The sequence below is a fragment of the uncultured Streptomyces sp. genome (genome assembly GCF_947488945.1).
Lineage (GTDB): Bacteria > Actinomycetota > Actinomycetes > Streptomycetales > Streptomycetaceae > Streptomyces.
Window position 1 is genome coordinate 1 of sequence record NZ_CANLBS010000019.1, and the last position, 57,671, is coordinate 57,671.

Sequence of the window (57,671 nt, forward strand, 5' to 3'; positions counted from 1 at the left end):
TGGCCTGACCGACATCAGCGCCGCGGCCGACGGAACCGTCTGGGGCGTCAACGCCAACGCCGAGATCTACCGCTACACCGGCGACCAGCCCTAGCTGAGCCTGCCTCTGCCTCCTCGCCCCGTCACCGCGCTGCGGTGACGGGGCCGTTGACGTGCAGCTACTGAACTTGATCCGGTGATTGCAGGCTGTTCGCCGAACAGCGTGCAGGTGGCCCCGGGCTTGATCCGCTTTGACGGACGTTCGAAATCTGGGTTCAGCCGGTGTCCATGGTGAGCGCCCTGTACCCGGTGACGGACCGGGGCATGTTCCGGATCGGCGCGGAGGAGTACCGGGCGGACAAGGGCGTCACCGGGCGAACAACCCGCGGACGCGCTGTTGTTCGGGGCGAACGGAACAGCCCGGCCGGGCTCCGGCAGACCGTGTTGACTTCCTCGCCTAGTGCAGATTCACTAGTACGGCACTGGCGCTCTCGCACCAGGGCGGGTCCGCGGGTCACCGGACGACCAAGGGCCTTCCCCGGCAGGGGTCCACTGGACCGTGCGCGAAGCCGAGCACCGCATGTGGCCCTGGGAAGGTGCAGACACTGTGGCCGTTCTTCCGTTCACGTCCCACGCCGTGGTGCGCCCGGACGTCGCGCGCGTGATCCTGGCCGGCGAACTCGACATGGACACCGCCTCCCACGTGCGGGAGGCGGTCGCGGTCTGTCTCCGGGAGCGGCCGGCGCGCCTGTGCCTCGACCTCACCGACGTCTCCTTCTGCGACTGCGCGGGATTGAGCGCCCTGCTCGACGCACGGTCGTCCGCCCTCGCGGTGGATGCGCGGTTCGCCGTGGAAGGGGTGGGCACGCAGGTGGCACGGCTGTTCTCCCTGATCGGGATCGACCTCCTGCATCTCGGGGAGCGCGGCCGGCCGGGAACGGGGCCGGCACACCACGCGGTCGCACCCGGTCGGCACGCGGCACCGGTGGACGCCGCGGAGTCATCGCTCCGGCGGCTTCTGACCTGATGATGCGGCGCGCCACCTGCAAGGATGCACCCATGCCCCCACGCCCCCCGCACAGCCGACCCGTCAGGATCCAGGTCGTCGAGGACCACGACATGGTGGCCGAGGCGATATGCCTGGCCCTGGACCGCTCGCCCGATCTGCAGGTCGTGGGACGTGCCGCCTCGCTGGCGGCGGCCCTGGCCGAAGCGAAGCGGTGTGAGCCGGACGTCGTACTCATGGACCGACGCCTGCCGGACGGGGACGGGATCGACGCCATCGCCGACCTGCTGGCGCTGCTGCCGGACGTCCGGGTCCTCATCCTGGCGGCCGAGGGCAGCGGCTCGGTGGCCGCGCGCGTCGCGGAGACGGGCGGAGCCGGCCTGATCCTCAAGGCCAGCGGTCTGCGCGAGCTGGAGGACGCGGTGCGCCGGGTGGCCGCGGGCGAGGTGGTGTTCAGCCAGGACTTCCTGGGGGACGTGCTCGAACGGCTGACCGGCAGGGCGCCGGCGCCCGGCGCGAACCTCACGCCGCGGGAGCGGGAGGCGCTCCACCTGCTGGCCGAAGGCCGCAACACCGCCGAGATCAGCGAACTGCTGGGGGTCGCCCTCAACACGGGGCGCAACCACGTCCAGCGGGTTCTGGAGAAGCTGGGAGCGCGTTCCCAGCTCGAAGCCGTGGCGATCGCGCGGCGTGAAGGGCTCCTCACGTGACGTGGCAGCCGGAACCGCGGGCAGAGGTGCGCAAGCCGGCCGCCCCCCTGTCGGAGGCGGCGTTCACCCTGCTCGTCCAAGGGGTGCTGGACTACGGCATCTTCATGCTCGACCCGCAGGGCTACATCATCAGTTGGAACGCGGGCGCGGAGCGGATCAAGGGGTACCGGGCCTCGGACATCATGGGGCAGCACTTCTCGGTCTTCTACCCGCCCGAGGACCAGGCCTCGGGCAAGCCCGGGTGGGAGCTGGAGACCGCCGTGGCCGAAGGCAGGCTGGAGGACGAGGGCTGGCGCATCCGCAAGGACGGTTCACGGTTCTGGGCGAACGTGGTCATCACCGCACTGTGGGACGAGAACGGCGTGCTCCAGGGGTTCGGCAAGGTGACCCGCGACATGTCCGAACGGCGGGCGGCCCAGCACGCCCTCATCGAGCGGCGGAGGCTGTTCGACCACCTGGTCCAGGCGCAGGAGACCGAGCGGCGTCGCATCGCGTGGGACGTGCACGACGACTCCATCCAGGCGATGGTCGCCGTGGGCATGCGACTCGAACTGCTGGCGCAGCGGGTGCCGGAGCCGCACTCCGCGGAACTGCTGCGCCTCGACGCGACGGTGCGCGAGGCGGTCGGCCGCCTCCGCAGCCTGACCTTCCGGCTGCACCCGCCCGGCATCGACCGGCACGGCCTGGTCGACGGGCTCTCCAGCCATGTGGAGGACGTCGTGGCGGGCTCCTGGGGGATGGCCTACTCGTTCGACCACCGGCTGGACCACGAACCGTCGCCGGAGACGGCGATCACCATCTTCCGCATCGTCCAGGAAGCGCTGCTGAACGTGCGCAAGCACGCCGGTGCGAGCAGGGTCGACATCCGCGTCACGTCGGCCGACCGGGGCGTTCTGACGCGCGTGACGGACGACGGCAACGGCGCACCGATGTCCCGCGACGGCGCGCGCGACCATTTCGGGGTCATCGAGATGCGGGAACGCGCCGAGACGGCGGGAGGCTGGTGGTCCATGGACAGCCGGCCGGGGACGGGGACGACGGTCGAGTTCTGGGTGCCCAACCCGCTTCCGGTGCCGGCGGACACGGACGGCGCGCCGTGACCGCGGCGGCGCCGGACGGTCGCCCCGGCCCGGCCTCCGGCGTCCTCGGCGTGCTCCTGTGCGACGACAACCCGATGATCCTGGAGACCCTCGGCGAAGTCGTCCGGGCGCAGCCCGACATGAGGGTCGTGGGCACGGCGCGCAGCGGGGAGCGGGCGGTCGACCTCGCGCGGCTCCACCGGCCGGATGTCGTGGTGCTGGACGTCCGCTTCCCCGGCGGCGGCCCGACCGTCGCCGCCGCCGTCGCACGGTGCTCACCCACCAGCCGCGTGGTGGCGTTCTCCGCGTACGACGACAAGGGTTCCGTCGAGCAGATGCTGGGCGTCGGCGTGTGTGCCTACGTCCTCAAGGGAGCGGGCAACCGGGAACTCCTCGCGGCCGTGCGCGGGACGGCGCAGGCCCTGTGAGGTCCGCGGCGCGGTCGGCCCCCGAGGGTCTCGCCGGGTCACCCGAGTCCCATGTGGAGCCGCAGGACGAGTCCCGGCGCCGCCGCCCTGATCTCCACCAGATCGCACAGCTGATGCATGATCCACACGCCTCGGCCGCCGGACGCCGCCCGGGGGTCGGGCCGGCGCCGGCCCGTGAGGGGATCGGCCAGCAGCCCCTGGTCGCGGATCTCCGCGACGATCTCCCCGTCGGTCCTCCACATGCGCAGGGTCCCGCTGCCGCCGCCGTGGCGCACCGAGTTGCCGGTCGCCTCGCCGATGGCGAGGAGCCAGTCCGTGCGCCGCGCCGGAGGCAGACCGGCGGCGGCCGCCCAGCTGTCGGCCTCGTCGCGGACGAACGCCAGACGCTGCTCGTCGAACGGGACGACGACGGCGTCGGAGGGCTCGGGCAGCGGAGTGTCGCAGTCGCGGCAGACCTCGTGCGGATCGGTGTAGCGGGGGCTGGCACGGTAGGCACCCGGTTCACCGACCACCGGGTGGGTGCGGTGCGCCTGTGCCAGCACGTCCTCGGGCAACGCCGTGTCGTAGGGGCACAGGATGCTCGCGGAGCGCCCGGTGAACGCGAGGTTGATCAGCGCTTCGTGGCGCGTCGCCTCGGCTGCCTCCGCCGGTGTGCGCCCGACCCAGATCGGCTCTCCCACGATCGAAGCCCGGGTGAGGGAGTCCGCGCGGTCGGCGAACTCCTGGAGCATCGACAGGATGCGTCCCGGATTGCGGCCCGCCTGGCGCATGTCCACCCAGGTGACGCGCCCCTGGTCCTCGACGAGGTCCCGCAGCAGGGAGAGGCGCTGAGCCGGCACCGCCACCAGCACGGAGTGCTCGCGGGCCAGGGCGTCCTGGACGAACGCCCCGACTCCGTCGAGGTACTCGTCCGTCGTGCCGTAGAACAGTGCCGGGTGGTGGAAGGCGGGCTGGCGGCCGGGGCCGGCCGAGATCGGTCCGTAGGTTGTCATCGGTCCACGACCTCCACCACGGAATCGAACTCCGGGAACAGTTGCAGTAGTCGCCGCAAGGACGAGGGGGCCTGCCGGACCTTCAGCCGCGTCCCGCCCGGCCGCGCCGCCGCCGCATCGGCCAGCGCCGCCAGCGAGGCGGCGTCCACGTGACGCAGGGCCGCGAGGTCCAGCTCCAGCGGCTGGGCCGCGGCGACCGAGGAGACGACGGCCGCCGCCGCGGCGACCGCGTCCCGGGTGTCGTATCCGGCCGAACCGGACAGGGCGAGGCCGGGCCGGTCCACCGACGGAGCCACCCGCAGGGCCGGTCCGGCGCAGGGCTCCCCCCGCTGCGTCACGTGGGCGCCCGCCAGCGCGTTCACGTACGCGTCCGACATCAGGCGGCGGTCGTAGAAGCACCATGCCGTGAGCGGCAACCGGTCGAAGACCTCGTGGTGCAGGCGCAGTTCGTATTCCAGCAACCGGTCGGCGCCGACGACGTCCCCGGCCCTCCACGACATCTCGCTGATCGCCCGCAGTGCCGGGTATCCGGCGGCGCGGGCCGCTTCCGCCTCGTCGAACCACGAGCCGATCATCGCGTCGGGATCGGACCCCGGACCGGCGAGGCAGGACTGTGCGGCGACCGACACGGACAGTTGTCCGCGCGTCACGGCGCCCGCCGCGTCGACGCCCGCCCCGGTGAGCGCACGGAGCACCTGTTCGGGGGCGGTGGTGCCGGCGAAATACCGCACCCGCTCGCCCTTTTCCAGCCCGCCGCGGACGAACGCGACGAGGTGCCCGGCCCATTGCCGGTCGTCGGAGAAGACCACGCTGGTGTGGCGTCCCTCCAGCGAACCCGGCGCAGGGGGCACCGGCCCTCTTCGTACCTCCGGCACACACGCCCCCTCGTCCCGTCCGGTCCCGTTCTGCTGAACATGGAAACACATGGACGCGGTGCGCCCGGCACAGGTGGGCACGGGCCCGGAGCGGGGCACAGGGGTGGGCCCGCGTCGCACACCTCCGCGACGCGGGCCCACCGGTACTCGGCAAGCTGATCGGCAACGCCTCCTGTACGTCCGCGCGCCGTACGCACGGGCGGTCCGGTCCGCGGCGTCGCCCGAGGGCCGTCCTCCACGGCTTCTCGGGACGCCGGCCACCGGTCCGCCCGGCGATCGGCACGGGCCCCTCGCCCGCACGCCGGGCTCCGTCGTCGAGCGCCCCGCCGTCCGGTCCGCGCAGCTGACCTTCTCCCCGGCCGTCGCGGTCCGGACGGGTCCGGGCCGGTCGGGCGGGAAGTGATCACCGGCTGCTGCCGGGCGGCGGGCCCGGCTACTGCACTCTGGGCAGCAGCGTTCCTGGTTCGGCGGAGGACACCGCGGTGGCCTCCGTCTTCGGGTTGCGGCGCTGGCGCCTGGCCACCCAGGTGGCGAACCACGACAGCAGCATGCACATCCCGATGTAGAGGGGCGAGATCACCATGACCACCGGGATGAACGGCAGATCGTAGTCCAGGTTGGACGCGATCAGCTTTCCGGCGTGCAGGAACTCCTCGTAGGTGATCAGGTAGCCGAGCGAGGTGTCCTTGAGGGCCACCACCAACTGGCTGATGATGGTCGGCAGCATCGCGCGCACCGCCTGCGGCGCCAGCACGAAGGCGGTGACCTGCGTCTTGCGCATGCCGAGCGCGTACGCGGCCTCGCGCTGGCCCCGGTCCACCGAGTGGATGCCGGTGCGGAACACCTCGGCGAGCACCGACCCGTTGTAGAGCGTCAGCCCGGCGACCAGCGCGGGCAGCGGCTGCACCTGGAGCGCCACGAAGATGAAGAAGATCATCACCAGCACCGGCATCGCCCGGAAGAACTCCACCAGCAAGGTGGCGGTCCAGCGCACCGGCCGGTGGACCGACAGCCGTCCCACGGCCAGGACCGCGCCGAGGGCCAGCGACAGCACCGCGGCGTACGCGAAGGCCTTCAAGGTGTTGCCGAGGCCGCGCAGCAGGAGTTCCTGGATTCCCTTGTAGGTGAAGGGGTTCCACTTCTGGGCGGTGAACTGCCCGGTGTCGAAGAGCAGGTAGAGGAGCCAGCCGAACAGGGCGACGATGAGGAGCGTCGAGACGATCCCGTAGAGCAGGTGCCGCTTGCGGGCGACCGGTCCGGGGATGTCGTAGAGCGCGGTGGCGGTCTCGGTGGAGCGGGTCATCGGGCGACTCCCCAGCGCTTCTCCAGCACGGTGAAGAGCGCGCTGATGGACAGGGTGATGATCAGGTAGCCGACGGCGATCCAGACGAACGACCAGATGATGCTGTAGCCGAGTTCGTTGAGCGTCTTGTAGGTGCCGAGGAGTTCGGTGACGCTGAACGCCCCGGCGATCGCCGAGTTCTTGGCGAGCGCGATGAGGGTGGAGCCGACCGGCGGGATCACCGAGCGGAACGCCTGCGGCAGCACCACCGAACCGAGGCTCTGCCGGAAGGACATGCCGAGTGTGCGGGCGGCTTCGCCCTGGCCGGTGGGGACGGTGTTGATGCCGGAGCGGAGCACCTCGCAGATGAACGCGGAGGTGTAGCAGCCGAGCGCGAGCACCGCGAAGACCTGGAACGGCAGGACGAGACCGAACCTCGGCAGCCCGAGCAGGACGGCGAAGAAGAGCAGGGTGAGCGGGGTGTTGCGCAGGACCGTCACCCACACCGTGCCGAGGACCCGGAGCGACCCGACCGGCGCGACCCGGAACGAGGCCATCAGGAAGCCGAGTACCAGGGCCAGGACGGAGGCGTAGACGGTGAGTTCGAGGGTGCCGAGGAAACCCTTGCCGTACAGCGAGAAGTTCTCTGTCAGTACATCCATGGTGGCCGGTCCCCTCAGTTCGCCGGATAGCGGTCGATGGGCGGCGGGGTCGGCGCGGGCACGCCCGAGAGACCGAGCGTCGCTTCGAACGCCTTCTTCCAGTTGCCGTTCTTCTCGTTCTCCTCCAGGGCGTCGTTCAGGGCGGACCGCAGCGCGTTGTCGGAGCGCGGCACCCCGATGCCGTACGGCTCCTCGGAGAACGGTCTGCCGACCACCTTCAGTTCGTCGGGCGCCTTGGCGGCGAAGCCGAGCAGGATCGCGTCGTCGGTGGTGACGGCGTCGACCTGGAAGGTCAGCAGGTTGTCGACGCAGATGGAGTACGTGTCGTACGCGACGAGGTCGGCCTTCGGGTAGTCGGCGGCGATCCGCTGGTACGGGGTGGAGCCGGCGGCGGAGCAGACGGTCTTGCCCGCGAGGTCCTGCGGGCCGTGGATGTCGTCCTCGTCGGTGCGGACCAGGAGCCCCTGCCCGGCCAGGTAGTAGGGACCGGCGAAGCCGACGAGCTTCTTGCGCATGTCGTTGATGGTGTAGGTGCCGACGTAGTAGTCGATCTGGCCGTTCTGGAGCGCGGTCTCACGGTTGGCGGACGCGATGGTCTTGAAGCGGACGGAATCCGGTGGGAAGCCGAGGGAGGCCGCCATCATCTTGGCGATCTCGATGTCGAACCCGGAGTAGATCCCGCTGGCCGGGTCCTTCTCGCCCAGGTAGGGCTGGTCCTCCTTGGCTCCGACGACGAGGTGGCCCCGGCTCTTCGCCTTCCTCCAGGTGCTCGACTCCGGCAGCTCGAACCCGGTGTCGACCTTGTACGTGGGCAGCGCCTCGGCCCGGGGGCCCTTGACCGGCGGACTGCCCTCCTTGCCGCACCCGGCGGCCAGCACGGCGAGCAGCAGGCCCGCGAGGGCGGCGGCGGCTTTTCTCGTGCGCAACGGGGTCTCCTGTCAGTGCTTGAGGATCTTGGACAGGAAATCCTTGGCCCGGTCGCTCTCGGGCGCGGTGAAGAACTCCTCGGGGGTGCGGTCCTCGACGATGCGGCCGTCGGCCATGAAGACCACGCGGTTGGCGGCCGACCGGGCGAAGCCCATCTCGTGGGTGACGACGACCATGGTCATGCCCTCCCGCGCGAGCTGACGCATGACCTCCAGGACCTCGTTGATCATCTCGGGGTCGAGCGCCGAGGTCGGCTCGTCGAAGAGGAGTGCCTTGGGGTCCATCGCGAGGGCGCGGGCGATGGCCACGCGCTGCTGCTGGCCTCCGGAGAGCTGGGCGGGGAACTTGTCCGCGTGCGCCGCGAGCCCGACGCGCTCCAGCAGTTCGCGGGAGCGGGCGTCGGCGTCCTCCCTCTTGCGCTTGCGGACCTTGATCTGCGCGAGGGACACGTTGGCCAGCACCGTCTTGTGCGCGAACAGGTTGAACGACTGGAACACCATGCCGACTTCGGCACGGAGGCCGGCGAGCCCCTTCCCCTCTTCGGGGAGAGGTCTGCCGTCGATCGTGATGTGGCCGGATTCGATCGTCTCCAGGCGGTTGATCGCCCGGCAGAGGGTGGACTTGCCGGAGCCGGAGGGGCCGATGACCACCACCACCTCCCCGCGGCCGACGGTGAGATTGATGTCCTGCAGGACGTGCAAGGCTCCGAAATGCTTGTTGACGTCCCGCAGTTCGATCAACGGATCGACGGCCATACGCTGCCCCACCCACTTGTAGCTGTGTCGAGTCAGCGCAAACTAACCACTCCGAAAAGGGCGTTTGGCCCCGACACGCATACAAGGCACATAAGGCGTTTTATCGCGATTGTGCGACCGGAGCCGCGCGAGGGATCACTCTTCGGCGCACTCCGCGTACACCTGGGCGAGTTCGGGGCTGCCGGAAATCGCCCAGTCCAGACCGGCCTCCACGACGTCGATCTCCCGCCCGGAGGCGAGCCGCACCACGAGCTGCCCGCCCGGCCAGATACCCCAGCTCGCGCCGGGGACGGTGCGCACCAGCACGGTGCCGAGATAGAGCCCCGCGTCGTTGCCCACCCAGGGCAGTTCCTCGGGGTCGTCGCGCCAGCGCGGGGGCAGTTGGTCGAGCGCGGTCAACGACTCCGGGGTGTCGTCGAGGCGGAGGCCCAACTGGTCCGCCCTGACACGCAGGAGTTCGCATTCGGCCAGCAGTTCGGTCAGACCGTCCGGGTCGGAGCCGAGGACGGCGGCGAGCCCTGGCGCGGGCCTGCCGCCCTGACGCTTGAGCCAGTGGTCCCAGAAGGGAATATTCATGATCGACTTCCTTGTGACGCGATGACGCTCCCTGCGGACGCGACCGGACCGGGAGAACGACGGCCGGGCGCCGGGGACACGCACCGGATCCTCACCGACGGGCCCCGCACCTCCGCCACCCTTCGCCCCTCCCCCTCACCGGTACCCACGTCGCCTGCTCAACCCCCGTGGATCGCGCCCATCCGCTCACCTTGACACAGATCAGCGGCGGGTTGGCGGCATATCGGCCCGGGGACGCGGGCCCGCCCGCCCGTTCGCGCAGGTCACCGTGGGACGGAGAGGGGGGAGGGGAGAGGCACGGGGCGCTCCCCCGCCCCGCGGCGCCCGGGGCCGCGATCGTAGGGTTCCGGCATGGACACTCAGCATTACCTCGCCGGACTCTTCTCGCTGGAGGGCCGGACCGCCCTCGTCACGGGCGGGAGTTCCGGCATCGGCCGGGCGATCACCGGGGCGCTCGCCCGGGCCGGCGCGGCGGTCGTCGTGGTGGCCCGGCGGGAGGCGGAGTTGAAGGAGACCGTCGACGAACTGACCGCGGACGGCTGCCGGGCGGCCCGGGTGGGCGCCGACCTCGGCACGGGCGACGGCGTCCGGGCGGCGGCCGACGGGGCCGTCGCCGCGTTCGGGGAGCCGGACATCCTCGTCAACTGCGCGGGCATCAACCTGCGTCCGCCGATGGGCGGGCTGGACGAGGACGTCTGGGACACCACGATGGCGCTCAACCTCAAGGCGCCGTACCTGCTCGGCGAGCGCTTCGGGCCGGGCATGGCGGAGCGCGGGTTCGGGCGGATCATCCACATCTCCTCGCAGCAGGCGCACCGCGCGTTCGTCAACAGCGGTGCGTACGGGGTCTCCAAGGGCGGACTGGAGTCGCTGGCCCGCTCCCAGGCCGAGGCGTGGTCGCCGTACGGGGTCACCTGCAACACCCTGGTGCCGGGCTTCGTGATGACCCCGTTGAACGCCCGGCTGTCGTCCGATCCGGAGAAGGTCGCCGCGCTGGCGGAGCGCACGATGGTCAAGCGCAACGGTCTCGCGGAGGACTTCGCGGCGGCGGCGGTGTTCCTCGCGGGCACCGGTTCGGCGTACGTCACCGGGCAGTCGATCTTCGTGGACGGCGGCTTCTCGGTGCACTGAGCCGCCTGCGCCCGAGGCCGGAGACGCACCGGGCGGGTCCGGGGCCGCGTATGCGCCCACGCCCCCGGACCGGGCCGCACCGGCTCGCACCTGCCTCAGACGCCCTCCCCCCGATCCCGCTCACCCTGCTGGGCGGCGACGATCACGGCCAGCGCGGCCTCGACGGCCTGCGCGGAGGCCGCCTTGTCGACGCCGGCCCGGGTGAGCGGGCCGTCGCCGTCCTCGAGCTCCAGCAACGCCAGCAGGATGTGCTCGGTGCCGACGTAGTTGTGGCCGAGCCGCAGCGCCTCGCGCAGGGTCAGTTCGAGCACCTTGCGCGCCCCGGCGTCGTACGGGACGAGGGCCGGAAGTTCGTCCGCGGGGGGCGGCAGCACGGCGGTCGCCGCCTCACGCACCGCCTCCGGCGTGACGCCCTGGGCGGCGATCGCCTTGGCCGCCAGCGCGTCCGGCTCCGCGAGCAGGCCGAGCACCAGGTGCGCGGCGCCCACCTCGGGGCTGCGGGCGGCCTGCGCCTCGTTGCTCGCGGCCACCACCACGTTGCGCGCCCGCGGCGTGAAACGGCCGAACCCCTGGCTCGGGTCCAGCTCCGACGCCTCCTCACCCTTCTTGGTGACGAACCGCTTCTGGGCGGCCTGCCGGGTGACGCCCATACTGCGGCCGATGTCCGTCCAGGACGCGCCGGAGCGGCGCGCCTGGTCCACGAAGTGGCCGATGAGGTGGTCGGCCATCTCGCCGAGATGGTCCGCCGCCACCACCGCGCCGGAGAGCTGCGCCAGCGGATCGGCTTCGGCGTTCTTGATGCCCTCGATCAGGTCGTCGAGGCGCACGGGAGGGTTCAAGCCCAGTGGTCGAGTCATGAGGCAACCGTAGGTTGACACTCCCTGGAGTGTCAACCTCGGGTTGTCAGTCGTTCGGGCCCTTTCGGAGGCCGTCAGAGCTCGACGTCCACCACCACCGGGGCGTGGTCGGACGCACCCTTGCCCTTGCGCTCCTCGCGGTCGACGTAGCTGTCCTTGACCGCCGAGGTGAAGGGCGCGTTGCCCCAGACCAGGTCGATGCGCATGCCCCTGTTCTTGGGGAAGCGCAGCTCGCGGTAGTCCCAGAAGGTGTAGGCCCGGTCGTACTTGAGCGGGCGCGGCACCACCTCGGAGAGCCCCTGCCCGGCCAGCGCCGCCACCGCCTCACGCTCGGCGGGCGTGACATGGGTGGCACCCTCGAACAGGGCCGGGTCCCAGACGTCCCGGTCCGTCGGGGCCACGTTGAAGTCCCCGAGAACGGCGAACGGCCGCTCGGCCGCCGCGTCCGTGCCGACCGCCGTGCGCAGCGCCTCCAGCCAGCGGAGCTTGTAGGCGTAGTGCTCGTGCGCGACCTCGCGGCCGTTGGGCACGTACACCGACCAGAGGCGCAGCGGCCCGCAGGTCGCGGAGATGGCGCGCGGCTCCTCCACCCCGTCGTACTCCGGCCCGCCCGGCAGGCCCTTCACGACGTCGTCGAGCCCGACCCGCGAGATCAGCGCCACGCCGTTCCACCGGCCGGTGGCGTGCACCGCGGACTCGTACCCCAGCTCCCGCAGCTCGGCGGCCGGGAACTGCTCGGCCGAGCACTTGGTCTCCTGGACGCACAGCACGTCGGTGCCGCTGTTCTCCAGCCAGGCCAGCAGCCTGGGCAGCCGGGCAGTGATCGAATTGACGTTGTAGGTGGCGATACGCATGGCAGCAAACCTAACGGGTCGCACCGACAGTCGCGCCGCCGTCACGGCGGTCGACCGTGCGCCGCCTACAGGCCGGTGGTGTCCCCCGGCGTCAGCCGCGCGTGGTCGCTGCCGCCGAGCGCGCCGATCTGGTTGTCGTAGATCGGCCGGGCGAGGTCGGTGAGCAGGGCGTCGTGAACGTCGATGGCACGGCGGGGCTTGACCTCGCGCACGTAGTCGATGACCTCGGAGATCTTGTTCCAGGGCGCCATCACCGGGAGCAGCAGGGTGTCGACCGGGTGCTGGGGGACGGTGAGCGCGTCGCCGGGGTGGAAGACCGAACCGTCCACCAGATAACCGACGTTGGTGATGCGCGGGATGTCCGGGTGGATCACCGCGTGCAGTTCGCCGTGCACCTGTACGTCAAACCCGGCGGCGGTGAAGGTGTCGCCGTGGCCGACGGTGTGGATCCGGCCCGGGAAGGCGGCGGAGAGCTGGTCCGCCACGCTGCGCAGGGTCCAGATTTCGACGGCCGGGTCGGCCTCCAGCGCGGCGCGCAGCCTGCCCCCGTCGAAGTGGTCCGGGTGCTCGTGGGTCACCAGGACGGCCTGCGCCCCCAGGGTGGCGTCGTCCTCGGAGAACCCGCCGGGGTCGATGACGAGGGTGCGTCCGTCCTTCTCCAGCCGTACGCAGGAGTGCGTCTTCTTCGTGAGTGTCAGCGCCGATGCGTTCATGGCACCCATGCTAGTGATCCGCGTCCCGGCCGGTCCGGGCCCGCGCCACCCGGGCCGGCCGCGTCCCGGCCGGTGTCACACGGGCGGGGTGGTCGCTTCCTGGATCACCGACTGGGCGACGGCGAAGGCGGCTCCGGCGGCCGGCATGCCGCAGTAGACGGCGGTCTGCAGCAGCACTTCCTTGATCTCGGTGGGGGTGAGGCCGTTGCGCAGCGCCGCCCGGACGTGCGCGGGCAGGCTCTCCAGCCGGCCGGAGGCGACCAGAGCGGTCAGCGTCACACAGCTGCGGCTGCGGCGGTCCAGTCCCTCCCGGCTCCAGATCTCCCCCCAGGCGTACCGGGTGAGCAGGTCGTCGAAGTCCTCGGTGAAGGCGTCCGTGTCGGCGGTGACCCGGTCCACGTGGGCGTCCCCGAGCACCTCGCGGCGCACCCGCGTCCCGGCGTCGCGCAGGCCGCTGTCCACGGCGGACGCGTCCGGGGCGGTGGCGGCGGTGAGCTCGGCGATCGGGCCGAGGTGGACGGCCGGCGGGGGCGCGCCGTGGACGGGCGGCGGGACCGGGATGGCGGCCAGGGTGTCCTGCCAGGCCGTGGAGAAGTGGCGCACGAGCAGGTCGGTGACGGCGACCGGCTGCTCGACGGGGGCCAGGTGGGAGGCGGCCGGGACGAGCGCGAGCCGGGCGTCCGGTATGCCCGCGACCAGCGTCCGCGCCTCGGCGGGCCCGGTGACCCGGTCCTCCGCCCCGACCACGACGAGGGTGGGCGCCGCGACCCGGGCGAGTTCGCCGCGCACGTCGAAGGCGGCCAGGGCCTCGCAGGCGGCGATGTAGCAGCCGGGGTCGGTGGTGCGCACCATCTGCACGGCCCACTCGACGATCGCGGGCTGGGCCGCCGCGAAGCCGGGGGTGAACCAGCGTTCGGGGGCGGTGCGGGCCATCGGCTCCAGGCCGTTGGTGCGCACGATCACCCCGCGCTGACGGAACTCGTCGGCGCTGCCGAACCGGGGCGAGGCGGCGACCAGGGCGAGCGAGGCGACCCGGTAGGGGTGGCGCAGGGCTAGGTCGATGCCGACGGCCCCGCCGATGGAGCAGCCCGCGTAGCCGAACCGGTGCACGCCGAGCCCGTCGAGCGTCGCCACCAGCCGGTCGGTGAGCTCGGCGACGGCGGTGGCCGGATGGGCGGGGGCGCCGCCGTGTCCCGGCAGGTCGTAGCGGAAGACGCGCCAGTGCTGGGTCAGCTCGGATATCTGGCGGTCCCACATGTGCCACGTGGTGCCCAGGGAGGGCCCGATCACCAGGACCGGAGCGTCTTCTGGCCCGTCGAAGCGGTATTGGAGGGTGTTCGGTGGTGTCTCGGTCACCCGGAAAACCCTCTCATCTGACACGAGGTGTCACACCGCCGGGGTGGACCCGGTCGGCCTCGGCTCCCTTACGGTGCCGGCTCCGGCGCCGGGACCCTCAAGAGACCAGGTGTCGCTCACCGGCATGCTTCCGTGTCCGGAGTCCTCCCGGCGTGCCCGCCCCCAGGCGGATCGAGTTGCGCGCCTTCCCGCGTGGAACGCTGGGCCGTAGCGGAATGAGCCCTCCCGGCCTCCTGCCGACCGCGACCAGGAGCCGGACACCGAATCCACCTCGATCCCGCAGGCCATCCCGCTCGACGAGACGCTCGGCACGCAGACCGCGTGGCTCACGCTTGCCCCTCTTCCCCCGCCCCGTGCAGGCCGTCCCACGTGGTGGCGGCGGCCCCATGAAGATCCTCCACGTCCGGCTTGGTACCGCCGCTTGGTCTGCGCGGCAGGCACCGACGTCAGAACCGCGATCACACCACGATCCGCGGCCTCGGCGAACGGGCCATGGCCACCCTCACGTGTGGTGGCTTCCGCGGAAGCTCCGCCGGAGCACCACCCGGATCACGGTCATCGTCCGTGCCGTCGTCGCCCTCGAACCCGCCACCCGGTCAAGAGGGAAGAGGCTCAGCGCCTTCTCCCCAGGCTCGAAGGCCGCTGACTGCAAGGGAGCGATACGACCGCCTGGCGCTGGCGGCCAGGACTTCACGCACCAGCGGAACAAGAGTCGCCCGGTACTGGACCAGCTCCGGGGCATCCAGCAGTGAGACAGCCGCAGCGATCGCCGCTTCGTGGACGGCGGGGTCAAGGTCATTGAAGAAGGGGGACACAGCCCGGAAGAGCGCAGGACGCAGCGCCCGAAGCTGGACGGACGCCGGATCCCAAGAGAAGCCCAATCGTTCTCGGATCGCCTCGGCGTCGTTGCCTACCGCGTTTGCCACAGACTGCAGCCAGTCCAGCATCGTCGCGCGGAGCGGACACTCCCCCCGCTCGCAGGGAAGCACCGTGCCTGTGCGAGGTTCGCCGAGGGCTGCTGCCACGTAAAGCGCCGCAGGCACTGTGGCCGAGTAGATCGTGTTCTGGTGGTGAACCGGGTCCTCGATGTAACGCATCGCCCTGGCCTGGGTGTCGAGGTCCGCCGCGAGCAGTCCGCCCATCACGGAAGCTGCCCCTTCGGCCGGTCCGTAGGCATGCTCCAGCGAAGCCCAGTCGGTTCCCTCCACCAGTTCCCGGGGGCCGGGCAGGGGGCCTTCAGCATCCATGACCGTCACGTATCGAGTATGAGGGTCCACTCGGCCCCTCCGGCCGCCGCCCGTAGCGGGACAGCCTTGGCCAAGGACTTTTCCGCCAAGGCTCGATGGGACGAGGCCCGCCGCCGAGGCAGCGCATTGTTTGGACACCATCGCGCCAGCGGTGGCCACCGCCAGGGACGTGACGAGAGCGGGGTCGGTGCGTCAAGCAGACGAGGCCGGCACCGAGCTGGACGGTGACGACGACCAGGAGGAGCACGACCACGACCAGGGCGCCACCCCGGCTGTCCCGGCGCCGGGAAGGGCGGCGCGCCCGTCGTGGGCCAGGACGCCGCCGGACTCCGTGCCGCACTGTCCCTTGCAGAGCGGTTGGCACGGGCGTGAGACCTGCGACGGATCAGCCCCCTTCCCAGGCCGTAGGTACAACTACCGCTCGGGTCTGACGAGTTGCTGATCAGAGCCGCCTACCGTTCGGTCTCATGAACCTACGCCGTGGCGCCACCGCCTTCACCTTGCTCGGCCTCTCGCTCGCCCTCGCGCTCGCGGGCCCGGGCGCCGCCTCAGCAACCCCTGCACTCCTCTCTTACGCCCGGGTCACGGCGGAAGCGGGGGTCGAACTGCCGCGGCCCGCGGGCCCGTACGCCGTCGGGACACGGACACTGCACATGTCCGACCACCGGCGCCACGACCCGTGGGTGCCTTCGGTTCACCGGGAGCTGATGGTGTCGCTCCACTATCCCGCCCGGGCGGAAAGGGGCACTTCGGCCGCATACATGACGCGGGAAGAGGCTCGGCTGCTGCTGGAAGCACGTGGTCTGGCCGGTGCCGTGTCCGCCGGGACCGTCAGCGGTGTGCGGACCCACGCGTTCGCGGGCGCCCGCCCCGCGGACGGCCGCTTCCCGCTGGTGCTGCTCTCACCGGGCTTTTCGATGCAGCGCAGCACCCTCACCACCCTGGCGAGCGATCTCGCGAGCCGCGGTTACGTCGTCGCCTCCGTGGACCACGCCTACGAGTCCGTCGGCACGGCCTTCCCGGGCGGGCGTGTACTCACCTGCCGGGCGTGCGAACAGGTCCTCACGGACGAGGACCGGGCGCGGGTGGCCGTCGGACGGGCCCATGATCTCTCCTTCGTCATCGACCGGCTGACAGCACTTCGGAATCCGTCCGGCGCGACACATGGACACAGAGGCCTCCCGTTCTCCCGGACGATCGATCCTGGGCGGATCGGAGTGGCCGGGCACTCGATCGGGGGTGCGGCCGCCGCCGAGGTCATGAAGCGCGATCCGCGTGTGCGGGCAGGAGTGAACCTGGACGGCAACTTCTTCGCCCCGCCGGCCGGGGCGGGTCTGGGAGGGCGGCCGTTCATGATGATGGGCGCCTCCGCCACCCATGGTCCGACCGCCCCGGGGAGCGACTGGCAGGGCACCTGGGCTCGTCTGGACGGGTGGAAGTGCTGGCTGACGGTTGCCGGAGCCGAACACTTCACCTTCACGGATCTGCCGGTCCTGGCTGACCGGCTGGGTCTCTCCGATCCCGCAGCGGCGATCTCGGGCGAGCGGTCGTGGCAGCTCACACGTGACTACACGGCTGCGTTCTTCGACACGCACCTGCGCGGTATGGCACGCCCGCTGCTCGACGGCCCCACGCCCGACCGTCCGGAGGTCGGATTCCCCCTGATGTGACGGCGGGCCCGTCACGTCCCCCGCGCGCAGGCGTGACCGCCGGCCTCCGGCGGGCGCGGCCGCGGCGCCGTGCGGCTCTCACGCTGCCGCGCCCGGGAGACCCGACGCCACTCGCGGGGCGGCGGCGGGGTCAGCCGGGGGCGAGGCGGCTGAGGTGCTCCCACGACCGATGGAGCTCCGCTCGGGCCTGGCCCATCTGCAGGACGTGGTCGAAGGACTGACTGCCGACGATCAGCCGTCGGGGCGGGTCCGGCAGGGCGGCCAGCTCCATGATGACCGGGGCGGCGGTCTCCGGCTCCGGCGGGACGGCGTCGCCCCACATCGCCTCCATCTCGGTACGTAGGGGTTGGTACCGCGCCTGGGGCTCGGTGTTCGTAGTGCCGGCGGTGAACAGACTGGTGTTGTAGCCGCCCATCTGCACGATGGTGACCTTCACGCCGAATCCCTCGACCTCCATGGCCAGCGCCTCGCTGACCGAGTCCAGGGCCGCTTTGCCGGCGCCGTAGAAGCCGACGGTGGCCATGCCGCCGCCGCTGCCCATCGACGTGACCTGGAGGAGGCGCCCTCCGCCCTGGGCGCGCAGGTGCGGAAGGACCGCTTGGGCTACCCACACGGCACCGAAGAAGTTCACATCCATGTGCGCACGGATCTGCTCCTCGGTGGCTTCCTCCACCATGCCGTAAAGCATGGCGCCCGCGTTGTTGACGACGACGTCCAGTCGGCCGAAGGCGGCTGCGGCCCGGTCCACCGCGGCGAACACCCCTTGGCGGTCAGTGACGTCGAGCGGGAGGGGGACGAGGTGATCGGGATGCCTCGCGGCCAGATCCTCCAGAGGGCTGGTATCGCGGGCCGCGGCGACGACGCGGTCGCCGGCCGCCAGGGCGGACTCCGCGAAGGCCCTGCCCAAGCCTCGGGAGGCACCGGTGATGAGCCATACACGGGGATGCGTCACGGTTTCTCACTCTCAGTAAAGGAAACGAGTCGTCTCGTTTCGAGAACCCTACGACGCATCACCGTAGACTTCAATACGGACCGTCTCGTTTTCCGATAGGTAGGGTGGACGCATGTCTGAAGAGAAGGGGCCGGACCATTCCCGGCGCAAGGAACGATCCCGTCAGGCCATCCTCACGGCCGCCCGTGACCTGGTCGTGGAAGGGGCGTACGAAAAGATCACTGTCGAAGCCATCGCCGCCCGCGCCGGCGTCGGCAAACAGACGATCTACCGACGATGGCCCTCGAAGAGCGCGGTCGTCTTCGCCGCCCTTCTCGCCCTGAGCGAGGACCCCGAGGGGCAGTCGGTCACACTGCCGGACACGGGCGACCTCGCCACCGACCTCAAGTTCGTCCTGCGCGCCACGGCACAGGAATTCTCCGACCCGTCCTTCGACAAGCTGATCCGCGCGCTCAACACCGAAATCGCCAACGACGCCGCGCTGGCGGCCGAGTACCGCGAGAGACTGGCCCAACCGCTGGACGAGGCGAAGAAGGAACGCCTGCGCAGTGCCCAGAGGGCCGGCCAGCTCGACCCCCGGGCCGACCTCGACCTCGTCCTCGCACTCCTCTACGCCCCGCTCTTCCAGCGGTGGCTGCACCGAAGCGGTCCGTTGACCCCGGCATACGCCGACTCGCTCGTCGACGCGGCCCTCAGAGCCTTCCGCCCCTGATCTGCGAGGGGACACACCTGGCTGTGCCTGGCGGGCTCGGACGAACACCGGATCGACAACCTCGGGGGCCGGCTGACCACCGTGGTCGGTACACGGACTCGGCCCTCGGGCCCTCGGGCCCTCGGCGGTGACCGGTATCGCACGGTTCACGCGGGACGCCCTCGACCAGCCCCACGTCGGCAGGGTGATCGTGCTGCGCAACCGGGTCGACCACTGGATCACCATCAGCGGCGCGTACGACACCGTCGTCGACTTCGCGCGCGCCCTGGACCCCGACGGCGCCGGCAGCATCACGGAGGACCTGCACGCGGGCGACCACCTCCGTCCCAACCCCACCGGATACCGGGCCATGGGCCGACACCATCGACCTGGCCTCCCCAGCGGAGTAAGGCGAGGAGCGCCCACTCCGGAGAGAGCAGGACGACCATCTCTCGCGGGCGGCCAGGGAGGCACCTGCGCCCACCCGGCCGGGAGAACCCCGGTGTCCGGTCTTCGCCATGGCGGGAACTCGACATCCTCCGCCGGTGCGCTGGGAGTTCCGGACCGGATAAACCGTTCCCATGCGATCCATACCCAGACGCCGCTACCTCCCCGCCGCCACCGCGCTCACCATGGCGCTCATCGGCTGGGGATCGGTCACAGCCCCGGCGGCCGACGCCGATCCGGCCGCCCGGACCGGGGCCGGCGGGCCGGCCGGCAAGTCCTACGAGATCACCCTCGTCACCGGTGATCTCGTGCACTACACCGACCTGCCCGGCAACCACGACGTGGTGACCGTGGACCCGTCCGAGGACGGTTCCACCGGCGTCGAGGTGCAGACCCGCGGCGACGACACGTATGTCATCCCGCGCCAGGCCATGTCGCTGCTCGCCGCCGGAAAGCTCGACGAGCGGCTGTTCAACGTCACCGGACTGGTGGCGATGGGCTATGACGACGCGCACACAGACACCGTCCCGGTGATCGCGACCGCCCCGGCCGCCGCCCGTGCGGCGAAGGCCCCGGCCACACCCAAGGGCGCCGAGTCGGTCCGTACGCTCTCCTCGATCCAGGCGAACGCGCTGCGCGCCGACAAGGGCCGGGCCACGTCGTTCTGGAAGGGCATCGCGCCCGGCTCCGACCCGAAGTCGCTGTCGGGCGGCATCGGCAAGCTGTGGCTCGACGGCAAGGTCGAGGCATCGCTCGCCACCGAGACCGCGCAGATCAAGGCCACGGACGCCTGGCAGCAGGGCCTGGACGGCACGGGCGTCAAGGTCGCCGTGCTCGACACCGGCGCCGACCTCGACCACCCGGACCTCGTCGGGCAGATCGACGCCACCGCGAGCTTCGTGCCCGGCCAGAGCGTCGACGACGGCAACGGCCACGGCACGCACACCGCCTCCACCATCGCCGGTACCGGAGCCGCCTCCGCCGCCAAGGAGAAGGGCGCGGCCCCGGGGGCCCGCCTCCTGGTCGGCAAGGTGCTCGGCGACGAGGGCACCGGTGAGGAGTCGTACTCGATCGCGGGCATGGAGTGGGCCAAGGCGCAGGGCGCGGACATCGTGTCGATGAGCCTCGGCACCCCCGACGGGTCCGACGGCACGGACCCGACGTCGCAGGCCGTGAACGAGCTCTCCGCAGACGGCGGTCCGCTGTTCGTCATCGCGGCGGGCAACGCCTACGACCCGGGCACCATCGGCTCCCCGGGCGCCGCCGCCTCCGCGCTGACGGTGGCCGCGGTCGACACGAACGACGACCGCGCCGAGTTCTCCAGCCAGGGCCCGCTGATCCGCACGCGCAGCCTCAAGCCGGACGTCTCCGCCCCCGGCGTGGGCGTGACCGCCGCCGCCTCGCAGTCGGTGGCCGGCTGGACGGGCGGCCTGTACCGGACGATGAGCGGCACGTCGATGGCGACGCCGCTCGTCGCGGGATCGGCCGCGATCCTCAAGCAGCGGCACCCCGACTGGACCAGCGAGCGCATCAAGAACGCGCTGATGTCGACGTCGGACAAGACCGCCGAGACGCCGTACGCGGCGGGCACCGGCCGGGTGAACACAGCCTCGGCCGTCAGCACCACCATCGAGGCGACGGGCTCCGTCGAGGCGGCCGCGTACGACTGGCCGAACGCCGGCGCGAAGACGGCGACCCGCACGGTCACCTACCGCAACGAGGGCGACGCGGACGTCACGCTGGCTCTCGCCCTCGACACCGACGCCGACGCGTACACGCTGTCGCAGTCCTCGGTGACGGTCCCCGCGCACGGCACCACCGAGGTGACCCTGACCCTCGCCCCCTCGAAGGTCCCGGCGGGCACCACGTTCTCCGGCCATGTCGTCGCGACGGACACCGCGAACGGCCAGGCGGTCGCGCACACCGGCTTCGCCCTCTTCAAGGAGGCGGAGATGTACGACTACACCATCAAGCTGACGGGCCGGGACGGAAAGCCGCAGTCCGGCAACGTCACGCTGCACACCGCGGACTCCACCGACTCCGCGGTCATCGCCGTCGACGGTGAGAAGACGCTGCGTCTGCCGCCCGGCCGCTACACCACCACGTCCTACGCCGAGGTGCCCGGCGACACCGCCGACTCGCTCGGCCAGGCGCTGCTGATCTCGGACGAGACCACGCTCGGCGACGGCCGATCGTCCGGCACGGCCGATCTGGACGCGACCAAGGTGCGCAAGGCATACGCGGTCCCGGAGCGGGAGAGCGAGCAGACGCAGGCCGTCTTCAACCTCCAGCGCACCTACGACGCCGGCGCGGGCATCAGCTGGTCCACCTCCTGGTTGCTGGCCGCCAAGTACGACTCGCTGTACCTGGCGCCGACGAAGAAGGTGTCGGACGGCTCGATGAGCGCGTTCCTGCACTGGCGGCTGCGGCAGAAGGCCCTCGACGCCGAGACCGGTTCCGGGCGGGACATCGAGCTGACGCCGCAGCCGAACACTGCCTACCACGACGGCTCGTCGGCCCTGCGCACCGTGTACGCGGGCCGGGGCGCGGCTGCCGACTACGCCGGCCTCGACGTGCGCGGCAAGGCCGTGATCGTCGACCGCACCAACGGCGTCACCCCGGCCGAGCGAGCGCAGGCCGCCGCCGGCGCGGGCGCGACGCTGCTGGTCGTCGTCAACGACACCCCGGGGCGCCTGTACCAGAGCTACGGCGGCGCCGGCGGGCTCACCGTCGCCTCCGTGCGGCAGGGCGACGGCGCACGTCTGGTCTCGGAGGCGATGTCGGGGAAGGGCCGGCTGCACGTGAAGCAGCAGCAGTACCCGGGCTACAGCTACGACCTGGTGCAGCAGTTCAAGGACGTCATCCCCGACAAGTCCCTGGCGTACAAGCCGGACGACCACGATCTGGCCCGCGTGAACAACAGCGTGTACGCGGCGCCGGGCACCCTCGGTTACGGCGGACGCTACTTCATCCCGGCGTGGGGCCCCGGACTGGGCGGTGACGCCTACGAGAAGTGGTCGCGGACGACGACGGAGTACGTCACCGGCGGCACCACCGCCGTCGGGTCCTGGTACGAGCAGCACACCGGACTCGATGCGGCGGACGGCTACTTCGAGCGCGCGTCGACAAACTCGTACGCCGGTGGCCGCCGCTATGACGCCGCCTGGTTCAAGCCGGTCCAGGCCCCGCGCCTGGGCGAGAACTACGTCCCGTACCAGACGAGCGGCAACGCCCTGAACTGGAACGTCGCCATGTGGTCCGGCGGAGGTGACGAGACCCATGTCGGGGCCGGCGGCGGTGCCAAGCAGACCACGCTCTACCGCGGCGACACCCAGCTGGCCACGTTCAAGGCCCAGTCGGGCCGTGCCTCCGCCCTGACGGCGGGCTCGTACAAGCTCGTCGCGACCGGGCAGCGCACCAACGCCGCCTGGCCCGGCACCACGAGCACGAGCACCACGTGGGGCTTCGACTACAAGCCGCTGCCGACGGGCACGGCCCGTGCCCATGTGCCGATGCTGAACCTCACGTACGACGTCGACACGGATACGCAGGGCGCGGCCAGGGCGGGCAAGCGCCTCGCCCTGGGCCTGCGTTCGGCGACGTACGACGGGGCGACCACTGCCACGTCGGCCACCCTTCAGGTCTCGTACGACGATGGGGCGACCTGGCGGGACGCCAGGCTCAAGCGGGCCGGTGACGGCCGCTGGACGACGGTCCTGGACACGCCGCGCGACGCGAAGTCGGTGTCGCTGCGGGCCACGACCGGGGCCGCGGGCGGGCTGACGATCGGCCAGGAGGTGATCCGGGCGATCACCCTGAAGTAGGCAGGGCCGCGATCAGGGTGGGTGGGGCCGGAGGGGTCACACCCACCCGTGCTGACCGGCGTACCAGCCCAGCTGGAGCCGCGAGGTCGCGCCGGCGTGGGACATCATCAGCTGGATGCGGCGCTGCACGGTCCGGGCCGAGAGACCCACCTGCGTGGCAACGGCGGTGTCGGTGAGCCCGGCGAGCAGCAGTCGCAGGATGTGCACGTCGACCGGGTCGATGCCGACGCCCGCCGTTTCCCGGTAAGGGCCGGCGCGCTCCCACACCTGCTCGAACAGTTCCCGGGCCATGTGGGCAAGGCCGCCGCGCAGCACGACCGCCGGGTCGACGTCCGCGCCCCGTCCGTGCAGCGGCAGCATCGCCACGGATTCGTCGCAGAGGATCAGTTTGTACGGCACTTCGGTGACGGTCCGCACCCGGACCCCGTCGGCCAGGGACTGCGCGACGTTCTCCGCGGCGCCCGGTTCCCGCAGGAAACCCTGATCGATGACGGCACGCACCCGCACGTCGCGGGCCATGGCCGTCACCTCCTCGCTGTCCGCCGGGGTGACCGCCTGGGGCCTGCCCGCCGAGAAGATGTCGATGGTGCGGCGCGCGGACAGCTGCAACTGCCGGTAGCGGGTGCCGATGGCCTCGCTGCCCTCGACGATCTCCACGAGTTCGCGCTGGGCACGGTCCGCGGTCGCCATGCGGTACGTCTCCGCGAGCCGCGCCACCGTCACCTCGGCGCGCTGCAGCCGCTCGCGGTGCGCTGCGAGCTCGGCGCCCAGCGCGACGGCCGGGGGCGCCGCGGAATACCGGTGGCCGTCGGCGGCGCGGACGACGAGGCCACGGGTCACCAGGGAGCGCAGTGTGGCGGTCGCCCTTTCGGCCGGCAGGCCGGCCGCGTCGGCGATCGCTTCCGCACGGACCGACGTCCGGGCGATGAGCATCCGGTAGACGGTCGCTTCGTCCGGCACGAGGCCGAGCTCGTCGAGTTCCATGCCACCGCCCTCCGCTGTCCGGTGGCCATCGGCACCGAGAGCATAGTAAGCCCGAGCGTCTCAGCCACTCGGTGCCCGATCAATCCCGGGATCAGCCCTCGACAGCACCGGGTAGGGACCCGCGTGGACGGTGATCCGTCCTTGATCGCCCCCGGCTGGGAGCGGACGCGGCCCGCGGTGTACTTGCCCGTGTGCCGGCAGCCGGCCCCACTCCCCGTACCGGCGCGGCTTGGCCACCAGGACGGACGGCCGGGCCGGCGTCGGTTCAGCCTCGGCTCGGTCGCAGGGGCCCTCTGCCGCGGTGGCGCAGAGTTTCCACGAGCGCTCCGAGGGCGAGGGACTGGACCAACGCGCTGACGACAATCCCGCCGACGAAATACCAGACGGATGCGTGCATGCCCCCGATCGCACCTACCGCCCCTGCTGCCGGCAGAGAGCACGGTGCGGTGAGGAGGAACGGCCAGATCCCGACGATGCCGGGATCGGAGACCAGTGCGGCCACCACCTCGAACCCGACGGATGCCCGGACGAGTCCCAGGTACACGGCAGAAGCAGGGTTGGCGAAGGTCAGACGCAGCAGCGTGCGAGAGTTCATGAGTCCCCCCAAAGGATCTTGCGGTTCTCATGCTCCCGGCGGAAGCACGGCACGGCGTGAGTACCCGTGCTCACCTCCGGTGCTCACCAACTCAGGTGGCGATCCGTCAGCGCCTCCCCCCGGAGGCGTCGGCCCGTCACTGCCGCCGGGGAAGAGCGGCGACACCGGCGAGGGAGCCCGCCGCCCCGCAGACACTGCCGGTCACGGTCACCGGCGCCAGGACCCCGGGGCCGGCAGGTTCCCCCTCCTCGAACATCAGAGCATCGCGGTGCGGGAGCTGCGGCTGTTGGTGACCGTCACGGTGGCGACGTCCGGGCGGTAGCGGTCGTCGGACCACTCGATGGGGACGCCCTGCGAGTCTGTGGTCAGGCGTCGCTCCCTCAGGAGGGGAAAGCCTTCCGGAATCCCCATGAGCTCTGCGTCCAGAGCGTCCGCGGCCACGGCATCGAACGTGTGCCGGGCCGAGTGCAGGTCCACCCCTCGTTCGGTGAGCAGGGCGTAGATCGAGCCGGCGTCCAGATCCGCAGAGATCAGTGGGCGGCCGACCGACTGCACATAGGTCATGCGTTCGAGCATCGCGGGGCGCCCGTCGAGCAGTCGCAGCCGGACCAGTTGTACCGCCAGATCTTCCGGCTCGATCTGGAGCGCAGCCGCGATCTCCGGTTCGGGGCGGCGCAGCGCGATCTCCTGAAGCCTCTGACCGGGGGTGTACCCAGTCAGCTCCGCGCGCCGGGTGAAGGAGAGAAACGATTCGAACGGCTGCGTGGGCACCGCGTCCAGCACCACGGCCCTCTTACCCTGCCCGCCACTGATGAGACCTTCCTCGCGCAGGGCGGCCAGAGCCTGCCGGACCGGGCCTCGGGATGCTGAGAACTCGTCGCAGAGCTGCGACTCGGACGGCATCGACTCACCGATCTTGAGCATCCCGGACCGTACACGGTGTCGTAGCTCGGCTGCGATGGCCCGGTGAAGAGGGGTGCTCATGTGCTTGACCTTACAGGCGGAGGCTGGGGCTCACCGAGTGGTCCCGACCGTCAAGCGGTCGGAGGGTCCCCCTTCTCGAGGTCGCCGGTCCTGTCCTGAGGGCCCATCAACTCTTATACCGGCACGTCGCATGTGCCGCACAACCCAGGCCGGTGACCGCATCGGTCCACGGAGGCGGAGGCCTCCCGTCGTCACCGCGCCGGAGGCAAGGCCACCTCCTGTTCACCTGCACTCTCACCGCGTCGACCAAAAGTTATCTATACATGTTCGTACTGACAGGCACTTTCCCCTATTCAGATTGGCCGACACGATGCACACCACCGCCCCCGCCGAGCACGTCGCCGTCCGTTACGCCCGCTGGGACGGGGTCGACCGCCCCTTCGTCATGGTGGACTCCACCACCCCGCAGCAGCCTGGAACCGGTGAGGTTCTGGTACGCGTCGACATGGCGACGGTCTGCGGGAGTGATCTGCACACCGTGAGTGGCCGCCGGCCGTCACCGACGCCCACGGTGCTGGGACACGAACAAGTGGGCACCGTGCTGGCGGTCGGCCCGTCGGCACCGGCCTGCGTGGACGGCACGCCCGTGACACCGGGCCTGCGGGTCGTGTGGTCGGTCACCGCCTCGTGCGGCACCTGCCCCCAGTGCCTTCGGGACATCCCGCAGAAGTGCCGGAGCCTGCACAAGTACGGGCACCAGCCGCTCGACGAAGCCAGCCCCCTCACCGGCGGTTTCGCCACGCACTGCGTACTGCTGCCGGGCACCGCCATCGTCGCCGTGCCCGACGACCTGCCCGACGCGGTCGCGGCCCCGGCCTCCTGCGCCACCGCCACCGTCGCGGCCGTCATCGCCGCAGCCGGCCCGCTGGACGGGCGCGAAGTGCTGGTCACCGGCGTCGGCATGCTCGGACTCACCGCGGTGGCCATGGCCACACGAGCCGGCGCTCGGGTGACCGCCATGGACCCCGCCCCCGTAAGGCGGCGACAGGCCGTGCAGTTCGGAGCCGTACAGGTGCGGGACGTGGACGAGTCGCCGGGGACGGTCGACGTCGCGCTTGAACTGTCGGGCCGGTCGGACGCCGTGAAGATGTGCCTGTCCGCTCTCGACGTCGGCGGGAGGGCCGTGCTCGCCGGTTCCGTCTCCCCCGCGGACGCCGTCCCCATCGACCCCGAGCGAGTGGTGCGCGGCCTGCACACCGTCACCGGTGTACACAACTACCGGCCCGTCGACCTGCAGACGGCCGTCACCTTCCTGGCCGCCTGCCACACCACCCGCCCCTTCACCCAACTCGTCGAGGGAGCGCACCCCCTGGAGAACCTCGACCTCGCCGTACTGGCCGCCAGGGAGGCCGGGGCGCCACGTCAGGCCGTCCTGCCCCGCACCCACCCGCTCGGCCGGTGAGCGGGTACGCCCGGGCTCGGCAACGCCACCCGAAAGACCGGCGAACACTCGATGACGCCTTCCAGTTCAACGTGAACTCGAAATGACTTATCAATACAAGTTGTTGTGGGTCCCGTCTCCCTCTGCGAGCGTCAGTGCCGCATCCCCCGGCCGGCTGGCCCTCGTCCCGCCGGGGACGGAAGCCCTTCCTGCATAGGAGAAGAAATGTCCGACAACGGCCTCGGCAGGCGCAGAATACTGACGGGTGGCGTCGCAGCCGCCCTCACCGTCTCGACCGCCACACCCGCCTTCGCCGCCACCGGCGAGCCACGTGCCGTCACCGACGACACTCCCCTGCGTGCCGCCGTCCTGGAATTCGAGGACCCGTGGACAAAGGCTCTGGGACTGGCTGAACTTCTACGCCAGGCAGGCTTCGATGTCGTCTCGCTCGACCTCTCCCTGCCGGCCACCGAACAGCCGCAGCCGGTCGACCTGATCGCGTTCGGCACGTTCACCAACAACAGTGACGACTACCTCGACTACGTCGCCGACCAGGCCGATTCGCTGCGGCAGTTCGTCGCCGACCACCGCGTCGTACTGGACATGGCACAGTCCGACCAGTACGGCGCCGCCGTGGCCTACCTCCCGAGCGGCATGGCCGCGGTCCGCACCGACGCCGACTACGACACCATCCACCCGGTCGCCGCCGGTCACCCCCTGGTCCAGGGGCTGCGCGTCAGCAACGGGCGGCTGTTCACCGGTCGCAACGCCAGCCCCCGGGTCAGCTACGAGACCGTCCAGGAATGGCGGTCGATGCAGGTCCTGATGGCCTGCGCCGCCAACGGCTTCCCGCCCGCCCTCCTGGAGGGGCAGTTCGGTGCCGGCCGCTTCCTCGTGACCAGCCTGACCATCGACAAGATCCGCAACAGCACGGGCACGGCGACCCAGCCCCCGCCCGCGGTGGCCGACAGCCAGGCGTTCTTCACCGCGCTCCACGGCTACGTCACCTCCGTGCGCTCGGGCACCGCGCCCGCCGTGACACCGACGCCGATGCCACCGGAGCAGCCCGTCGGCCCCATGGTCGGCCACACCGATACCGACAGCGCACTCATCTGGGCCCGCCCAGGCCTCGACCCCGCCGCGCACGCCCGCTGGAACTGCGCCTACCGCGAGCGGAAGAAGAACGGCAAGGGCAAGTGGCACACCGTCACCGCCCGCATCGACACGGACAACGACAACACGCTCATCGCTCCGCTGCGCGGACTCAAGCCGGACACGCCCTACGACTTCTCCCTCACCCCGGCCAAGGAAACGGCCGGCTTCACGCCGATGACCGGATCCTTCACCACCTCGCCCGACCCGGACCGTCCGGCCGTGGTCACCATGGGCATGGGATCGTGCGCCCCCTCCGTACCCGAGGCGGTATGGACGAAGATCATGGAGGAAGGCTGCGACAGCTTTGTCATGCTCGGCGACACTCCCTACATCGACAGCTCGGACCTGAAGGTCGCGCGGCAGAAACACCGTACGTTCCTGGTGCAGCCGGAGATATCCCAGATGATCAGCTCCATGCCGATCTGGGCCACCTGGGACGACCACGACTTCGGCGGCAACGACTTCCACGGCGACTACAAGAGCAAGCGGCAGAACCGCACCGCTTTCGTCAACTACCGCGCCAATCCGACCTACGGCCAGACCGCCGACGGCAAGATCCTGCGTCGACGCACGGACGGTGAAGGTGTCTATACATCCTTCCGCCGTGGCCCGATCGAAGTCTTCCTGCTGGATCCGCGCTGGTTCAGCCGCACCGCGCCCAGTTGGGCCGACCCGTCGCAGGTCACCTGCCTGGGCACCGTGCAGTGGGACTGGCTCCGGCGCGAGCTGCGGAAGAGCACGGCACCGTTCAAGGCCATCGCAACCGGCATGATCTGGGACGACAAGCAGAACAGCGAGAAGGACGACTGGGGCACCTACTCCTACGAGCGGGACGCGATCTTCGACTTCATCGCCACCGAGAAGATTCCGGGATGCTTCCTGCTCGGCGGTGACATCCATGTCTCCCGTGCCCTGAACTACGGTCCTCGGATCGGTTACGACCTGTGGCAGTACATCGTCAGTCCGTTGCACGACAGCACGATCCCCAGCCTCAACGTGCCCAGCCCCTACCTGGTGCACAGCGCGGTCGAGCCGCACGTCTTCCTGAAGCTGGTCGCCGACACGACCCTCTCGATGCCCACACTGACCGCCACCTGGATCAACCGCGACGGTGAGCGTCTCTTCGAGGTCACGCGCACTGCCCACGACCTCGGCCACACGGCCTATCCGCGCCGTCGCCCCTGAGCGAGCAACCCGTTGCCGACCCCCAGGTGAACAGTTGGCAACTTGTCACTACAAGCGTTGACCGGGGTGGTCATGCCTGCCACGTTTGGCGACAGCCGCCCCGGTGAGCGGCTCCCCCCACTCCCCTTCCCTCTGCATCTCGACGTGTTTCGAACCCGGAGCCCACTGTGCCTGTCCGCCGCCTCACCCTCGCTCTCTCCCTCGCCGTAGCCGCCGCCCTCTCCCTGACCGCTTGCGGCGGCGGGGGCGACCAGACCGAGTCCGCCACCTGCCCCGGTGGGAAGATCCGCTTCGGAGTGGAGCCCTTCGAGGACCCCGCCAAGCTCACCCCGGCCGCCGAGGTCCTCGCGGACGCCCTGTCCGAGAGCCTGGAGTGCGAGGTGGAGCTGACCATCACCGAGGACTACTCGGCAGAGGTCCTCGCCATGGAGAACGGCAAGCTCGACCTCGCCATGTTCGGTCCTCTCGGCTACGTCTTCGCCAGCCAACGCGCCGAGGCGGAAGCCGTCGCCTCGTTCGGTGACGGCAAGGGCCAGGTGTCCAGCTACACCGCTGGTATCTGGGTCCCCAAGGACTCCAGCATCACCTCGGTCGAGACGCTCAAGGGCCACTCCCTCGCGCTCGCCTCCATCGGGTCGACCTCGGGAGACGCCCTGCCCCGCAAGGCCCTCCTCGACGCGGGACTGAAGAAGGACGACGTAAAGATCAACTACGCCGGCGGCCACCCGGAAGCTCTGCTCGCGCTCACCAAGGGCACCGTCGACGCCGCCGAGATCAACTCGCAGCAGCTCGGGAGCGCCAAGGCTTCGGGCACGTTCGACGAGTCGAAGTTCCGCAAGGTGTGGGCGTCCGACGCGATCCCGAACGACCCCATCACCGTTCGCGGAGACCTCGACCCCGAGTTCAAGAAGGCCGTCACGGACGCCCTGCTGAAGCTGCCGGCCGACAAGGTCGGCAAGATCGGCGCCCTGCTCGACGTCGACCCGCCGGCGCCGCTGATCGCCGTGGACAAGTCGACCTACCAGCCGCTGTTCGACCTGGCCGCCACCCTCCACCTCACCGAGAAGGACGTCTGATGCTCACGCTGTCCGGTATCACGGTGCGGTACGGCGAGCGGCAGGTACTGCACGGAGTGGACACGACCGTCGCTCGCGGCGAACTGCTTGCCGTGCTCGGGGCCAACGGCTCCGGGAAGTCGACCCTCCTGCGCGCCGCCGCCGGACTGCAACCGATGGCAGCGGGCAGCGTGACCATCGACGGCAAGCCCGGAGGACCGCTGGACACCGCCGTGGTCTTCCAGCACATCCATCTCGTGCGCCGGCGCAGCGTTCTGGACAACGTGTGCGCCGGCGCCCTGGGCAGGCTGCGGCTGCGGCACTCCCTGTTCCCCTCGCTGTTCCCCGGCGAGCTGCGGGAGGAGGCCATGGCCTGTCTGGACCGGGTGGGCCTCGCCGACCGGGCACACGACCGCGCGGGCAGCCTCTCCGGAGGTCAGCAGCAGCGCGTCGCCATGGCCCGGGCCCTCTGCCAGCGCCCGCGGGTCCTGCTGGCCGACGAACCGGTGTCCGCGCTCGACCCGGCCGCCTCCGAGCAGGTACTTGGCCTGCTCGCCCAACTCGCCCACGACGAAAACCTGGCCGTCCTGGCCGTCCTGCACCAGCCCTCGCTGGCCGCCCGTCACGCCGACCGCATGATCGGCATGCGCGACGGCCGGGTCGTCCTGGACGGCGCCCCGGATCAGAACGTCGACGCCCTGTACCAGCCCGCGGTTGTGGAGGCCGTGTCATGACCAGCATCCTCGACCACACCCGCAGGCTCCCCGTCCCTCCCAAACCCCGCAGGCCGCGCGTCCTTCTGGCCGGATGGGCCATCGCCGCGGCGGTGGCCACCGTCCACATGATCGCCTGGAACGTCACCGACATGTCCTTCGGCGCACTGGCCGAGGGCTGGCGCGGCATGGCCGACTTCCTCGCCGAGGCCTTCCCGCCCTCTCTGAGCTGGGACGTACTTGAGCCGAGCCTGGAGGCCGCTCTGGTCACCTTGTGGATCGGCCTGCTCGGGACCACGCTGTCCGTGCCGTTCTCCCTCCTGCTGGCACTCCTCGCGGCGCGCACCATCGCGCCCTCACCCTGGGTCTACCAGGGTGCGCGCTCACTGCTGTCGTTCCTGCGCGCCGTCCCCGACGTGGTCTTCGCGCTGATCTTCGTCACGGCCGTCGGTCTGGGGCCGTTCCCCGGTGTCCTGGCGCTCGTGTTCCACAACGTGGGCGTCATGGGGAAGCTGTGGGCGGAGGCACTGGAGGACGCCGACCCCGGCCCCACCCAGGTGCTCCGCTCGGCGGGAGCCGGCCGCATCCAGGTCGCCGCCCACGCGCTGCTGCCCACCGTCACCCCGCAGCTGACGGGCCTGCTGCTGTACCGGCTGGACGTCAACGTGCGCTCGTCGCTGGTCCTCGGACTCGTCGGCGCCGGCGGTATCGGCTTCCTCATCAACCAGTCCATCAAACTGTTCCAGTTCGACGAGATGCTCACCCACATCCTGGTCGTCCTGGTCCTGATCGTCGCAGTCGACCGCCTGTCGGCTCTCGTACGCCGCCGGTTGACCTGAGTTCCTGGCTGCTCGGCGGACGCGTCCAGGGAGTAGCCCCGAGAGGACCACGCGTGAACACGATCACCTGCAACGACCGTACGTACCGCATACCCCAGGAGCCCACCGTCGTCTTCACCGTCGACGGTGGCGACCCGGACTACTTCGACGACGCCCTGGACAGAGGACCGATGCCGCGGCTGGCCGCCATGCTGGCCGAGGGCGGGCAGTACCGCTCCGGGGCATCGGAGATGCCCAGCCTCACCAATCCGAACAACCTGTCCATCGTCACCGGCGTCTCACCCGCCCTCCACGGCATCCCCGGCAACTACTGCCGGCTGGAGGACGGCACGACGGAACTCCTCGACGACCCGAAGTTTCTGAGGGCCCCGAGCATCCACGCGGTCCTGGCGGGACACGGCGTCCCTACGCTGATGATCACCGCGAAGGAGAAGCTCCGCAGACTACTCGGCCACGGCGGGGTCCCCAGCATCAGTGTCGAGAACGTGGCGGGCACCGGTCTGGCCGAATACGGCATCGACGACCTCCAGCGGCTGGTCGGGGAGGACGCGCCCGGCATCTACGACTGGGATGCCAGCCACTACGCCATGCGTCTGGGCCTGTCGGTCTTCCGCTCGCATCGAGCCCTGCGGCTGCTCTACGTCTCGCTCACCGACCGGGTCCAGCACGCGGCAGCTCCCGGTGACGCCCTGGCAGACCGGTTCCTCGCGGAGTTCGACAGGCTCCTCGGCGAGTACCTCGACGAGGGATTCGTGGTTGGTATCACCGCCGACCACGGGATGAACGCCAAGCACGCTCCGGACGGGTCGCCCCACGTCGTCCATCTCGCGGACGTCCTCGAAGCTGCAGGGGTCGAGATCCACGACGTGGTGCTGCCCATCACAGACCCCTACGTCAAACACCACGGCGCGCTGGGTTCCTTCGCATGGCTCTACCTCCCCGAACGCGAGCGTGCCAAAGCCCGCGAGTTGCTTCGGCGCCTACCGGGAGTCGAAGAGGTCTGGGGCCGTGCCGACGCCACCGTCCTCTATGAGCACCCCGAGGACCGTATCGGTGACCTCTCGATCACCGCCTCGGCGAACGTCGCCTTCGGGAGCAGGAGCGACGACCACGATCTCTCCGGACTGCACGGTGCCCTGCGCTCGCATGGGGGCCGACACGAGCAGCCGATTCCCCTGATCACCAGCCGGCCCGTGCACGGGCCGCTCGCCAAGCGCTTCCACGCGGGAACCCTGCGCAGCCGAGACCTCCACGACCTGGTCCTCAACCACCTGTCCTCATCACCGCACCACGCCCGCACCTGAAATGACAGCGCGAGGCGTCCGTCGGGGCTGATGCACCCACCTCCGGCGTGGCCATGAGAGCTCTGGCGCGGAACGGTTCGTGTTCATCCGTCGTCGTCGGCCCATTGGTCCAGGAGGGTTTCCTCGTCCTGTGCACCGAGGTCGACGGCAGGGCCGGACAGGAGTTGCTCCGTCCAGATGATTTTTCCGTGGGGGACATACCGGGTGCCCCAGCGGTCGGCGAACTGCGCGACCAGGAACAGGCCCCGTCCCCCTTCATCACTGATCTCAGCCCGGCGCAGGTGGGGCGCGGTACTGCTCTCGTCGGCGACCTCGCAGATGAGGCTGTGTCGGTCGTGCAGAAGCCGTAGACGGATGGGCGGGGAGCCGTACCGAATGGCATTGGTGACGAGTTCGCTGATGATCAGGGCGGCGGTGTGAGCCAGGTCGTCAAGGCCCCATCGCTCCAGTTGGTCCAGGGCTGCGGCACGGATACCGGAGACGGCGTCCGGACTCGGTGGTACCTCCCACTCCGCCACGCGTTCTGCGTCCATGAGACGTGTTCGGGTGACGAGCAGTGTGACGTCATCACCGGGCCTCGGGCCCAGGACCTCTGCCAGCACCGCCCGACAGGTGTCCTCCGGACTGCGGCCGGGAGCCGAGAGTGCGTCCCGGAGCCGGCTCAGACCGGTGTTGATGTCGAGTTCGCGCCCCTGGACCAGGCCGTCGGTGAACATGACCAGCAGACTGGCCGGAGCCAGGCGCAGTTCAGTCGTCTCGAAAGGCATGGTGCCTCCCAGGCCCAGCGGTGGGGAGCCGGGAACGTCGGGGAAGGTCGTGGTGCCGTCCGGGGCGACCACAGCGGGTCCCGGATGGCCTGCGCGGGCGATCGTGCAGGCCCCTGTGACCTGGTCGTACACGGCGTACAGACAGGTCGCGCCGGTCACCGCGGCATCTTCGGCGTCGTCACCACCGTGTGCGTCGATGCGGGTCACCAGTTCGTCCAGATGGGCCAGTAGCTCGTCGGGAGGAAGGTCGAGGGCGGAGAAGTTGTGCACGGCGGTGCGCAGTCTTCCCATGGTGGCCGCGGCGAAGACCCCGTGGCCGACCACATCGCCCACGACCAGGGCGAAGCGGGCCCCGGACAGGGGAATGACGTCGAACCAGTCACCGCCGACCCCGGCTTTCGCCGGCAGGTACCGGTACGCCGTCTCCAGCGCGGTCCGCTCCGGCAGAGCACGGGGCAGCAGGCTGCGTTGGAGAGCGACGGCCGTTGCGTGTTCACGGGTGTAGCGGCGTGCGTTGTCGATGGCAACGGCCGCCCGCGCGCCGAGTTCCTCCGCGAACGACAGGTCGTCGGTGTCGAAAGGTTGCTGGTCGGAGCGCCAGAAGTCAGCCGTTCCCAGCACGACACCGCGGGCCTTCAACGGGACCGAGACCAACGAGTGGATACCGAAGTCCAGGATGCGTCGTGCTCGCTCCGGATCCGGGGCGCGCCATGCCGTGGAGGTGTTCAGGTCTGCCTCCAGGTGTGACCGCCCGGTGAGGGCACCGGTAGCCACGGCGCTTCCCGGCACGAGCCTGATCATGCTGCCGGCAGGAAGGAGGGGGTGGTCGTCGCGGACTCCCGATGCCGCCGCGCGGCGCAACTCGGCGCCTGTGGGCGGGGGTTCGTCGCCTTGGAGAACCGGTTCGAACAGTTCGACGGTAACGAAGTCGGAGAAGCGTGGAACCGCCACCGCTGCCAGCTCTTCGGCGGTGCGCACCACATCGAGGGTGGTTCCGATCCGCAGGCCGGCGTCGTAGAGCAGTTGGAGCCGGTCATGGGCCATGTCGGCCCTGCCGGCGAGAGTACGCAGTTCAGTGGTGTCTCGGAGGGTGGCCACGCTGCCCGAGCGCTGCGTGTCACCGCCCACGGCCCTCTGGTTGACCGAGACGAGGCGGCCCGCAACGAGCTGCACATCGTCGTTCGCCGCTCTGCCCGAGGTGAGAAGCTCCGCGATCCCTTGTGACACGCCCAGCTCGGACAGAGAGCGGTCCGCGATGCCGTCGGCCGGCAGGCCGAGCAGCCGCCTCGCTTCATCGTTCGCGAGGGCAACCCGGCCGTCCGGGCCGACGATGACCACGCCTTCCCGAACGGCGTGCAGGACGGCGTCATGGTGCTCGTACATACGAGTCATCTCCGCGGGCCCCAAGCCGTGCGTCTGTGCGAGCAACCGTCGGCTCACGAGCGCCGATCCGCCTGCGGCGATGACGAGGGACACGGCCACCAGGCCAAGCAGCAGGGGTAGTTCTCCCAGGACCACGTCGTTCACGCTCTGCACCGTGATGCCCACGGAGACGAGACCGACCACCTCGCCCCTCTGACCGAACACAGCGACCGTCGTGTCCACCGCACGCCCGAACAGGGTGCTCTCGAAGGTCTCCTGGAACGGCTCGCCCGAGAACGCCGGCGCGAAGGCACCTGAGACGTGGCCGCCGATGAGCGAAGCGTCGGGGTGACTCCAGCGGATACCGTGGGGATCGAACGCCACCACGTACGCCACGTTCGCCGTCCGGCGGGTCGCTTCGGCACTCGGCTGCAGAACCGCGCTGGGGTCGCTGGACTCCATGGCCGCTCGGGTGCCGGGCGCATGGGCGAACGTCTCCGAGACTGCGAGTGACCGGTCATACGCCTCCCGCACCGCCTGCCGGTGCGCCTCGAACACGAACGTGGCGGCGATCGTTCCGGCCAGCACCGCGACCACCAGCAACTGCAGCAGGAACACCTGGCCTGCGAGGCTCCGCGGTCGGGAGGCGATCGTCTCCCGGCCGGGCTTGGACGCACGAGTCACACGCATGGTCAAGTCTTAGCCTGTTCCCGCAGTACGGCCGTGGTGCGCCACCGAGTCGATAGGGGGTTTCACCCGTGAACGGGCCGTCGCTGTTCATCCGCGCGCCGCGAGCACCGTCACCCCGCCCCATCCGAGCTCGCAGATTCTGATTTCGCAGTAATTGGCGGCAAACTCAACGGATTTCGTTCTTCATCATTGCGACGACTACTGGATAGCATCTGAGCCAGCTAGTTCGGGTTCGAAATTCGAAGATCCATTTAAGGGGTCTCGCATGCCCAGATTCAGTGATCATGAGCTCGGGATGGACCGGAAGGTCACGCGCCGTGACTTCCTGGACGGCGTAGCGGTTTCGGCTGTCGGCGCAGCAGCGGCGGTAGCACTCCCCGGGTCGGCACAAGCGTCGCCGACGAAGGGGCGTAGCGACGCCTCCCACCGGCACGACGGGCACAGCACTCCGTACCCGCCCACCTCGACGGGCCTGAGGGGCCAGCAGCCGGGCGCGTACGACGTGGCGCACGCGGTGCGTGACGGTGCGTTCGCTCCCGGCCGCATAGCGGATACCCGTGAAACCTACGACCTGATCGTGGTCGGCGGCGGTCTCAGCGGGCTGGCCGCAGCGCACCTCTATCGCAAGCACGCGGGTCCGAAGGCCCGGGTGCTCGTCCTCGACGCCCTGGACGACTTCGGTGGGCACGCCCGGCGCAACGAATTCCACGTCGGTCGCACTCAGTTGCTGTCCAACGGCGGGACCGTCAACATCGACACCCCGAGCACCTGGTCGCGTGGGGCGCGCGACCTGCTCACCAAGGATCTCGGTGTCGACCTGAAGGCGCTGGAAGCCACGGTCAAGGGCGACGCCTACGCACCGTACTCCCTGCGCAGCGGGACGCTGTTCAACTCCGAACGCTGGGGGAAGGACCGACTGGTCATCCGCGAACCGGGTGAGTCCTGGGCGTCGTACACCGCCAGACTCCCGATGAGCGAGGCGAGCCGGGCGGCACTGGTCCGCCTCTACACGACGGCCGAGGACTTCTACCCCGGACTGGCGGACGCGCGGAAGAAGGAGATCCTGGCCCGCACCCCTTACGAGACCTATCTCCGCGAGAAGCTCGGTCTGGACGACGATGCACTGGAGATCGTCAAGCGGGGCACGAACGGCCTGTGGGGTGTGAACGTCGACCACGTCGCCGCGGCCGACGCATGGGCGACCGGGCAGCCCGGCTTCGGCGGACTGCAGCTTGAGCACACCCCGTGGCCGGGCGCCGGGCTGACACCGCTGATGCACCTCGCGGAGACCGAGGACGACGGCAACTTCTACTTCCCCGAGGGCAACGCCGCGCTCGCCAGGCTGCTGGTGAGCAAGCTCGTTCCGCAGGCGTTCGACGAGCGGCGTCCGGACTGGCGGGAGATCGTCACCGCGAAGGCGGACTACTCACGCCTCGACAGCCGGGACAACCACGTACGCATCCGGCTGTCGAGCACGGCTTTTCAGGTCCGCAACGACGGCAGGCACGGCACGGTGGTCGACTATGCCAAGGGCGGCCGCAGCTACCGGGTCCGGGCCAAGGGCGTGGTCATGGCCTGCTGGAACTCCGTCTCCTCGTACGTCATGCCGGAGCTGCCGCCGGAGCAGGTCACCGCGATGCGCTACGGCACGAAGGTACCGCTGGTGTACGCCCGAGTGGCACTCCGCGACTGGCGGCCTTTCGCCCGCGCCCGCCTGTCCCGGGTCAGCACACCCTCGATGTTCTTCTCCAGCTTCGGCCTGCCCACGGTCACCGAGATCGGTGACTTCAGAATGCCGCACCGCCCCGAACTCCCCACCGTGGTGTCCCTGTCGGCGACGCCCGGTTCTCCCGGCCTGACCTGCCGGGAGCAGCACAAGGCCGGCCGCCGCACGCTGATCAGGATGCCCTTCGAGGACTTCGAGCGCGAGATCCGCGACTCGATGACCCGCTCCCTGGGCGACTACGGCTTCGACCCGGCCCACGACATCACGGCCGTAACCGTCAACCGGTGGGCCCACGGGTACGCCTACGAGTACAACTCCCTCGACGACCCGTCGCTGTACCAGCCCGAGTCACAACGTCCCTACGCCCAGGCCCGCCGTCCGGTAGGACGGATCGCCATCGCCAACTCCGACGCCGAGGCTTTCGGCTACACGCACGCCGCGTTCGACGCGGCTGTCCGCGCCGTGGCGCACCTCCTCTGAACTGCCCTGCTGTGTGCAGCCCTCGCACCGTTGACGAACGGTACGAGGGCTGCACCGCGTTCTGCGTCGCGGGAGGGGCACGCAGCTGCGTCGGACTCATCGGCAGGATGATCGTCCGTGCTCCTGCCGAGGGCCGCACGGGCCCTCGGCAGGAGAAAGCCTCCAGAGACGTTCAGGGGTTCTCAGGCCGCGTGGCGCCGGCCACGCGTGCGGCGCCGGAAGCCCAGCACGGCCGCAGAGCCCAGTACGAGGAAGCCGATGCCGCCCGCGGTGAGGTAGGGGGTCACCGGGCTGCCGCCGGTGGCGGCCAGGTCCGGGGTGGAACGAGGGCCGGGCGTTTCGCCGCTGCTCGCGTCGGTGCCTGCTTCCGAGATGGGTGCGCCATCGGCCTGCTCGCCCTGCGGCGAAGGGCCCTCGGCCGCGGGGTCAGCGGTGGCCGGGGCGGCGTCCGCGGGGGCGGGCTTTCCGTTCAGGCTGACGGCGACGGTCGCGGAACCTCCGCCCGACGTGACGACCTTGACCTCTATGCCGTGTTCCTTGTCCGTGAGGGTGGATATGGCATCGTCCGCGCCTTCGCCGGCCTCGGCCGTCGGGTCCAGGAAAATGGATGTGGCGTAGTTGCCGTCCTCCACGCGGTAGGCATGGACGCCTTCGAGGGTGCTGTCCAGCTTGCCTTCCTTGGTGGAGAAGTTCACCTCGTGCCGGTACTCGATCACCAGCCGGTCGTCTCCCATCGGGATGTCGAGCGCGCGGGTACCGGACTGCTCGCCGTGCAGGGAGACCAGGTCGTAGGTTCCCGAGGTGTCGACGGTCCGGGCCTGGCCCCCGCCGAGCCAGCCGCTGTGGATCAGCTCCGGCGCGACGAGGCCGACGATGCTGCCTCCGCTGCCCATCGGGGTCTTGTGGCTGGTTCCGTCCTCGGCGCACCGTGAGAGGTCGCCTTCGGGGCAGTAGTCCCGGGCGTGGTGGCCGTAGCCCATGTTGTGCCCGAACTCGTGGACGAGCAGCGCCTCGCTGGCCTCGTCGCCGCCCAGGTTCATCCAGGTGTTCGGGCCGGGCACCGAGCCGAGGCCCGCCCAGGCGCACTCGCCGCCCTCGGCCGGCTCGATGATGGACAGGCTGTCGTAGTCCTCGTCCTTGACGTAGCCGTCGGCTTCCAGCGCTTTCACAGTCTGCTGGTGGACGGCATCGGCGTTGCAGGGGTTCTGCGACAGATCCAGGTGGTACGGACCGACGGCCTTGCTTTCCGCGGCCGGGACGAAGGTGAACTGCCCCTGGGACATCTTCTTGTAGTAGCCGGCCAACGAGTTGTCGGCCCCGAAGTAGCTCTGCTCGACGTTCTTCATGACGAGGTTCTCGTCGGGGAAGGTGGCGTCGTTGAAGCCGACCACGGCAACGAGGACACGCTTCTCGCCGTGGACGGCGTCGTCCGCGAGGGCGACGCCGGGCATACCGATGACGGAGAGAACCGTTCCGACGGCCAAGGCCGCGATCGCGGTGCGGGGGGTCAGGCGCATGGGGGTCCTTCGCTTCGAAAGTGCTTTCAGAAGTGAAGGAGTGCACCGCCGCGACCACATCCCGCGACTTTGCCAACCCTTTACCCAAGTCGCGGCATGCCCTCCCTCAGCTGTCGAAGGGCGTGCCGTCGTAGAGGAATCCGAAGGACGGCGAGGCGTAGTAGTGGTGGGTGGTCCCGATGACACTGCTGTGTGGTTCGCCGTCGGCCGCGAGGTTCCACTCGTCCAGACCGAGGTACATGGTGTCGCCCTCCTGGATGAACCGAACCTCCCCCGTGCCGCGAGGCGCGTACAGACCCCACAGCTGCGTCGGTTCTCCGGCGTCGCAGGCCGCCTGGGTGACGGGGGACCCGTCCTGCTCCGTGCCGGTGTTGCCCAGACACATCCCCGTACTCACATTGCGCAGCTGAAGCCTCCCGCCGGAAGCCGCGGGCACCGGGTCCCACTGCTGGTGCGCACTGCCGTCGCAGACCGCCTCCTCCACCCGCACACCCGCGGTCCGCCGACCCTGGGGAATCTCCATGCACAGCCCGGTGGAGGCTAGGCGCAGCCGGGTCACGCCCCCGACGGGCTCCGGCACGGGGCGCGGCGCCTCGGCGCTCGGCTTCGCCGTTCTCCCGGCCTTGGAGGCGGAGGCCGACGGAGAGGCCGAAGGGGTGGGAGAGCCGCCGCCGGTCGGTGACGCAGAGGCCGGAGGGCTGGTCGGTGAGCGGACGGCCGACGGCGCAACCGCGTCCCGTCGGCCGTCCGCTCCGGGGCCGTTCCCCTCCGGCAGCATGACCAGACCTCCCACGAGCGCGGCAGTCACGGCGACAGCCGCCACCGCGGCGCCCGCGGTGGAGGCCTTGGCCTGCGCCAGGAGTTTGGCCGCCACGCCCGCCTGGCCGGTGGGACCTGCGCCCCCAGCGGCTCCCACCGCGGCGGCAGCGGCCGTCGAAGAAGCGGCGACGTAGGAGTGCCCCGCCCACAGCAGGACCGCCACCGGCAGCACGGACCGCAGGCGCTCGTTCAGGTCCGTCAGCTCGACCAGCGCCCGCCGGCAGCGGTCACAGTCATCCAGGTGGCGGTCCAGATGCCGGTCGGCGCGTCCTCCCGGCCTGCGTACGGCGGCGCCGAGGAGCCCGGCGTAGTGCCGGCATTCCTCGCTCCGGGTGCCCGATATGGCGTGTTCGCTGAGGTAGGCGTCGCGCAGCCCCTCCCGGGCGCGGGCAGTGAGGGAGGCGACTCCACTCGCGCTGATCCCGAGCAACCTGCCTATACGTTCGGCGGGTTCCCCCTCCACCACGCCGTACCACAGTGCGGCCTGCCAGCGCTCGGGAAGCGAGCGGAATCCGCGCAGCACCATGCTGCGGTCCTCCAGTCGGACCAGGCGCTCTTCTCCGCTCATCGCGGGTCCTGCGAGTTCCTCCAGCCAGCGCTCGAAGTCGGCCGAGAGCTCGGTGCGGCGGGCCGTACCCGCCCACTCCGCGGCGGTACGCCGAACCACAGTCAGCAGGTACGGTCGCCAGGAGTTCTCAGGGCCGCCGCCGGCCCGTACCGCTTGGATCGTCCGGACGAACGCCTCGGACGCAAGGTCCTCGGCCGTGTGCACGTCGCGGCAGCACATCCGGGCGTATGCCTGGACCGCCGAACCGTGGCGTTCGTACAACTCGGCGAGCGCCACGTCGTCCGCCGCTTCCCGGACTGCTCCGGTGAGCGCGGGATCCGACCACTCCCGGTGGGAGAGGGCGTCGGTCCCGCCCCGCCCGCCGTCCAGCCACGGCCCCTGGGCGTCCGCCCCGCCCACGCCTGCCATCTCTGCTCTCCGTTCTCGCCCGCACCGGGCCGTATCGACGCCGCGGCACCGCTCCCGGGTCGCTCGGCAACCGAGCGGATCTTGCGCGAGCAGGGCACGCGCAGAGGCTACGGGCCCGGCCGGCACCCTGGGACGGGAGCACTGTATCCATCCCGCGGATCCGGGCATCACCGCATCCGATCTGCTGGTGACCCTTCTGCGTCGGCCGGGCCCGGGTCAAGGCCCACCACGCGGTGCGGGCCTTTTCGAGCGCGGGCAGGGGCAGGGGGTGGCACGGTGGCGGGACGGCTGGGACGGCCCCGGCCACGCGGATCTCGTACGACGCCCCGTCAGGCCGGCCCGGCTCGAACATGGTTCGCACGCCGGTGCGGGAGTGGCTTCGGGGAGAAGGGGCAGACGGCGGTGGAACGGGCGACACGACAAGGAAGGCAGTCCATGACGGCGATGCTTACGCGAACCAGTGGAGCGACTGACACAGTGGGGGAGTCAGAGGCCATGAACGGAACGCGGGCACTCGCCGGAACCGAAGCCGGGGTGCAAGGTCTTCCTTGGATCGAGGACGCCGGGAAGGTCGCGCCGAAAGACGCACGCGCCGTGTCGAAACTGTTCTTCGACCGCCTCCAGACCTTGGAGGAGGGCACCCGCGAGCACCAGTACGCCCGCAACACGCTGATCGAGATGAACCTCTCGCTCGTCCGGTTCGCCGCCCAGCGGTTCCGCAACCGCGGGGACGGCGACATGGAGGACGTCATTCAGGTGGGCACGATCGGCCTGATCAAGGCCATCGACCGTTTCGACCTCTCCCGCGAGGTCGAGTTCGCGACCTTCGCCGTCCCGTACATCGTCGGGGAGATCAAGCGGTTCTTCCGCGACACGACCTGGTCGGTGCACGTCCCTCGCCGCCTCCAGGAACTGCGCGTCGAACTCGCCAAGGCCAAGGAACTCCTCGCGGCCGGGCTCGACCGCGACCCGACGGTCAAAGAACTCGCCGCCCACCTCGGGCTCGACGAGGACGAGGTCGTCGAGGGCCTGATCGCCGCCAACGGTTACACCGCCGGTTCCCTGGAACTGCCCGGGTCCGACGGCGACAGCACGAAGGTGGCGCCGCGGACCTACGCCGACGTCCTCGGCGAGCGGGACCCCGCCCTGGAGACCGTCGAGAACCTCCACACCCTCGCCCCGCTGCTTCAGCAGCTCGACGAACGCGAGCGCCTCATCGTCCGGATGCGCTTCGGCGCGGAGATGACCCAGGCCCGGATCGGCGCCGAACTCGGCATCTCCCAGATGCACGTCTCCCGCCTCCTTACCCGCATCGTGCGCAAACTCCGGGACGGCATGGGCATCGACGCCTGAGACGCACGAGGCCGGGGGCGTCCCCACCGCACCGTGTGCCCCGCCCTTCCGGGCGGGGCACACTCGTGTCTCCGGCGGGGCCGGGACACACCGCGCTGCTCCGGTCGCCCGTGGCGGGCACACTGCCGGCCACGGGCAGGAAGACGCTGCCGGGAGGTGCGGAGGCGGTCGTGCCGGGTACTGGTGGGGTGTCGGCCGTGGGTGCCGATGGATGGGCGGGAAGGCTGATGGGGCGTGGGAGCCTGGCGCGTGAGGTGAAGTGGGCTGCGGTGGGGTGCCCTTCGAGGGAGCTGCCGCGCCGGCTGTGCAGGGTGCTTGCCCGTGGACTGCCGGCGGACGGGGTGACGATGTCGCTGCTGACGGACACCCCGTCGCGGCAGATGCTGTGCGCGTCGAACGACATGGCCACCGTCCTGGAGGAAGTGCAGTTCACGGTGGTGGAAGGGCCGTGCATCACGGCGGCGGAGTCCGGTGAGCAGGTACACCTGACCGACTGGGGCACGGCGGCGCGGCGGTGGCCGCTGTTCTCGGCCGCCTTCCGCGAGCGGTACCCCGACGCCCAGGCGGTGCACGCCTTTCCTCTCTGGTTCGGTGACTACATCCTCGGCTCGGTGGACGTGGTCAGCCGGACCCCGGGCGGGCTTTCCGTCGAGGCGATCGAGGAGGCCGCCGAGGCGGCCGACGCCGCTGCGAACGCGCTCCTCCCCGCCCAGCGCATGCTCCTGGAAGAAGGCGAGTTCCCGCCGTGGGAACCGGCCGACGTGGTGCGCGCGCACTGGGCGGACACCCATCGGGCCATCGGAGTCGTCGCCGTCAAGGAGGAGATGAACGCGGACGCCGCCCTGGCACTGATGCGCGCCCGCGCGTTCTCCACCGGACGTACCCTTGCCGAGATCACCGCGGACGTCCTGCGAGCCTGACCCCGCCCGGCACGGGCGGTCAATGCGGCAGGGGCGTCAGCCCCGCAAGCTTGGTGGCCCGCTGCCCCTCCGCGCCGGCGTCTCCACGGCACACACCCACGCAGCCTGCTCGCCGCCCCCGCCGCCCCCGCCGCTCCGGACGGCGGCTGGCGGACGGCGGCCGGCGGACAGCCATCGCGACTCCGCAGCCTCATGGGGGCCGGTGTCAGGAGTTCACGGCCTCGTCCTCTCCCGCGTGGCGGGGGCGCGTCACCGGTGCCCGGTCGGCGGGTTGCGGGTAGAACCGCCGCGCCCAACGACGGAACGGGCCGATCGGGCCGTCCCCGGGGGCCAGCCGGGGCGGCTGCTGGTACTGCTTGGTGTGCCAGATCGGGAAGTCCGCGGCGGTGAACTCGCAGCTGGACCGGAAGACCGCGCGGTCGAGCAGGCGGCCCGCGGCACGGCTGACCGCTCGCGCGAGCGGCTTCGGCAGCCTGCCCGGCTCGGCGAACGCGATGCGGTTCAACTGCCGGAACTGCATCCGGTTCGGTGCGATCGCGGTCGGCATCACCATCGTGCACATCCGGAGCCCGAAGCGGGGCGTGTGGACGTCGGCGTGCAGGCAGCCGAGCCCGTAGCCGTCCACTTCGACGTCGACGGTGAACTCGCCCACCAGCGGGGCGGTCTCGTGGGCCCGCATGGACACGTGGAAGGTGGCGCCGTCGTAGGCGACGGGCCCGCCGATCTCGGCTCTGGCCCAGCCGTGCAGGGTGGCGAAGTGCCCGAGGTCGACGGAGTTCTCGATGACCTCCTGGACGTTTCCGGCCATCTCCCAGGCAGCCGTGCGCGCGGGACGGCTGCCGATCTCGTGCCAGCGGGGAACCGCCCAGTCCGGCTCCCGGCCGTCGTGGTGCCTCCAGACGAAGACCGCGCCGTTGACCTCGTGCACGGGCAGCCGGGTGAGGGCGGAGCGCGGCGGCGGTGTGCCGTACCCCGTACGCACACAGGTGCCGTCGGGCCCGAAGGCGAAGGAGTGGAACGGGCAGAGGAGGTCGTCGCCGTCGACCTTCGCCAGACCCAGGTGGGCACCGAGGTGCGGGCAGTAGGGGCGGACGGCGCGCAGGGCTCCCGTGCCGAGCCGGTACAGCACGACGTCGCCCCCCGCGAGCGGCCGGGTCAGCACGGTGCCGGGCCGCAACTCCTCGGAGAAGGCCAGTGCGGACCAGCCGCTCGGGTACGGCAGAGCCGGTGCCCCCGAGGCGTCGGCCGGTGTCGGACCCTCGGTGATGGCACGCCCGTACGCACGTGAAAGTCCCACGTTCTCCCCTCCGACGATTGGTCGCCCGAAGAATGCCCACACCGCTCCCGGGATCCACACGCCGCACCGCGCATCAGCCGAACGGGGTTTGGCGGGAGTCCGGTTGACGCCTGTGGGGCGGGGCGCGCAGGGGGGCGGCCCGGTCGCGGTCGACCGGCAACCGGGGCGGGCTGCGCGGGTGCGGGGGCCGGGCGGCTCGCGCCGGTCCGTGCCGGTGCCGCAGGGACGTCCCTGCGGCACCGGCGCGGGTACGTGCTCAGCCCTGGTTCAGCGGCAGCGCGACGTCGACGACCTGCCGGCCGGCCGGGAAGGAGCCGATGAGCGAGGCCCCGCCGTTGAGGACGTTCACGCGGTAGAAGCGCTGCTTCCCGCCGGTGGACAGTGCGGCGAAGCCGCGGTTGGAGCCGTCGGAGGGCTGATGGTAGATGTCGAACCCGGCCCACGGACCCGCGTCCGCACCCAGGTTCCCGGTCGGGGCGAGAGTGCCGGAATTGGCCGGGGACTGCAGCGAGACCCGGTCGTTGACCGTGTCGATGTCGAACAGGGTGGTCGCCGTGGCCGCGTCGAGGTCGTTGTTGGTGTAAGCGGCCCCGGTGACGCCGAGCGCGGTCGAGGGCGGCGTGCCCGGGTTGGTGAGGGTGCCGTCGGCGGTCGTGGTCCGCGGGGCGGCCGGGTCGTCGACGTTGTGACGCAGGTTCTGTCCGGTGTCGCTGATGACGCGCAGGCGGTTGGCGGCGGGGTTGAAGTCGACTCCGAAGTTCTGACCGGCGAGCGCGACGGTGAGCTGGGAGACCTTGACGGCCCGTGCCTCGTTGTCCAGCGTGTAGACACCACCACGGTCGCCGACGCCGTAGAGCTTTCCGTTCTGCACCCGGAAGTCGATTCCGACGAGCTTCCGGTCCGTCCGGAGGCCGGAGACCTTGCCGAACGCCCAGGTGTCGCCCGGGTTCGCGATCTGGAAACCGACCAGTCGGCGGTCGGCGGTGAGCCCGACGCCGACGAGGCCGGGCGCCGCCGCCCGCCCGCCCGGGCCGAACGGGGAGGGCCCGGGTTCCGCCGAGGCGAGCGCGGGCGCGAGGAAGGACAGCGCGACGACGCCGGCAGCGGCCACCGGGAGAAGACGAGTACGCACAGGTGCTCCGAACCTTGGACGGCCCGCCCGCCGAACGGGGCGAGTCCACCCTTGCTACGGAGCCGCCCTCGTCCAGGCCAGGCTTGGACGTACCGCCCCAAACCACCCCATTGGCGCATCGGTCGACGCGTGGTGCGCACGCAGCCGTGGGCGCAGACCGCGCGGACGCGCAGCAAGGGGGCGCACGTCCGGCAATACGTGCGCCGGGCGCACTGATGCTCGTGGCCACTGTTCGCCCGACGCCCCCGATACGGTGTTCCGTCTGTGTACGCGCCTGCGGGGGCGTGGCAGCGTGGAGGACTCCATAACCTCCGGAGCACGGGAGACCCCGATGCGAAGAAGAGACGAACGCCCATTGCCGCGGCGGCGGTTGGCCGCCTGTGCGGTGGCGGCACTCCTGGGGCCGGCCGGTTCGGTCGCGCTGCCGGCCGCCACGGCGCAGGCAGCACCGGTCGACATCACCTGCCTCACGGGAACCAGGAACACCGCATACACCCCGCACGTACACGCCGGGTCCCGCGTCCCTCCAGATCACCGACCACTTCAGTTGCGTGTCCCTGCTCAGCGGTGTGAGCAGCGGTTCGGGCAGCTACACGGTGAACCTGCCGTCCACGTCCTGCCTGGCGTCGGTACAGAGCCCGCTCAGCTCGAACACGGCGACCTACCACTGGAACAACGGAACGTCCAGCACCATCTTCTTCGCCAGCAGCACCGCGGTCAGGGCGGTCGACGGGACGGTCACGGTCACCAGCATCGGCGCGGTGACGTCCGGCCTCGGTCTGGGGCAGACGGCGACCCGGGTGACGGTCGAACCCAACCTCGACCTCACCGCATGCCTCACCGGCGGCCTGAGCGAAACGAACAGTGTGCTCAACACCCTGATCATCGCGCCGGTCTGACCTGACCCGTCCGGCGCTGCGCCGAGGCGCCCGCGAAGCGGGCACGCCCACCACCCACGCCCACGCCCCACGCCCCACGCCTCCAGGAGGCCGCCATGCACCACTGCCACGACGCCGTCGGACCGTTCTCCCGACGGCGCCGTACTGCCATGGCCCGCGTCAAGGCGCGCAGGCAGGTCACCGGCCTGCTGCTCGTCTGCGTCGCGCTGCTGACGTCACTCGGCCTGTCGGCGCCCGCCGCCGCAGCGTCCCCGTCGGCCCTGATCGACTGTCCGGGATACGCCACCCAGCAGTTCTCGCCCGGTCTGCGGCTGCTCCCCCAGCCGGTGTCCTTCCACGCCGAAGGGCCGTTCGGCCCCTGCGTGACCACCTCCCCCGACCACGTCTTCGCCGACTACGAAGCCGACGGCCAAGCGCTGCTGTCGTGTTCGGTGAGCCTGCCGGTGACGGGCGTCTCGGGCACCGTCCGGTGGAAGGACGCCTCGGGCGATCCGTCCGGCACCTCGCATTTCGACGGCGGCATCTCGCTGACCCAACGGCCCACCGGCCAGAACGTGGTCGTCGTGCTCGCCACGATCACCGCAGGCGACTTCGCGGGGGACCAGATCCTCTACGAGATCGTGCTGCTCAACACCGACCTCCTCGCCTGCCTCACCACCGGCATCACTCAGGTGGCCGGCCCCGCCAACCTCACCGTCCTGCCGCTCTGACCGGCCATCACCGCCGGCGTCGTCCGCGGACCGGGATCCCGCCGCACGGCGTGGTGCGGGAACCCCGGTCCGTGCAGGCGTGGACCCGCCCGCCGGCCACGCCCGAACCGTGGGCTCCGGACGCGGATCGGGGAGAGCCGCTCCTCGCCGACGGCGCCGCGCGGCGCCTCGTCCGTGATGCCGCGTTCTACGTCGCGTCCCGCCGCCGGCGCGCGCGCTCGAACTCGGCGATGTCCGGCATCCAGGGGCCGTGCCCGCCGAGTGCGGCGTAGCCGCCGCGGACGAAGGTGCTCACCAGGTCGCGGCAGTCGCCCATCCCGTCGGCCAGTCGGTACTCGACCCCGTACTCCGGTTCCGATCCGCCCTCGCCCGCGCGCACCGTGGTGATCCGGGCGGCGCAGTCGGCGTAGAAGAGGAACTGGAGCCCTTCGCCGAGTTCCTCGTCCTCGATGGTGAACACCTGGTTGCCGGAGCCCGCGTGCTCGCCGACGAATTCCCAGAACTCCGCCCCGGCCGTGCGGGGACCGCCGGGGAACCACTTTCTCTCCGCTCCGTTGTCGTCGGTGAACGACAGCGGCGTCGCCCTCGCCGGTGTGCGGGCGGCGTGCTCATCGGCGTCCTCCCCCTCGTCCACGGGCGCGTTCCTGGTGCGGGCGGCGGCCTCCGAGCACATCAGGAAGCTCACGGTGCGCACCGCGTCCTCGACGAGTTCGGGGTGGGCACGGCGCACGGCCGTCTTCACCGCCGTCTCCATCAGGTTCCAGTCGCGCTTGTCCGTGGCGCGCTTTCCGCGTCGGGGATCGCGCCCGATCCGCATCCCGGCGCACGCCCGCTCGGCGGTGGCGATGACGCGCAGGACCGCCGGCAGGAGCGCGGGGTCGACGGCGTCGGGCTTGCGTCCCGGGATCGTCGAGCCGTGCACGTACTGCCCCGTGTACCGAAGGACCGCGGCGTCCAACGGAGCGAGCACGGTTCCGCGTTCGGCGCGGCGGCGGTTCGCCCGGTACTCCTGGGCCCGTCGCGGATCGGACGTCTCCGATGCCCGGCTCATCGCGGCGCAGACCCGGCCGCGCTCCAGCAGGTCGGTGTCGGCTCCGTGGGCGACGAGCCGGCTCGTGTCGTGGCGGACGTGCCGGAAGAACGCGTCGACGTCCGCCGGGGCGCCCAGGAGGACCGGGTCCAGGAGGGCGACGGCGGCGTCCTCGTCGAGCGGGCCGCGGGTGCCGGCGTCGTCGCACAGCGGAAGGACCGCGCTCCACAGCAGCAGGTGCCGGGCCAGGTCCCCGCGGAGCACCGCCAGGTGGGCCTGGCCGATCGGGAAGGTGAACGTGCGCGGATCGTGGTTGGCGTCGGCCCCGGCTCCGAGCGACAGGCGCAGCTCACCCCCTTCGCGTATCACCCTCGGTATCCAGCCCTGGCGCGTGAAGACGACGTCACTCATGGGCCCAGTCTTGCTCATCGGACGGAACGGGCGGCCAACGGATGCGTGGGGGCCGCCGGGAGGCCGCGTTCCCGGTGCCCGCGGTCGTCACGCGGTGAGCCAGCCCCGCAGCGCCGCCCGCACCCCGGCCTGGAACCGGGTTTCCGCGTCCAGGGCCCGCATGAGCCGGGTGATGCGGCGGCGGACGGTGTGCACGTGCACGTCGAGACGCCTGGCCATCGCCTCGTCCTTGAGGCCGGAGGCGAGCATGGTCAGCAGTTCCCGGTCCTCGTCCGTGATCCGGTCGTCGCTCACGGCCCCGATGGGAACGGCACGCTCCCACACCGATTCGAACAACGGCACCAGCGCGTTGCTCAGGAGCGCGTCGCTCACCACCAGGGCCGAGGCGGTCGGGTCCGCCGCGTCCGTGGGCGGCAGCAGGGTCACCCGCCGGTCCACCGTAATCAGCTTCGTGGGCAGGTCCGTTCCCACCCGTATGTGCACGCCCCGCAGGGCCAGTTCGCCCAGCCCCCGGGCGCGCCCCTGGAAGCTCAGCCCTTCGCGGTCCACGGCGACACGCACTCGCACCCCCCGCCGCACCGGTTCGGTCACGTCGAGGGGCGCGGGCATCCCGTCCGGCCGACTGGCGGCGTAGGGAGGCCGGTCCAGCAGTGCCACCTCCTCGCTCGCCGAGACCAGCAGCGAGGCCACCCGCGCGGCGATGGCGGCCCCGCCCCGGACCGTCTCGATCCCGGTGGCACCAGGGGCGTTCACGGAGTCCAGCAACGTGGCGGCCATCCGGTCCACCGAGGCCGTCAGTTCCTCCAACGCCGCTGATCTTCGCATGAGTTCGGCCTGTCGCAGGTGGATCAGGTTGCGCAGAGCGGTGGACGGGGCCACGGCGGAGGGCAGCGGCGCGGGCCGGCCCCGGGCGGGGTGGGTGAAGCCGTGCTCCGCCAGGCGGTCGAGCGCGTTGCCGACCCGTCGGGCGGTCAGCCCGAGGGACCGGGCGAGGGCCGCACGGGAGGAGTGCGCGGGTGCGTCGAGCAGCGCTTCGTACAGCCGGAGTTCGTCCGCTCCGAGCCCGAGCGCCTGCCATTGCGTGTCCCACCCAGTCAGTCCCACCGGCGGAATTCTCATCTGTCAACGCAGGCCACACAAGTGTGGACGTCCACAAGTGCGCAGTCGGAACGCATTGTTCACACCGCGTCCCGGCACTTGCATGTCCGTATCCGACATCCGTGAACGCAGCCATGACACCGGAGGAGAACCGTGCGGGGTTCAGGACAGAAGAGATCAGCCGGGCGAGGACAGGGGCCCGGCGGCATGCCCGTCGGGCGGGGGGTGGCCGCGGTGCTGGCCGCCGCGGGCCTGCTGGTGACGGCGACACCGGCCGCTCACGCGGTCACGGCCACCGCCTCCGCCGTGTCCGCGGTGACGGCCGGTGCGCAGACCGATACTCCGTCGCTCGTCACCGGACTGAACGAGCAGGCCGCAACCGACGCCACCGCCGCCGACGCCGCCCGCGGCCACCTCGGAGCGAACAGGAGCCGGTACCACATCCCCGCGACCTCGGCGAAGGACCTCGTCCCGGCCGGGACCACGACCGAGAAGGGCGGTAAGGAGACGGTCCGCCTCCAGCAGAGGTACAAGGGCGTTCCGGTCCTCGGTGGCCAGTACGTGGTCCGGATGACGAGGAAGGACGGCAGGCGCACCGTCACCGGCACGTCCGGCAAGTACTTCACCCGGCTGAAGCTCGGCACGGTGACACCGGAGGTCTCCGAGAAGACCGCCATCGAGCGTGCGGTCGGTGCCGTCTCCCGGCTGCCGGGCGGCGGGCTGCTGCGCGCCCCCGCCGGGGGCGGGAAGGCGGGTGGGCAGGAGTGGGTGGGCACGGCCGAAGGCGTAACGATTCTTCCGCAGGGCGCCGGCGTGCTGACCCGGCAGATCACCGTCACCGGCACCAGTCCGGTCGACGGTCAGCCGGTCAGGCAGCAGGTGTTCATCGACGCGCACTCCGGCTTTCCGGTCATGCAGTACAGCGACATCAGGACGTTCGGCGCGGCCGGCACCGGAGCGGCCGTCGCCGGAGCGACGGGCACGACACCCGAGGCGGCCCTCCCGGCAGGTGACGAACTCGTCGTCAAGGGCGGCGGAACGCGCTACAACGGCGAGAAGACCGAGGTGAACCTGTACAAGGACACCAAGGGCGTCTACCAGATGATCGACTACGGCAGGCGGGCCGCCGACTCCCCGTACGACGGCCCCATGCTGGCGACCTACGACGCACGCGGGCGTGAGGTCGCCGCGGCGTCCGGCACCTGGCCCAGCGGCATCAAGACGTTCCAGTCGGCCTCCCCCGACCTCGGCCAGGACTTCACCGACGCCGGTGCGATCGACGCCCACTGGGCGGCCGGCAAGGTCTACGACTACTACAAGTCCCACTTCGGCCGGGCCGGCCTCGACGGCAAGGACGGCTACATCTACTCCCTGGTCGGCGTCGTCTCCAACGGCCGGCCGTACAACAACGCCTTCTGGGACGGCGCCAAGATGGTGTACGGCCAGGGCGGCGGCGACTACCGCACCTTCTCCGCCGACACCGACGTCGTCGGTCACGAGATGACCCACGGCGTGGTCGAGCACACCGCGAACCTCGTCTACGCGGGCCAGTCCGGCGCGATGAACGAGGCGATCGCCGACTACTTCGGCAACGCCATCGACCTGGAGGCGAACAACGTCTCCATGGACGACCCGGACGCCGGCCTGCTCGGCGAGGACCTGTGCACCACCGCGGGCCCCCGCGAGTGCGCACTGCGCGACCTCGACGACGGCGCCACCACGTCGAAGAACTTCATCGGCACCACCTACCGCGGTGACAACGGGGGCGTGCACCTCAACTCCACCATCTTCTCCGGGGCGTTGTGGGACATGCGTCAGGACCTCGGCGCCGACCTCGCGGACAAGATCGTCTACCGCGCCCTGTCCGCGTACATGACCCCGCTCGACGGCTTCACCGAAGGCCGCGCCGCGGTCGCCGCCGCGGCGAAGGAGCTGGGTGCCACCAAGGCCCAGCTGCGGATCGTCACGCGCTCCTTCGACGCGCACGGCATCGTGCCCGGCTGGGAGAAGGCGCTCGGCGTCGACACCGACCTGATCACGTCCAAGGTCAACATCGCCGGCACCGGTGTGGGTGCCGGCGGCGGCAAGTACGCCGTCTCCCACTCCGACGAAGACGGCGGCGAGCCGTACTCGGTGTGGCTCGGCAACACCTCCGGCCAGGGCGCGCCGCAGCTGATGAGCGGCAACAACGGCGATTACAACGTCTACGCGGACACCGACGGCACGACGGTGGTGTGGGCCCAGTACAGCAGCACGGGCATCCGCATCATGGCCCGCCCCGTCAAGGGGGGCCTCGCGAAGCAGGTCGACGGCATCGGCAGCGACGTCTCCGGGCTCGTCGTGGACGGCGACTGGGTCGCCTACACGGCCTTCAATCCGCAGTTCGGCGTCACGAACGTCCGGTACGTCAACATGAGGACCGGCGCCGTCGGTCTCGTCGACGGCGGCCGTCCGTACAACATCTCCGGTCTCCCCTCCGTCAAGGACGGCAAGATCGCCTACGCCAAGGTCGCCCCCGACGCGAACGGCGACATGAAGGTCGGCGTCGAGGTCTTCGACGGAGTCACCGGCACCAGGACGGCGATGCCCACCCCCGACGACACCATGGGCGTCGGTCAGACCGCGAGCACCGACGACGGCGTCTTCTGGATCGAGGACAACGACGTCACCGACACCGGCCGGGCCGCGGTACGCCGCGCGAACGTCGACGGCTCGAACCCCCTCACCCTCGCCCCGGAGTCCGGCACGGGCTCGCTCCACGCCTCCACGCTGACGGCCTCGGACGACGCGGTCACCGTCACCTCGCTCCCGCCGGCCACGTCGTACGCCAACGAGACCCTGGCGAAGCTCTACCAGATGACGCCCGACGGCAAAGGCGGCGCCCGGCGCGTCTCCTGCAACCGCGGCGAACAGGCCTACGCGTCGGCCGACGAGGACCAGCGCGTCCTGTGGCTGGACGGTACGACCGGCTACACCGACCTGGTGAAGCGCGACCGCCCCGCGGGCCGCTGCTGATCCGTACCTGACGTGGGGAGGGCGGCCGGACTCCGAGGGGGCCCGGCCGCCCTCCCCACGGACGCACCCCCGCGACGAGAACGCCGAGAACGCCGAGAACCCCCGGGACGTCCCCGGGGGTTCTCGGCGCGTCCGGGGACACACGGCCGGCCGCACGCCGGTAAGCCCTACCCCCACGACAGCATCACGACTACGATGATCCGGGCCTGATTACCATTATCCGGAACTATTCCTGAGCGAGCTGCCGTGCCCGAACTCACCTTCCTGACCATCGGTCAGGCTCCGCGTCCGGACCTGTCCGACGCCATCGAGGCGCATCTGCCGACGACCGTGCGCGTGCGTCACGCCGGCGCGCTCGACGGCCTGACCCGCCGGGAGGTCGAGCGCGGCTTCGGGTCGGCGGAAGGGCGGGCGACGCTGCTGAGCCGACTGGCAGACGGCAGCGCCGTGACCCTGGACGCCGACGCCGTCGGGGCCGCACTGCAGTCCCGGCTCGACCGGGCGCAGGACGCGGGGGCCGACGTCGTCGTGCTCCTGTGCACCGGCGAGTTCCCCGGCCTGCGGGCCGGGCGGGCACGGCTCGTCGAGCCGGACGCCCTGGTCACGGGCTACGTCGGCACGGTGCTGCGGGGCAGCCGCGTCGGGATCGTCGTTCCGCTGCCGGAGCAGGTGGCCGAAGCCCGCGCGAAGTGGCGGGACGCCGTCCCGGACCCCGCCTTCACGACGGCCTCACCGTACGCCGAGGACGACGCGGCGCTGTGCGCGGCCGCGCGGGCCCACCTGGAGGCGGGCGCACAGGCGCTGATGCTCGACTGCATGGGCTATGGGCCGCGGCACCGCCGGGCGTTGCGGGCGGCCGGGGTGACGGTGCCGGTCCTGACGCCCGGGGCGGTGGTGGGGGCGGCGCTCGGCCCGCTGCTGGACTGAGCAGCGCCGCAGCGGCCCGGTGCCGGTCGGGGCGCAGCCCGGCGCCCCGCTCAGGACTCGACGTACCGCAGCCAGTAGGGGTCGCCGATGCGCTTGCCGACACGGAGGGCGGCGTCGCGCACCGCCCGGCCGAAGCGGGCGGCGTTCTGGTCGTGGAGTTCGGGGGCGGGCAGCGCGACGCCGATGCCGAAGATCTGACCGGTGTCGCTGTCGAGGACGGCGGCGGAGACCCCGGCGACGTTCGGGACGTACTCGCCGCGTGAGGATTCCCAGCCGTCGGCACGCACCCGGGCCAGGCACGCGGTCAGTTCGCCGGGGGTGCGCGGCGCCGACCCCGTGCTCTGTTCGAGGCGCGCGTCCACGAGCCGCAGCACCTGCGCGTCCTCCAGGCGGGCGAGCAGCGCCCGCCCCATGGAACTGGCGTATGCCGGAGCCCTGGTACCGGCCGGGGTGTACGCCTGGAGAGCGCCGGTCGTCCCGAGCCGCATGTGGAGCACCAGCGACTCGGACCCGTCGAGCACGTCCACGTATCCCGTGTATCCGAGGTCGGCGACCAGTCTGGCCACCTCCTCCTCCAGGAGGGAGGCCGTGCTGCGCGAGGCGCGGAAGTGGTACGAGGCCTCCATCACGAGCACGCCGGGGCGGTAGGCACGGCTGACCGGGTCGCGGTCGAGGAAGCCGTGGTCGGCCATCATGCTGAGCGTCCGCGACACCGAGCTCTTGGGCAGACCCAGGGCTCCCGCGACGTCCGTCACGGTCAGATCGCGCTGGAGGCGCGCCATCAGTCGCAGGACGTCGCGCGCGTTGGCGAGTGTGCTCACCGTTCTCCCGTCTCCCCCCGGACCCTGCCGGACCGTGTCGTCCGATCGTAAGGGGCGCCCGCAGGTCGGCGTGACCGCCCCTCGCCCGCGGCGCCGGGCCGTCCGCATGCCGGGAATCCGGACCACGCCCTTGACGCCGGACTGCACCTTATGGATGATCCAGAGAGGTCCAGATATTCGCATGCAGTTCCATATTTTAGAACTTCTGAGGCGATCGACATGACGCCGACCCGTACGGGAGCACCGAAGACCCATGAGCACTGACGCCTCGCCGCAGGCAGAGACCTCGCGGCCCGGGGGCGAGGGACGAAGCCATCCGCGCGCCCTCGCCCCCGGCAATCTGATCCTCACCGTGGTGCTCAGCGTGTTCGGGGCCATCGTGGGGGTGCAGTTGCTCGCCACCCTCGGCGTCACCCCCAGCACCTCGCTGATCGGCGCGCTGGCCGCGATGACACTGGCCCGGGTGCCGCTCGTCTGGTTCCGCGGCTTCCGCTCGGTGCACGCCCAGAACCTCGCGCAGACCAGCATCTCCTCGGCCACCTTCGGCGCCGCGAACAGCCTGTTCCTGCCGATCGGCATCCCGTTCCTGTTCGGGATGGACGACATGATCGTGCCGATGCTGATCGGGGTCGCCGCCGCCATGCTGGTCGACGCCTGGCTGCTGTACCGGATGTACGACACCCCGGCCTTCCCCGCGAAGAACCCATGGCCCCCCGGACTCGCCGCCGCCCAGGCCATCAAGGCCGGGGACGAGGGCGGGCGCCGGGCCAAGGTGCTCGGACTGGGCCTGCTGACCGGTCTGGTCGGCGCCGCCTTCACGCTGCCCATGTCGGCGTTCGGCGTGGCCCTGATCGGCGGCTTCGGCGCCATGGCCGCCTTCGGCGCCGGCCTGCTGTTCAACCAGTACGCCGACCCGCTGTTCGGCCTCGACCTGGGCGCGATGTACCTGCCCCACGGCATGATGATGGGGGCGGGTCTGGTCGCCCTGGTCCAAGTCGGCCGCACCATCGTCAAGGTCCGCCGCGCCCCGTCGGACGGCGCCCGTGCGAACGGGCCGGCAAGCGCACCGGAGGGCGCCCGGCGCCTGGGGCGCTCCATGCGGCTGGGCTTCGGCGCCTACCTCGTCATCTCGGTCCTGCTGGCGTTCGGCACCGGCGCCGCCACGCACATGAGCCCCGGCATGCTGATCGGCTTCCTGCTGTACGCCTCCGTCGCCGCGTTCCTGCACGAACTGCTCGTCGGCATCGCGTCGATGCACTCCGGCTGGTTCCCCGCCTTCGCGATCGCCCTGATCACGCTGCTGCTCGGCATCCTCATCGGTTTCCCGCCCGAGGCGCTCGTCGTCCTGTCCGGCTTCACCGCCGCGACCGGACCGGCCTTCGCCGACATGGGCTACGACCTCAAGGCGGGGCACCTGCTACGGGGCGAGAACGCCGACCCGGCCTTCGAACTGGAGGGCCGCCGTCAGCAGCTCATCGCCGCGATGATCGGCTTCGGTGTCGCCATCGTCGTCGTCCTCCTGTCCTACCGGATGTTCTTCGACAACGGCCAGACCGCCCCGATCGACGCCGCGTACGTCGCCGCGATCAAGGCGGGCCCTTCCGCGGAGACCGCCCGGCACCTCGCACTGTGGGCGATCCCGGGCGCGGCCGTGCAGTTGATCGGCGGCTCGAAGCGCCAGCTCGGGATCCTGCTGGCCACCGGGCTGCTGATCGCCACGCCGATGGCCGGCTGGATGGTCGCCGCGGGCATCGCCGTCCGCGTCCTCGCCCCGCGCGTCCTCGGCGCGAAGGCCAAGGACGACCTGGAGGTCTTCGCCGGCGGCGCGATCGCGGGTGACGCCCTCTACTCGTTCGGCAACGGCGTGTTCAAGGCCGCCACGTAGCCGGCCGCGTCCGGGGCCGCCGGACGGCCGGGCCCCCGCGCCCCCTCTCGACCACTCTCACCCCTGCACAGAACCACCCTGGGAGACCCCCGTGAAGCGACAGTTGACCCATGACGACATCCGCGCGGCCGTGTACGGCGGCGCGGTACTGGGCGGAGGCGGCGGAGGATTCGTCGAGCGGGGACTGCGCACCGCCGAACTGGCCCTCCAGACCGGCATGCCGGAACTGTGGAGCGCCGACGAGTTCGCGGACGAGGACCTGACCGCGACGGTGGCCCTGGTCGGCGCCCCCGCGGCACCGGACCCCCAGGTCCTTCCCACCCACCTGCTGCGCGCGCTGGAGCTGCTCCGCCGCGACCTGCCGCGCCCGCTCGTCGCGATCCACACGAACGAGAACGGCGCCGAGACCACCATCAACGGCTGGTTCCACTCCGCGATGACCGGCCTGCCCGTCATCGACCTGGCCTGCAACGGCCGTGCCCACCCGTCCAGCGTGATGGGCGCGATGGGCCTGCATCAGGAGGCCGGGTACCTCTCCCGGCAGGGGTACGCGGGCGGCAAGCCGTACGCCTATGTCGAGGGGTCCGTCTCAGGCCGCCTGGAGGCCACCTCGAACGTGGTACGGCGC

The 57,671-nt window shown here is 70.9% G+C and carries 47 protein-coding genes (1 of these 47 running past the window's edge); 23 read left to right on the forward strand and 24 right to left on the reverse strand.

From position 1 onward, the window contains the following. Nucleotides 1-586 precede the first annotated feature (586 nt). From Q0994_RS25655 to Q0994_RS25670, 4 genes are read left to right on the forward strand one after another with little or no spacing between them, the layout of a single operon-like run. Nucleotides 587-1,006: an STAS domain-containing protein gene (locus tag Q0994_RS25655; protein ID WP_299538761.1), complete on the forward strand. Its 420-nt coding sequence runs from the start codon at nucleotides 587-589 to the stop codon at nucleotides 1,004-1,006. Nucleotides 1,007-1,038: 32 nt separating this feature from the next. After that, nucleotides 1,039-1,695 carry a response regulator transcription factor gene (locus Q0994_RS25660; protein ID WP_299538763.1) on the forward strand — a complete coding sequence of 219 codons (657 nt, stop codon included), beginning with the start codon at nucleotides 1,039-1,041 and terminating at the stop codon, nucleotides 1,693-1,695. Beyond that, nucleotides 1,692-2,795 carry a PAS domain S-box protein gene (locus Q0994_RS25665; protein WP_299538766.1) on the forward strand — a complete coding sequence of 368 codons (1,104 nt, stop codon included), beginning with the start codon at nucleotides 1,692-1,694 and terminating at the stop codon, nucleotides 2,793-2,795. The genes Q0994_RS25660 and Q0994_RS25665 overlap by 4 nt, the downstream gene beginning before the upstream one ends. After that, entirely contained in the window at nucleotides 2,792-3,202 is a 411-nt protein-coding gene (locus tag Q0994_RS25670) for a response regulator transcription factor (protein ID WP_299538768.1), read from the forward strand. The genes Q0994_RS25665 and Q0994_RS25670 overlap by 4 nt, the downstream gene beginning before the upstream one ends. A gap of 38 nt (nucleotides 3,203-3,240) precedes the next feature. On the opposite strand, the gene Q0994_RS25675 is transcribed toward Q0994_RS25670, so the two are convergent. The 7 genes from Q0994_RS25675 to Q0994_RS25705 form a co-directional block, all read right to left on the reverse strand. Beyond that, on the reverse strand, nucleotides 3,241-4,194 hold the full coding sequence (locus Q0994_RS25675) for a sensor histidine kinase (protein ID WP_299538771.1): 954 nt from the start codon (nucleotides 4,192-4,194) through the stop codon (nucleotides 3,241-3,243). Next, nucleotides 4,191-5,045 carry an MEDS domain-containing protein gene (locus Q0994_RS25680; RefSeq protein WP_299538773.1) on the reverse strand — a complete coding sequence of 285 codons (855 nt, stop codon included), beginning with the start codon at nucleotides 5,043-5,045 and terminating at the stop codon, nucleotides 4,191-4,193. The genes Q0994_RS25675 and Q0994_RS25680 overlap by 4 nt, the downstream gene beginning before the upstream one ends. Before the next feature lie 457 nt (nucleotides 5,046-5,502). Further along, entirely contained in the window at nucleotides 5,503-6,372 is an 870-nt protein-coding gene (locus Q0994_RS25685; protein ID WP_299538776.1) for an amino acid ABC transporter permease, read from the reverse strand. Continuing rightward, nucleotides 6,369-7,013, reverse strand: a complete 645-nt coding sequence (locus Q0994_RS25690; protein ID WP_299538779.1) for an amino acid ABC transporter permease — start codon at nucleotides 7,011-7,013, stop codon at nucleotides 6,369-6,371. The genes Q0994_RS25685 and Q0994_RS25690 overlap by 4 nt, the downstream gene beginning before the upstream one ends. A gap of 14 nt (nucleotides 7,014-7,027) precedes the next feature. Continuing rightward, nucleotides 7,028-7,939, reverse strand: a complete 912-nt coding sequence (locus Q0994_RS25695; RefSeq protein ID WP_299538781.1) for a glutamate ABC transporter substrate-binding protein — start codon at nucleotides 7,937-7,939, stop codon at nucleotides 7,028-7,030. A 12-nt stretch (nucleotides 7,940-7,951) separates the two neighbouring features. Further along, nucleotides 7,952-8,695: an amino acid ABC transporter ATP-binding protein gene (locus Q0994_RS25700; protein ID WP_299538784.1), complete on the reverse strand. Its 744-nt coding sequence runs from the start codon at nucleotides 8,693-8,695 to the stop codon at nucleotides 7,952-7,954. A gap of 135 nt (nucleotides 8,696-8,830) precedes the next feature. Beyond that, entirely contained in the window at nucleotides 8,831-9,271 is a 441-nt protein-coding gene (locus Q0994_RS25705; RefSeq protein ID WP_299538786.1) for a DUF6278 family protein, read from the reverse strand. A 351-nt stretch (nucleotides 9,272-9,622) separates the two neighbouring features. Between Q0994_RS25705 and Q0994_RS25710 the strand changes: the two genes are divergently transcribed. Then, nucleotides 9,623-10,402, forward strand: coding sequence for an SDR family NAD(P)-dependent oxidoreductase (locus Q0994_RS25710; protein ID WP_299538789.1), 780 nt, complete (start codon nucleotides 9,623-9,625; stop codon nucleotides 10,400-10,402). Between the two features lie 95 nt (nucleotides 10,403-10,497). Here the strand turns inward: Q0994_RS25710 and Q0994_RS25715 are convergent, their stop codons facing one another. The 5 genes from Q0994_RS25715 to Q0994_RS25735 form a co-directional block, all read right to left on the reverse strand. After that, nucleotides 10,498-11,259 (reverse strand): Clp protease N-terminal domain-containing protein, encoded by a 762-nt coding sequence (locus Q0994_RS25715; protein WP_299538790.1) that lies wholly within the window; start codon nucleotides 11,257-11,259, stop codon nucleotides 10,498-10,500. Between the two features lie 74 nt (nucleotides 11,260-11,333). Next, nucleotides 11,334-12,113, reverse strand: coding sequence for an exodeoxyribonuclease III (locus tag Q0994_RS25720; RefSeq protein WP_299538793.1), 780 nt, complete (start codon nucleotides 12,111-12,113; stop codon nucleotides 11,334-11,336). 65 nt (nucleotides 12,114-12,178) lie between these two features. Then, nucleotides 12,179-12,826 carry an MBL fold metallo-hydrolase gene (locus tag Q0994_RS25725; protein ID WP_299538796.1) on the reverse strand — a complete coding sequence of 216 codons (648 nt, stop codon included), beginning with the start codon at nucleotides 12,824-12,826 and terminating at the stop codon, nucleotides 12,179-12,181. 75 nt (nucleotides 12,827-12,901) lie between these two features. Continuing rightward, a complete protein-coding gene (locus Q0994_RS25730) occupies nucleotides 12,902-14,182 on the reverse strand; it encodes an alpha/beta fold hydrolase (RefSeq protein ID WP_299538798.1) in 1,281 nt (426 codons plus the stop codon). A gap of 596 nt (nucleotides 14,183-14,778) precedes the next feature. After that, a complete protein-coding gene (locus Q0994_RS25735; RefSeq protein ID WP_299538800.1) occupies nucleotides 14,779-15,438 on the reverse strand; it encodes a hypothetical protein in 660 nt (219 codons plus the stop codon). A gap of 458 nt (nucleotides 15,439-15,896) precedes the next feature. Between Q0994_RS25735 and Q0994_RS25740 the strand changes: the two genes are divergently transcribed. After that, nucleotides 15,897-17,099, forward strand: a complete 1,203-nt coding sequence (locus Q0994_RS25740; protein WP_299538802.1) for an alpha/beta hydrolase — start codon at nucleotides 15,897-15,899, stop codon at nucleotides 17,097-17,099. Nucleotides 17,100-17,229: 130 nt separating this feature from the next. Here the strand turns inward: Q0994_RS25740 and Q0994_RS25745 are convergent, their stop codons facing one another. Continuing rightward, nucleotides 17,230-18,051 carry an SDR family NAD(P)-dependent oxidoreductase gene (locus Q0994_RS25745; protein ID WP_299538804.1) on the reverse strand — a complete coding sequence of 274 codons (822 nt, stop codon included), beginning with the start codon at nucleotides 18,049-18,051 and terminating at the stop codon, nucleotides 17,230-17,232. 112 nt (nucleotides 18,052-18,163) lie between these two features. Here Q0994_RS25745 and Q0994_RS25750 point away from each other — a divergent pair, with 112 nt between their 5' ends. Further along, on the forward strand, nucleotides 18,164-18,763 hold the full coding sequence (locus Q0994_RS25750; RefSeq protein WP_299538806.1) for a TetR/AcrR family transcriptional regulator: 600 nt from the start codon (nucleotides 18,164-18,166) through the stop codon (nucleotides 18,761-18,763). A gap of 560 nt (nucleotides 18,764-19,323) precedes the next feature. After that, nucleotides 19,324-23,013, forward strand: coding sequence for a S8 family serine peptidase (locus Q0994_RS25755; protein ID WP_299538808.1), 3,690 nt, complete (start codon nucleotides 19,324-19,326; stop codon nucleotides 23,011-23,013). A 36-nt stretch (nucleotides 23,014-23,049) separates the two neighbouring features. Here Q0994_RS25755 and Q0994_RS25760 read toward each other — a convergent pair whose 3' ends face one another. From Q0994_RS25760 to Q0994_RS25770, 3 genes are all read right to left on the reverse strand, one after another. Then, nucleotides 23,050-23,997: a helix-turn-helix domain-containing protein gene (locus Q0994_RS25760; protein WP_299538811.1), complete on the reverse strand. Its 948-nt coding sequence runs from the start codon at nucleotides 23,995-23,997 to the stop codon at nucleotides 23,050-23,052. Nucleotides 23,998-24,262: 265 nt separating this feature from the next. Further along, entirely contained in the window at nucleotides 24,263-24,592 is a 330-nt protein-coding gene (locus Q0994_RS25765) for an SCO4225 family membrane protein (RefSeq protein ID WP_299538813.1), read from the reverse strand. A gap of 255 nt (nucleotides 24,593-24,847) precedes the next feature. Next, nucleotides 24,848-25,576, reverse strand: coding sequence for a GntR family transcriptional regulator (locus Q0994_RS25770; RefSeq protein WP_299538815.1), 729 nt, complete (start codon nucleotides 25,574-25,576; stop codon nucleotides 24,848-24,850). A gap of 298 nt (nucleotides 25,577-25,874) precedes the next feature. Here Q0994_RS25770 and Q0994_RS25775 point away from each other — a divergent pair, with 298 nt between their 5' ends. The 6 genes from Q0994_RS25775 (at nucleotide 25,875) to Q0994_RS25800 (ending at nucleotide 33,208) form a co-directional block, all read left to right on the forward strand. After that, complete coding sequence (locus Q0994_RS25775; protein WP_299538818.1) at nucleotides 25,875-26,978, forward strand: zinc-binding dehydrogenase; 1,104 nt, start codon at nucleotides 25,875-25,877, stop codon at nucleotides 26,976-26,978. Nucleotides 26,979-27,182: 204 nt separating this feature from the next. Further along, on the forward strand, nucleotides 27,183-29,297 hold the full coding sequence (locus Q0994_RS25780; protein ID WP_299538821.1) for an alkaline phosphatase: 2,115 nt from the start codon (nucleotides 27,183-27,185) through the stop codon (nucleotides 29,295-29,297). Nucleotides 29,298-29,464: 167 nt separating this feature from the next. Further along, nucleotides 29,465-30,373, forward strand: coding sequence for a phosphate/phosphite/phosphonate ABC transporter substrate-binding protein (locus tag Q0994_RS25785; protein WP_299538824.1), 909 nt, complete (start codon nucleotides 29,465-29,467; stop codon nucleotides 30,371-30,373). Further along, nucleotides 30,373-31,086: a phosphonate ABC transporter ATP-binding protein gene (locus tag Q0994_RS25790; RefSeq protein WP_299538827.1), complete on the forward strand. Its 714-nt coding sequence runs from the start codon at nucleotides 30,373-30,375 to the stop codon at nucleotides 31,084-31,086. The genes Q0994_RS25785 and Q0994_RS25790 overlap by 1 nt, the downstream gene beginning before the upstream one ends. Beyond that, nucleotides 31,083-31,904 (forward strand): phosphonate ABC transporter, permease protein PhnE, encoded by an 822-nt coding sequence (phnE, locus tag Q0994_RS25795; protein ID WP_299538830.1) that lies wholly within the window; start codon nucleotides 31,083-31,085, stop codon nucleotides 31,902-31,904. Before Q0994_RS25790 ends, phnE begins: the two co-directional genes overlap by 4 nt. 53 nt (nucleotides 31,905-31,957) lie before the next feature. After that, a complete protein-coding gene (locus Q0994_RS25800) occupies nucleotides 31,958-33,208 on the forward strand; it encodes an alkaline phosphatase family protein (protein WP_299538832.1) in 1,251 nt (416 codons plus the stop codon). An 83-nt stretch (nucleotides 33,209-33,291) separates the two neighbouring features. Here the strand turns inward: Q0994_RS25800 and Q0994_RS25805 are convergent, their stop codons facing one another. Further along, on the reverse strand, nucleotides 33,292-36,027 hold the full coding sequence (locus Q0994_RS25805) for a SpoIIE family protein phosphatase (RefSeq protein WP_299539059.1): 2,736 nt from the start codon (nucleotides 36,025-36,027) through the stop codon (nucleotides 33,292-33,294). Nucleotides 36,028-36,292: 265 nt separating this feature from the next. Between Q0994_RS25805 and Q0994_RS25810 the strand changes: the two genes are divergently transcribed. Next, nucleotides 36,293-38,233: an FAD/NAD(P)-binding protein gene (locus tag Q0994_RS25810; protein WP_299538835.1), complete on the forward strand. Its 1,941-nt coding sequence runs from the start codon at nucleotides 36,293-36,295 to the stop codon at nucleotides 38,231-38,233. 182 nt (nucleotides 38,234-38,415) lie between these two features. Here Q0994_RS25810 and Q0994_RS25815 read toward each other — a convergent pair whose 3' ends face one another. Next, nucleotides 38,416-39,750, reverse strand: a complete 1,335-nt coding sequence (locus Q0994_RS25815) for an LAETG motif-containing sortase-dependent surface protein (RefSeq protein ID WP_299538838.1) — start codon at nucleotides 39,748-39,750, stop codon at nucleotides 38,416-38,418. Nucleotides 39,751-39,856: 106 nt separating this feature from the next. After that, on the reverse strand, nucleotides 39,857-41,545 hold the full coding sequence (locus Q0994_RS25820; protein ID WP_299538840.1) for a sigma-70 family RNA polymerase sigma factor: 1,689 nt from the start codon (nucleotides 41,543-41,545) through the stop codon (nucleotides 39,857-39,859). Nucleotides 41,546-41,980: 435 nt separating this feature from the next. On the opposite strand from Q0994_RS25820, the gene Q0994_RS25825 reads away from it, so the two are divergent. Next, nucleotides 41,981-42,898, forward strand: a complete 918-nt coding sequence (locus Q0994_RS25825; RefSeq protein ID WP_299538843.1) for an RNA polymerase sigma factor SigF — start codon at nucleotides 41,981-41,983, stop codon at nucleotides 42,896-42,898. Between the two features lie 347 nt (nucleotides 42,899-43,245). Then, on the forward strand, nucleotides 43,246-43,818 hold the full coding sequence (locus Q0994_RS25830) for a hypothetical protein (RefSeq protein ID WP_299538845.1): 573 nt from the start codon (nucleotides 43,246-43,248) through the stop codon (nucleotides 43,816-43,818). A gap of 205 nt (nucleotides 43,819-44,023) precedes the next feature. On the opposite strand, the gene Q0994_RS25835 is transcribed toward Q0994_RS25830, so the two are convergent. Beyond that, a complete protein-coding gene (locus Q0994_RS25835) occupies nucleotides 44,024-45,115 on the reverse strand; it encodes a Rieske 2Fe-2S domain-containing protein (RefSeq protein ID WP_299538848.1) in 1,092 nt (363 codons plus the stop codon). Between the two features lie 256 nt (nucleotides 45,116-45,371). Beyond that, complete coding sequence (locus Q0994_RS25840; RefSeq protein ID WP_299538850.1) at nucleotides 45,372-46,247, reverse strand: DUF4394 domain-containing protein; 876 nt, start codon at nucleotides 46,245-46,247, stop codon at nucleotides 45,372-45,374. 551 nt (nucleotides 46,248-46,798) lie between these two features. Between Q0994_RS25840 and Q0994_RS25845 the strand changes: the two genes are divergently transcribed. Beyond that, nucleotides 46,799-47,146: a hypothetical protein gene (locus Q0994_RS25845; RefSeq protein WP_299538852.1), complete on the forward strand. Its 348-nt coding sequence runs from the start codon at nucleotides 46,799-46,801 to the stop codon at nucleotides 47,144-47,146. Nucleotides 47,147-47,241: 95 nt separating this feature from the next. Further along, complete coding sequence (locus Q0994_RS25850; RefSeq protein WP_299538854.1) at nucleotides 47,242-47,856, forward strand: hypothetical protein; 615 nt, start codon at nucleotides 47,242-47,244, stop codon at nucleotides 47,854-47,856. A gap of 187 nt (nucleotides 47,857-48,043) precedes the next feature. Here Q0994_RS25850 and Q0994_RS25855 read toward each other — a convergent pair whose 3' ends face one another. Both Q0994_RS25855 and Q0994_RS25860 read right to left on the reverse strand, forming a co-directional pair. Then, the gene (locus Q0994_RS25855) at nucleotides 48,044-49,297 is read right to left on the reverse strand and encodes a DUF6357 family protein (RefSeq protein WP_299538856.1); all 1,254 of its coding nucleotides are present in this window, start codon (nucleotides 49,295-49,297) and stop codon (nucleotides 48,044-48,046) included. An 87-nt stretch (nucleotides 49,298-49,384) separates the two neighbouring features. Continuing rightward, entirely contained in the window at nucleotides 49,385-50,401 is a 1,017-nt protein-coding gene (locus Q0994_RS25860) for a LuxR family transcriptional regulator (protein ID WP_299538858.1), read from the reverse strand. Between the two features lie 201 nt (nucleotides 50,402-50,602). On the opposite strand from Q0994_RS25860, the gene Q0994_RS25865 reads away from it, so the two are divergent. Together Q0994_RS25865 and Q0994_RS25870 are read left to right on the forward strand one after the other, a co-directional pair. Beyond that, a complete protein-coding gene (locus Q0994_RS25865) occupies nucleotides 50,603-53,410 on the forward strand; it encodes a M4 family metallopeptidase (RefSeq protein ID WP_299538859.1) in 2,808 nt (935 codons plus the stop codon). Between the two features lie 246 nt (nucleotides 53,411-53,656). Beyond that, complete coding sequence (locus tag Q0994_RS25870; protein ID WP_299538861.1) at nucleotides 53,657-54,337, forward strand: AroM family protein; 681 nt, start codon at nucleotides 53,657-53,659, stop codon at nucleotides 54,335-54,337. Nucleotides 54,338-54,387: 50 nt separating this feature from the next. Here the strand turns inward: Q0994_RS25870 and Q0994_RS25875 are convergent, their stop codons facing one another. Beyond that, a complete protein-coding gene (locus Q0994_RS25875; protein WP_299538863.1) occupies nucleotides 54,388-55,158 on the reverse strand; it encodes an IclR family transcriptional regulator in 771 nt (256 codons plus the stop codon). 253 nt (nucleotides 55,159-55,411) lie between these two features. On the opposite strand from Q0994_RS25875, the gene Q0994_RS25880 reads away from it, so the two are divergent. Both Q0994_RS25880 and Q0994_RS25885 read left to right on the forward strand, forming a co-directional pair. Next, nucleotides 55,412-57,043 (forward strand): OPT/YSL family transporter, encoded by a 1,632-nt coding sequence (locus tag Q0994_RS25880; RefSeq protein ID WP_299538865.1) that lies wholly within the window; start codon nucleotides 55,412-55,414, stop codon nucleotides 57,041-57,043. 91 nt (nucleotides 57,044-57,134) lie between these two features. Beyond that, a protein-coding gene (locus Q0994_RS25885; protein ID WP_299538867.1) for a DUF917 family protein crosses the window boundary here: on the forward strand, nucleotides 57,135-57,671 show its 5' portion. The gene runs 528 nt beyond the window's last position; only the first 537 of its 1,065 coding nucleotides appear in the window; it begins with the start codon at nucleotides 57,135-57,137; its stop codon lies beyond the right edge, outside the window.

Excerpts from the sequence above, each read along its gene's own strand:
- Q0994_RS25750 (WP_299538806.1), top strand. The coding sequence starts at position 18,164 with ATGTCTGAAGAGAAGGGGCCGGACCATTCCCGGCGCAAGGAACGATCC.
- Q0994_RS25850 (WP_299538854.1), top strand. The coding sequence starts at position 47,242 with ATGCACCACTGCCACGACGCCGTCGGACCGTTCTCCCGACGGCGCCGT.
- Q0994_RS25700 (WP_299538784.1), bottom strand. The coding sequence starts at position 8,695 with ATGGCCGTCGATCCGTTGATCGAACTGCGGGACGTCAACAAGCATTTC.
- Q0994_RS25755 (WP_299538808.1), top strand. The coding sequence starts at position 19,324 with ATGCGATCCATACCCAGACGCCGCTACCTCCCCGCCGCCACCGCGCTC.
- Q0994_RS25810 (WP_299538835.1), top strand. The coding sequence starts at position 36,293 with ATGCCCAGATTCAGTGATCATGAGCTCGGGATGGACCGGAAGGTCACG.
- Q0994_RS25770 (WP_299538815.1), bottom strand. The coding sequence starts at position 25,576 with ATGAGCACCCCTCTTCACCGGGCCATCGCAGCCGAGCTACGACACCGT.
- Q0994_RS25675 (WP_299538771.1), bottom strand. The coding sequence starts at position 4,194 with ATGACAACCTACGGACCGATCTCGGCCGGCCCCGGCCGCCAGCCCGCC.
- Q0994_RS25880 (WP_299538865.1), top strand. The coding sequence starts at position 55,412 with ATGAGCACTGACGCCTCGCCGCAGGCAGAGACCTCGCGGCCCGGGGGC.
- Q0994_RS25780 (WP_299538821.1), top strand. The coding sequence starts at position 27,183 with ATGTCCGACAACGGCCTCGGCAGGCGCAGAATACTGACGGGTGGCGTC.
- Q0994_RS25805 (WP_299539059.1), bottom strand. The coding sequence starts at position 36,027 with ATGCGTGTGACTCGTGCGTCCAAGCCCGGCCGGGAGACGATCGCCTCC.
- Q0994_RS25790 (WP_299538827.1), top strand. The coding sequence starts at position 30,373 with ATGCTCACGCTGTCCGGTATCACGGTGCGGTACGGCGAGCGGCAGGTA.
- Q0994_RS25825 (WP_299538843.1), top strand. The coding sequence starts at position 41,981 with ATGACGGCGATGCTTACGCGAACCAGTGGAGCGACTGACACAGTGGGG.
- Q0994_RS25660 (WP_299538763.1), top strand. The coding sequence starts at position 1,039 with ATGCCCCCACGCCCCCCGCACAGCCGACCCGTCAGGATCCAGGTCGTC.
- Q0994_RS25685 (WP_299538776.1), bottom strand. The coding sequence starts at position 6,372 with ATGACCCGCTCCACCGAGACCGCCACCGCGCTCTACGACATCCCCGGA.
- Q0994_RS25690 (WP_299538779.1), bottom strand. The coding sequence starts at position 7,013 with ATGGATGTACTGACAGAGAACTTCTCGCTGTACGGCAAGGGTTTCCTC.
- Q0994_RS25720 (WP_299538793.1), bottom strand. The coding sequence starts at position 12,113 with ATGCGTATCGCCACCTACAACGTCAATTCGATCACTGCCCGGCTGCCC.
- phnE (WP_299538830.1), top strand. The coding sequence starts at position 31,083 with ATGACCAGCATCCTCGACCACACCCGCAGGCTCCCCGTCCCTCCCAAA.
- Q0994_RS25715 (WP_299538790.1), bottom strand. The coding sequence starts at position 11,259 with ATGACTCGACCACTGGGCTTGAACCCTCCCGTGCGCCTCGACGACCTG.
- Q0994_RS25855 (WP_299538856.1), bottom strand. The coding sequence starts at position 49,297 with ATGAGTGACGTCGTCTTCACGCGCCAGGGCTGGATACCGAGGGTGATA.
- Q0994_RS25705 (WP_299538786.1), bottom strand. The coding sequence starts at position 9,271 with ATGAATATTCCCTTCTGGGACCACTGGCTCAAGCGTCAGGGCGGCAGG.
- Q0994_RS25830 (WP_299538845.1), top strand. The coding sequence starts at position 43,246 with ATGTCGCTGCTGACGGACACCCCGTCGCGGCAGATGCTGTGCGCGTCG.
- Q0994_RS25765 (WP_299538813.1), bottom strand. The coding sequence starts at position 24,592 with ATGAACTCTCGCACGCTGCTGCGTCTGACCTTCGCCAACCCTGCTTCT.
- Q0994_RS25815 (WP_299538838.1), bottom strand. The coding sequence starts at position 39,750 with ATGCGCCTGACCCCCCGCACCGCGATCGCGGCCTTGGCCGTCGGAACG.
- Q0994_RS25865 (WP_299538859.1), top strand. The coding sequence starts at position 50,603 with ATGCCCGTCGGGCGGGGGGTGGCCGCGGTGCTGGCCGCCGCGGGCCTG.
- Q0994_RS25760 (WP_299538811.1), bottom strand. The coding sequence starts at position 23,997 with ATGGAACTCGACGAGCTCGGCCTCGTGCCGGACGAAGCGACCGTCTAC.
- Q0994_RS25710 (WP_299538789.1), top strand. The coding sequence starts at position 9,623 with ATGGACACTCAGCATTACCTCGCCGGACTCTTCTCGCTGGAGGGCCGG.
- Q0994_RS25740 (WP_299538802.1), top strand. The coding sequence starts at position 15,897 with ATGAACCTACGCCGTGGCGCCACCGCCTTCACCTTGCTCGGCCTCTCG.
- Q0994_RS25725 (WP_299538796.1), bottom strand. The coding sequence starts at position 12,826 with ATGAACGCATCGGCGCTGACACTCACGAAGAAGACGCACTCCTGCGTA.
- Q0994_RS25820 (WP_299538840.1), bottom strand. The coding sequence starts at position 41,545 with ATGGCAGGCGTGGGCGGGGCGGACGCCCAGGGGCCGTGGCTGGACGGC.